The sequence below is a fragment of the Paenibacillus whitsoniae genome (genome assembly GCF_003955665.1).
Classification (GTDB): domain Bacteria; phylum Bacillota; class Bacilli; order Paenibacillales; family NBRC-103111; genus Paenibacillus_E; species Paenibacillus_E whitsoniae.
Map to the genome: position 1 here is coordinate 1 of NZ_RXHU01000100.1, position 57,671 is coordinate 57,671.

General features: G+C 52.0%; 55 protein-coding genes, 1 pseudogene and 1 other annotated feature (1 of these 57 running past the window's edge). Of the genes and pseudogenes, 36 read left to right on the forward strand and 20 right to left on the reverse strand.

The features are described 5' to 3' along the window. Positions 1-424: pseudogene (locus EJQ19_RS32030) on the forward strand (hypothetical protein); the annotation flags it as partial. An 82-nt stretch (positions 425-506) separates the two neighbouring features. On the opposite strand, the gene EJQ19_RS27460 reads toward EJQ19_RS32030, so the two are convergent. Beyond that, positions 507-938: a CBS domain-containing protein gene (locus EJQ19_RS27460; RefSeq protein ID WP_126144425.1), complete on the reverse strand. Its 432-nt coding sequence runs from the start codon at positions 936-938 to the stop codon at positions 507-509. Between the two features lie 99 nt (positions 939-1,037). Between EJQ19_RS27460 and EJQ19_RS27465 the strand changes: the two genes are divergently transcribed. Both EJQ19_RS27465 and EJQ19_RS27470 read left to right on the forward strand, forming a co-directional pair. Continuing rightward, positions 1,038-1,496 carry a divergent PAP2 family protein gene (locus EJQ19_RS27465; RefSeq protein WP_126144426.1) on the forward strand — a complete coding sequence of 153 codons (459 nt, stop codon included), beginning with the start codon at positions 1,038-1,040 and terminating at the stop codon, positions 1,494-1,496. 84 nt (positions 1,497-1,580) lie between these two features. Next, positions 1,581-2,018 (forward strand): GNAT family N-acetyltransferase, encoded by a 438-nt coding sequence (locus EJQ19_RS27470; protein WP_126144427.1) that lies wholly within the window; start codon positions 1,581-1,583, stop codon positions 2,016-2,018. Positions 2,019-2,023: 5 nt separating this feature from the next. Here the strand turns inward: EJQ19_RS27470 and EJQ19_RS27475 are convergent, their stop codons facing one another. Then, on the reverse strand, positions 2,024-3,637 hold the full coding sequence (locus EJQ19_RS27475; RefSeq protein WP_241243107.1) for an ATP-binding protein: 1,614 nt from the start codon (positions 3,635-3,637) through the stop codon (positions 2,024-2,026). A gap of 164 nt (positions 3,638-3,801) precedes the next feature. Continuing rightward, positions 3,802-4,551, reverse strand: coding sequence for an MBL fold metallo-hydrolase (locus EJQ19_RS27480; protein WP_126144428.1), 750 nt, complete (start codon positions 4,549-4,551; stop codon positions 3,802-3,804). 137 nt (positions 4,552-4,688) lie between these two features. Here EJQ19_RS27480 and EJQ19_RS27485 point away from each other — a divergent pair, with 137 nt between their 5' ends. The 3 genes from EJQ19_RS27485 (at position 4,689) to EJQ19_RS27495 (ending at position 6,670) form a co-directional block, all read left to right on the forward strand. Beyond that, a complete protein-coding gene (locus EJQ19_RS27485) occupies positions 4,689-5,573 on the forward strand; it encodes an alpha/beta hydrolase (protein WP_126144429.1) in 885 nt (294 codons plus the stop codon). A gap of 79 nt (positions 5,574-5,652) precedes the next feature. Further along, a complete protein-coding gene (locus tag EJQ19_RS27490) occupies positions 5,653-6,267 on the forward strand; it encodes a stalk domain-containing protein (RefSeq protein WP_126144430.1) in 615 nt (204 codons plus the stop codon). A 91-nt stretch (positions 6,268-6,358) separates the two neighbouring features. After that, entirely contained in the window at positions 6,359-6,670 is a 312-nt protein-coding gene (locus EJQ19_RS27495) for a DUF1292 domain-containing protein (protein ID WP_126144431.1), read from the forward strand. A gap of 74 nt (positions 6,671-6,744) precedes the next feature. Here EJQ19_RS27495 and EJQ19_RS27500 read toward each other — a convergent pair whose 3' ends face one another. Next, positions 6,745-7,164, reverse strand: coding sequence for a DUF1885 family protein (locus EJQ19_RS27500; protein WP_126144432.1), 420 nt, complete (start codon positions 7,162-7,164; stop codon positions 6,745-6,747). A gap of 101 nt (positions 7,165-7,265) precedes the next feature. Next, complete coding sequence (locus tag EJQ19_RS27505; RefSeq protein ID WP_206438499.1) at positions 7,266-8,735, reverse strand: aminotransferase class I/II-fold pyridoxal phosphate-dependent enzyme; 1,470 nt, start codon at positions 8,733-8,735, stop codon at positions 7,266-7,268. Between the two features lie 172 nt (positions 8,736-8,907). Between EJQ19_RS27505 and EJQ19_RS27510 the strand changes: the two genes are divergently transcribed. Together EJQ19_RS27510 and EJQ19_RS27515 are read left to right on the forward strand one after the other, a co-directional pair. After that, on the forward strand, positions 8,908-10,149 hold the full coding sequence (locus EJQ19_RS27510; RefSeq protein WP_126144434.1) for an MFS transporter: 1,242 nt from the start codon (positions 8,908-8,910) through the stop codon (positions 10,147-10,149). Positions 10,150-10,182: 33 nt separating this feature from the next. Beyond that, entirely contained in the window at positions 10,183-11,355 is a 1,173-nt protein-coding gene (locus tag EJQ19_RS27515; RefSeq protein WP_126144435.1) for an MFS transporter, read from the forward strand. Between the two features lie 697 nt (positions 11,356-12,052). Here EJQ19_RS27515 and EJQ19_RS27520 read toward each other — a convergent pair. From EJQ19_RS27520 to EJQ19_RS27540, 5 genes are all read right to left on the reverse strand, one after another. Beyond that, the gene (locus tag EJQ19_RS27520) at positions 12,053-12,712 is read right to left on the reverse strand and encodes a TetR/AcrR family transcriptional regulator (RefSeq protein ID WP_126144436.1); all 660 of its coding nucleotides are present in this window, start codon (positions 12,710-12,712) and stop codon (positions 12,053-12,055) included. Between the two features lie 39 nt (positions 12,713-12,751). Next, positions 12,752-13,780, reverse strand: a complete 1,029-nt coding sequence (locus EJQ19_RS27525; RefSeq protein ID WP_126144437.1) for an ABC transporter permease — start codon at positions 13,778-13,780, stop codon at positions 12,752-12,754. Next, entirely contained in the window at positions 13,777-14,505 is a 729-nt protein-coding gene (locus tag EJQ19_RS27530) for an ABC transporter ATP-binding protein (RefSeq protein WP_126144438.1), read from the reverse strand. Before EJQ19_RS27530 ends, EJQ19_RS27525 begins: the two co-directional genes overlap by 4 nt. Positions 14,506-14,690: 185 nt before the next feature. Then, positions 14,691-15,377, reverse strand: coding sequence for a hypothetical protein (locus tag EJQ19_RS27535; RefSeq protein ID WP_126144439.1), 687 nt, complete (start codon positions 15,375-15,377; stop codon positions 14,691-14,693). A 112-nt stretch (positions 15,378-15,489) separates the two neighbouring features. Further along, positions 15,490-16,125 (reverse strand): YktB family protein, encoded by a 636-nt coding sequence (locus EJQ19_RS27540; RefSeq protein WP_126144440.1) that lies wholly within the window; start codon positions 16,123-16,125, stop codon positions 15,490-15,492. A gap of 196 nt (positions 16,126-16,321) precedes the next feature. On the opposite strand from EJQ19_RS27540, the gene EJQ19_RS27545 reads away from it, so the two are divergent. The 8 genes from EJQ19_RS27545 to gndA all read left to right on the forward strand — a co-directional run bounded on the left by EJQ19_RS27545 (position 16,322) and on the right by gndA (position 24,540). Continuing rightward, positions 16,322-17,179, forward strand: a complete 858-nt coding sequence (locus EJQ19_RS27545) for a stalk domain-containing protein (protein ID WP_126144441.1) — start codon at positions 16,322-16,324, stop codon at positions 17,177-17,179. A 29-nt stretch (positions 17,180-17,208) separates the two neighbouring features. Further along, a complete protein-coding gene (locus EJQ19_RS27550) occupies positions 17,209-17,445 on the forward strand; it encodes a DUF6953 family protein (protein ID WP_126144442.1) in 237 nt (78 codons plus the stop codon). Between the two features lie 192 nt (positions 17,446-17,637). Continuing rightward, the gene (locus EJQ19_RS27555; protein ID WP_126144443.1) at positions 17,638-18,234 is read left to right on the forward strand and encodes a hypothetical protein; all 597 of its coding nucleotides are present in this window, start codon (positions 17,638-17,640) and stop codon (positions 18,232-18,234) included. Positions 18,235-18,406: 172 nt separating this feature from the next. Further along, on the forward strand, positions 18,407-19,432 hold the full coding sequence (locus tag EJQ19_RS27560) for a LacI family DNA-binding transcriptional regulator (protein WP_126144444.1): 1,026 nt from the start codon (positions 18,407-18,409) through the stop codon (positions 19,430-19,432). Beyond that, positions 19,429-20,727 carry a nickel pincer cofactor-dependent isomerase, group 22 gene (locus tag EJQ19_RS27565; RefSeq protein ID WP_126144445.1) on the forward strand — a complete coding sequence of 433 codons (1,299 nt, stop codon included), beginning with the start codon at positions 19,429-19,431 and terminating at the stop codon, positions 20,725-20,727. The genes EJQ19_RS27560 and EJQ19_RS27565 overlap by 4 nt, the downstream gene beginning before the upstream one ends. Beyond that, on the forward strand, positions 20,696-22,288 hold the full coding sequence (gntK, locus tag EJQ19_RS27570) for a gluconokinase (protein ID WP_126144446.1): 1,593 nt from the start codon (positions 20,696-20,698) through the stop codon (positions 22,286-22,288). The genes EJQ19_RS27565 and gntK overlap by 32 nt, the downstream gene beginning before the upstream one ends. A 33-nt stretch (positions 22,289-22,321) precedes the next feature. Further along, positions 22,322-23,089 carry an SDR family oxidoreductase gene (locus EJQ19_RS27575; protein ID WP_126144447.1) on the forward strand — a complete coding sequence of 256 codons (768 nt, stop codon included), beginning with the start codon at positions 22,322-22,324 and terminating at the stop codon, positions 23,087-23,089. A gap of 35 nt (positions 23,090-23,124) precedes the next feature. After that, positions 23,125-24,540, forward strand: a complete 1,416-nt coding sequence (gndA, locus tag EJQ19_RS27580) for an NADP-dependent phosphogluconate dehydrogenase (protein ID WP_126144448.1) — start codon at positions 23,125-23,127, stop codon at positions 24,538-24,540. 9 nt (positions 24,541-24,549) lie between these two features. On the opposite strand, the gene EJQ19_RS27585 is transcribed toward gndA, so the two are convergent. After that, a complete protein-coding gene (locus EJQ19_RS27585) occupies positions 24,550-24,864 on the reverse strand; it encodes a hypothetical protein (RefSeq protein ID WP_241243108.1) in 315 nt (104 codons plus the stop codon). 249 nt (positions 24,865-25,113) lie between these two features. On the opposite strand from EJQ19_RS27585, the gene EJQ19_RS27590 reads away from it, so the two are divergent. After that, complete coding sequence (locus EJQ19_RS27590) at positions 25,114-25,617, forward strand: shikimate kinase (protein WP_126144449.1); 504 nt, start codon at positions 25,114-25,116, stop codon at positions 25,615-25,617. A gap of 114 nt (positions 25,618-25,731) precedes the next feature. Here the strand turns inward: EJQ19_RS27590 and EJQ19_RS27595 are convergent, their stop codons facing one another. Further along, positions 25,732-26,022, reverse strand: a complete 291-nt coding sequence (locus EJQ19_RS27595) for a rhodanese-like domain-containing protein (RefSeq protein ID WP_126144450.1) — start codon at positions 26,020-26,022, stop codon at positions 25,732-25,734. A gap of 233 nt (positions 26,023-26,255) precedes the next feature. Here EJQ19_RS27595 and aroA point away from each other — a divergent pair, with 233 nt between their 5' ends. The 3 genes from aroA to EJQ19_RS27610 are packed head-to-tail and all read left to right on the forward strand — an operon-like array spanning position 26,256 to position 28,851. Then, positions 26,256-27,551 (forward strand): 3-phosphoshikimate 1-carboxyvinyltransferase, encoded by a 1,296-nt coding sequence (aroA, locus tag EJQ19_RS27600; protein WP_126144451.1) that lies wholly within the window; start codon positions 26,256-26,258, stop codon positions 27,549-27,551. 29 nt (positions 27,552-27,580) lie between these two features. Continuing rightward, positions 27,581-28,408 carry a C39 family peptidase gene (locus tag EJQ19_RS27605; RefSeq protein WP_126144452.1) on the forward strand — a complete coding sequence of 276 codons (828 nt, stop codon included), beginning with the start codon at positions 27,581-27,583 and terminating at the stop codon, positions 28,406-28,408. Positions 28,409-28,425: 17 nt separating this feature from the next. Then, complete coding sequence (locus EJQ19_RS27610; protein WP_126144453.1) at positions 28,426-28,851, forward strand: CoA-binding protein; 426 nt, start codon at positions 28,426-28,428, stop codon at positions 28,849-28,851. A 58-nt stretch (positions 28,852-28,909) separates the two neighbouring features. Here EJQ19_RS27610 and EJQ19_RS27615 read toward each other — a convergent pair whose 3' ends face one another. Beyond that, positions 28,910-29,476, reverse strand: a complete 567-nt coding sequence (locus tag EJQ19_RS27615; RefSeq protein WP_126144454.1) for an NAD(P)/FAD-dependent oxidoreductase — start codon at positions 29,474-29,476, stop codon at positions 28,910-28,912. 225 nt (positions 29,477-29,701) lie between these two features. Between EJQ19_RS27615 and EJQ19_RS27620 the strand changes: the two genes are divergently transcribed. The 6 genes from EJQ19_RS27620 to EJQ19_RS27645 all read left to right on the forward strand — a co-directional run bounded on the left by EJQ19_RS27620 (position 29,702) and on the right by EJQ19_RS27645 (position 36,424). Further along, positions 29,702-31,591, forward strand: coding sequence for a glucose PTS transporter subunit IIA (locus EJQ19_RS27620; RefSeq protein WP_126144455.1), 1,890 nt, complete (start codon positions 29,702-29,704; stop codon positions 31,589-31,591). Further along, the gene (ptsP, locus tag EJQ19_RS27625) at positions 31,588-33,327 is read left to right on the forward strand and encodes a phosphoenolpyruvate--protein phosphotransferase (protein WP_126144456.1); all 1,740 of its coding nucleotides are present in this window, start codon (positions 31,588-31,590) and stop codon (positions 33,325-33,327) included. The genes EJQ19_RS27620 and ptsP overlap by 4 nt, the downstream gene beginning before the upstream one ends. Positions 33,328-33,330: 3 nt before the next feature. Next, the gene (locus EJQ19_RS27630; RefSeq protein WP_126144457.1) at positions 33,331-33,864 is read left to right on the forward strand and encodes a type 1 glutamine amidotransferase domain-containing protein; all 534 of its coding nucleotides are present in this window, start codon (positions 33,331-33,333) and stop codon (positions 33,862-33,864) included. A 133-nt stretch (positions 33,865-33,997) separates the two neighbouring features. Then, positions 33,998-34,405 (forward strand): hypothetical protein, encoded by a 408-nt coding sequence (locus EJQ19_RS27635; RefSeq protein WP_126144458.1) that lies wholly within the window; start codon positions 33,998-34,000, stop codon positions 34,403-34,405. A gap of 213 nt (positions 34,406-34,618) precedes the next feature. Then, positions 34,619-35,626 (forward strand): catabolite control protein A, encoded by a 1,008-nt coding sequence (gene ccpA, locus EJQ19_RS27640; protein ID WP_126144459.1) that lies wholly within the window; start codon positions 34,619-34,621, stop codon positions 35,624-35,626. A gap of 96 nt (positions 35,627-35,722) precedes the next feature. Continuing rightward, positions 35,723-36,424, forward strand: coding sequence for a 5'-methylthioadenosine/adenosylhomocysteine nucleosidase (locus tag EJQ19_RS27645; RefSeq protein WP_126144460.1), 702 nt, complete (start codon positions 35,723-35,725; stop codon positions 36,422-36,424). Positions 36,425-37,310: 886 nt separating this feature from the next. Here EJQ19_RS27645 and EJQ19_RS27650 read toward each other — a convergent pair. Both EJQ19_RS27650 and EJQ19_RS27655 read right to left on the reverse strand, forming a co-directional pair. Continuing rightward, complete coding sequence (locus EJQ19_RS27650; RefSeq protein ID WP_126144461.1) at positions 37,311-38,495, reverse strand: acetoin utilization protein AcuC; 1,185 nt, start codon at positions 38,493-38,495, stop codon at positions 37,311-37,313. Between the two features lie 43 nt (positions 38,496-38,538). Further along, positions 38,539-39,177: a GNAT family N-acetyltransferase gene (locus EJQ19_RS27655; protein ID WP_126144462.1), complete on the reverse strand. Its 639-nt coding sequence runs from the start codon at positions 39,175-39,177 to the stop codon at positions 38,539-38,541. A 224-nt stretch (positions 39,178-39,401) separates the two neighbouring features. On the opposite strand from EJQ19_RS27655, the gene acsA reads away from it, so the two are divergent. After that, entirely contained in the window at positions 39,402-41,126 is a 1,725-nt protein-coding gene (acsA, locus tag EJQ19_RS27660) for an acetate--CoA ligase (RefSeq protein WP_126144463.1), read from the forward strand. A gap of 122 nt (positions 41,127-41,248) precedes the next feature. Here the strand turns inward: acsA and EJQ19_RS27665 are convergent, their stop codons facing one another. Beyond that, positions 41,249-44,407, reverse strand: a complete 3,159-nt coding sequence (locus tag EJQ19_RS27665; protein ID WP_126144464.1) for a transglycosylase domain-containing protein — start codon at positions 44,405-44,407, stop codon at positions 41,249-41,251. A gap of 129 nt (positions 44,408-44,536) precedes the next feature. Next, positions 44,537-44,813 (forward strand) — a binding site (T-box leader). Positions 44,814-44,859: 46 nt separating this feature from the next. On the opposite strand from EJQ19_RS27665, the gene tyrS reads away from it, so the two are divergent. Beyond that, a complete protein-coding gene (gene tyrS / locus EJQ19_RS27670) occupies positions 44,860-46,119 on the forward strand; it encodes a tyrosine--tRNA ligase (protein WP_126144465.1) in 1,260 nt (419 codons plus the stop codon). A gap of 99 nt (positions 46,120-46,218) precedes the next feature. Here the strand turns inward: tyrS and rpsD are convergent, their stop codons facing one another. Beyond that, a complete protein-coding gene (gene rpsD / locus EJQ19_RS27675; protein WP_126144466.1) occupies positions 46,219-46,818 on the reverse strand; it encodes a 30S ribosomal protein S4 in 600 nt (199 codons plus the stop codon). Between the two features lie 339 nt (positions 46,819-47,157). On the opposite strand from rpsD, the gene EJQ19_RS27680 reads away from it, so the two are divergent. From EJQ19_RS27680 to EJQ19_RS27695, 4 genes are all read left to right on the forward strand, one after another. Next, complete coding sequence (locus EJQ19_RS27680) at positions 47,158-49,125, forward strand: sensor domain-containing diguanylate cyclase (protein WP_126144467.1); 1,968 nt, start codon at positions 47,158-47,160, stop codon at positions 49,123-49,125. A 144-nt stretch (positions 49,126-49,269) separates the two neighbouring features. After that, complete coding sequence (locus tag EJQ19_RS27685; protein ID WP_241243109.1) at positions 49,270-49,953, forward strand: TVP38/TMEM64 family protein; 684 nt, start codon at positions 49,270-49,272, stop codon at positions 49,951-49,953. Positions 49,954-50,072: 119 nt separating this feature from the next. Beyond that, complete coding sequence (locus EJQ19_RS27690; protein ID WP_126144468.1) at positions 50,073-50,321, forward strand: HPr family phosphocarrier protein; 249 nt, start codon at positions 50,073-50,075, stop codon at positions 50,319-50,321. A gap of 123 nt (positions 50,322-50,444) precedes the next feature. Beyond that, entirely contained in the window at positions 50,445-50,738 is a 294-nt protein-coding gene (locus EJQ19_RS27695; protein WP_126144469.1) for an Fpa/YlaN family protein, read from the forward strand. Between the two features lie 18 nt (positions 50,739-50,756). On the opposite strand, the gene cax is transcribed toward EJQ19_RS27695, so the two are convergent. Further along, complete coding sequence (gene cax, locus EJQ19_RS27700; RefSeq protein ID WP_126144470.1) at positions 50,757-51,803, reverse strand: calcium/proton exchanger; 1,047 nt, start codon at positions 51,801-51,803, stop codon at positions 50,757-50,759. A 177-nt stretch (positions 51,804-51,980) separates the two neighbouring features. Here cax and EJQ19_RS27705 point away from each other — a divergent pair, with 177 nt between their 5' ends. Then, on the forward strand, positions 51,981-52,361 hold the full coding sequence (locus tag EJQ19_RS27705) for an Asp23/Gls24 family envelope stress response protein (RefSeq protein WP_126144471.1): 381 nt from the start codon (positions 51,981-51,983) through the stop codon (positions 52,359-52,361). Positions 52,362-52,374: 13 nt separating this feature from the next. Here EJQ19_RS27705 and ftsW read toward each other — a convergent pair whose 3' ends face one another. Next, entirely contained in the window at positions 52,375-53,541 is a 1,167-nt protein-coding gene (gene ftsW, locus EJQ19_RS27710) for a putative lipid II flippase FtsW (RefSeq protein WP_126144472.1), read from the reverse strand. 15 nt (positions 53,542-53,556) lie between these two features. Next, on the reverse strand, positions 53,557-53,904 hold the full coding sequence (locus EJQ19_RS27715; RefSeq protein ID WP_126144473.1) for a YugN family protein: 348 nt from the start codon (positions 53,902-53,904) through the stop codon (positions 53,557-53,559). 204 nt (positions 53,905-54,108) lie between these two features. On the opposite strand from EJQ19_RS27715, the gene EJQ19_RS27720 reads away from it, so the two are divergent. The 3 genes from EJQ19_RS27720 to EJQ19_RS27730 form a co-directional block, all read left to right on the forward strand. Beyond that, positions 54,109-55,287 carry an amidohydrolase gene (locus tag EJQ19_RS27720; protein ID WP_126144474.1) on the forward strand — a complete coding sequence of 393 codons (1,179 nt, stop codon included), beginning with the start codon at positions 54,109-54,111 and terminating at the stop codon, positions 55,285-55,287. A gap of 169 nt (positions 55,288-55,456) precedes the next feature. Beyond that, the gene (locus EJQ19_RS27725) at positions 55,457-57,232 is read left to right on the forward strand and encodes a PAS domain S-box protein (RefSeq protein ID WP_164716743.1); all 1,776 of its coding nucleotides are present in this window, start codon (positions 55,457-55,459) and stop codon (positions 57,230-57,232) included. Positions 57,233-57,325: 93 nt separating this feature from the next. Beyond that, on the forward strand, positions 57,326-57,671 hold the 5' end (the start) of the coding sequence (locus EJQ19_RS27730; protein WP_126144476.1) for a Gfo/Idh/MocA family protein. 824 nt of this gene lie beyond the right edge of the window; only the first 346 of its 1,170 coding nucleotides appear in the window; it begins with the start codon at positions 57,326-57,328; its stop codon lies beyond the right edge, outside the window.

The following is a 57,671-nucleotide window of genomic DNA, read 5'->3' on the forward strand; positions in this document are numbered from 1 at the left end:
CAGTGGCAGTGGCAGTGGCTCGTCAGACGCAGACCGAAATGCAAGTGGCCAGGGCGGCCAGGGCTACAGCAATCAGCAGGATCAACAAATCCAGTTTCGCTCAATCGGGCAGCAACAAGATCAGCAAGGCACGAATCAAAGCGGCGGCAGCAATTACAATCAAAGTCAATCGGGGCAATCCAATTCAAATGGCCAGGGCCAAGGCATGACGAAAGTGTCGGATCTCGCAAATGAATTGCTGAAAATCAAAGAGCTTGTCCTACAGCTCGAAATAAAGACTTCGCAATATGTCAGTAGCCAATCCAACGGCAGCCTGACGGAGAAGGATGCGGTTAACCTTATTCTGACGCTCATGAACGGCATGGTAGATTGGGCAAGCGAGTTCGTTTCCTCCAAAGCGGCATCGAGCGGTCAATTGCAATAGAATGTGCCGGCATAAAAAAAGACAAGGCATCTGCACTTGTCTTTTTTTTGCTTGAATATGAAAATGATGGCGAATAGATGAATTACCGTTCATGAGATACGGAAGCTGCTTTAAAATTGAGCTGTTTGGCGCAATATTCAATGATTTCGCTTCTTCGCACAATACCGATGAACTTATCGGAGTCGTCCACGACCGGCACAAAGTTTTGAACTTTGGCGAGATCGATAAGATCGACCATCTCGGCGTGAATGTGGACTGGCTTGTTATTAACGCGGAGCGGGACTTCCGACAGCACGTGGCGATGGGCATTATCGAAGCTGACCGTTTCCGAGTTTTTCAGAAACCAGAGCAGATCACCTTCTGTAACCGTTCCCATATAATGACCGTCGTCAGAAATGATCGGCACTGCCGTATACCGATGAAACTCCATACGTTCAAGCGTTTGCCTCAGCGTCGCCTGAGGCGTGGCGGTAATGACTTCGGATTTAGGTAAAAGGAAAAAAGCAATATTCATGAGTTCACACTCCTAAAGCTGAGAATCGTACATTTAGTATAGCAGACTTTGCGTATAGAATCTAAATCTGTGATGGATGATAGAAGTGAGGTGATCGCGATGAATCGAGCGTTAACAACGGCATTAGTGGGAATTGGCGCGGCTCAGTTTTTGAAAATTCCCATCCATTACCTGCAATTTCGCAAGTTGGATATTAGCCAAGCAGTGCAAACTGGAGGCATGCCAAGTTCGCATTCCGCCGGGGTATCGGCACTGGCATCCTACATCGGACTCAAAAAAGGATTTGCGGCTTCCGATTTTGCGATGAGTGCGATTTTTGGGGCCGTGGTCATGTACGATGCAATGGGCATTCGGAGAGCGGCAGGCGAGATTGCCATGGAGGTCAACGATCTCGATGTGCAAGTGGAGAAACTGTCGGAACGCCATCCCGGCATCTATCATATTCGCAGACGCAAAGCGCTGAAAGAGCGGCTCGGTCATTTGCCGCGGGAAGTACTGGCAGGCTCGGTATTAGGGCTAGCGATTGGCGCATGCAGCTATTGGATGGAGAAGAAGTAGTAAGGCAACCCGCGATCCTGTGGACAACTGCTCGGGAATGGGATAAGATCAATAAACGATCTTAGAGAGGAAGTTGGCCACCACATGGATACGATTCGCGTTACAACACGAGAACAACTAGAACAATGCTTTTCCGTCCGCATGGATGTATTTGTCCGGGAGCAGCAAGTACCGGAGCATTTGGAAATGGATGAGAAGGACGCTTCGCCGGAAGCCTGCCATCATTTTCTAATCCTAAATGGCCAGGAGCCGGTTGCGGCCGCACGCTGGTACGAATATCAACCTCGCACGGCCAAGCTGCAGCGGGTTGCCGTATTGAAAGCCTATCGAGGCCGTTCGCTCGGCAAACAGCTTATTCTGGCCATGGAGCAGCAAGCGAAGGAGCTTGGCTGCACCGCATCGATCCTCGATGCGCAGTGTCAAGCAGAAGGCTTTTACGCGCAGCTTGGCTATCATGTGATCTCCGAAGAGCCGTTCTATGATGCGGGGATCCTTCATGTGCGAATGAAAAAGCAGCTGTAACCGGATTAGCTTGCGGCGTTGTCTTTTAGCGTATCCGCTTTATCGGCCATAGGGAAGGTCAGAATAAAGCGGGTGCCTTTATTGAGCTCGCTCTCGACTTCCAGGGTTCCATGGTGATCCTGCACGATTTTATAGCAAATGGAGAGCCCGAGCCCGGTTCCCGTCTCCTTGGTCGTGAAGAACGGATGGAAAATCTGCTCCAGGTATTCACTCGGAATGCCAGGGCCGTTATCGGCAATAACCAAAGTCGCGTTCTTCGGATCGCGGCTTACTTGTATGTGGATGGAACCGTTCGTTTCCATCGCTTCGCACGCGTTTTTGACAATGTTCAGCAAAAGCTGCGTCATCTTATCCTGATCCATGAGCATGAATATTTCATCCGCCGCCATATCCTGAAAGTGAATCACATGGCCGGAACTTGTGGCCTCAGATTCCATGAGGGAGATGACCTTGAGAATGCAATCATGCAAGGAATCCGTGCGGAAATCAGTGCGATGCGGCTTGGAAAACTGCAGAAATTCACCCGTTAAATCACTCATTCGGTTCACTTCATCCATAATCAGGTTGTACCAGGCTTCGATGTTGTAACCGCTTGCTTTTGCCAATTGCAGAAAGCCTCTGACCGTCGTCAGGGGATTGCGGATTTCATGCGCCATGCCGGATGCCAGTTCCCCAACGACTCGTAACTTCTCAGAACGCTGCATATGCTCTTCCTGCTTCAGCAGCGAGTCGCGCTTCTTCATAAATAGATTATGCTCGGCGTGTAAAATAAGATCATCTTTTGTTTGCGCATCACTTGGATATGTCGCGATACCGTATGTATTCTGGATACCCGTCAGCTTGGGCAGCTCAGAATCGAGCTTAAGCTGGATGGAGGCATCTTTCAGTGTGATATGGTCGAGCGGCATGACGACCGCGAATTCATCCCCACCGTAGCGCGCGATGAAGTGCGCGTCCTTGAACAGGATTTGCAGCAAATCAGCCATTTGCTTGAGAATGAAGTTACCGGCCTGAAAGCCGCCGGACGTATTCATCGCCTTAAGATCGTTGCAATCGATTAGAATGAAAACGAGCGACTGTTTATTTCGAATTAGTTGTTCCAACCGTCGATGAGCTTCTTCGAAATTATAGAGGCCTGTCAGCGAATCCTTCTGGGTAATCACCAGGGGCTCGCTATGTAGGCGTTCTTTTTTTAGAAACTGGGCGCTTGCCGTATTGCAGAGCAGTGCAATGGCCGTGAAATCCAGCAAGCAGTTCAAGCCGTACAGCCATATCCTGGCTTCGGATTGAACAAAGATATTCATGACCAGAAGATAAGCAGCGGCATAAACAAAGGTGCCGGCCCAAAGCTTCTTTTTATCCGGCGTGATGAATGAAAAACGGGCAAGGGCTAAAACGTACAGCGGATAGCATAGATTAGAGTGACCTGCCGCATGTAGCAAACAGATGCTCAGCAGATGAAGCCAAGGGATGAGACGGTGGAGCTTTTGCAAGCGGTATGTCACGAAACAGAGGATGAGTCCGGTCAACATCAACGGGATGCTGGCGACAGTGTCTTGATACAAGGCGAAAGCTGCATATAAGCAAGCATAGACATAATAAATCCAAATCGTAACCACACAACGACCTCCCAGCAGATTGGCACCGTGCACACACTTTTGTGAGACAATTTCTCTGTTTATCGGAAAATCCCTTCTCCGGACAGGAAACTTAATGTAAACTTAAGCAGAATTGGACAAAAAAAACCTTTAGACGCAAAAGTCCAAGGTTTTTGTCGAAAAAACTATGTCAGGTCGATGATTTGATGCTGCTGGACGAAGCTCATTTGGCCGGTTCGACCGATATAATCCGGCATCGAATCGTCGTAGTGCATTAAGTAAATACGCTGCTGAACCTCTTCCGGCAGCGTCAGTAGTTCTTCTAATGTCGTGTGCACGAAGCCTTGACCGCTTAATTGACAATCGTGAAAAATGGTGTGACAATTTCGTTGTTGAATCACTTCGCCGATCAGCAATTCGGGATTAAACCGGATGTCTGCGCTGTAAAAGGTTCGGTCATTAATGAAAAGCGAATAGCTCGGCTTCAGCTGGATGTGCTCGGTCGGAATGATCTCTACGGTTAAGCCCGGAAACAGTTCGACGGACGCACGCTCAGGCAGCAAGACAACATCGAAGTAATCTTCAAGGGTAAGGAGGTTTTCAGAAGGACTGTACAATCCGCCCTTGAGTGTGTTCTCCCAAAGAGGAACAGCCAGTGACTCCGCTATAAACAGTTTGGTGCGCTTGCGGCCGTGTTCGTAGAGAAGACGGAAAGCCATTTCTTCCAGTCCGCCTACGTGGTCTGCATGGATATGGGTAATCAGGATACCATCGATCCGATCCGGCTGGATCTGAAGCTCATGCAGGGAGCGTGGGACCGATGAGCCGCAATCGATCATAACCTGCTTGTCCTGCGTGCGAAGCAACGCACTATTATTATAGCGTTCCTTAGCAAACGCACTGCCGGTTCCCAACATCTGAATGTGCAAACTCATGAATCCGCCTCCGATTTTCGACAAAAATCCATCTTTTTCTAATGTAGCATGTGCGCTGGGAGACTTCAACCTTTATTCTTGACGAGAACGTGAAAAGGGATATTCAAATTGATTCTATTTAAAGGGTGTTGATCTGCATGATCTGGTTAATCGCAGGGAGTATTGTGATCGTTGCATTCGCTTTAATCGTCGGCGTTTCCATCTTTGTGGGATGGCGGCTGACGCATCCGAAACGAAAGCCGTTGGAAGAAGGGCCGGCCGACTACGGTCTTGCGCCTAGGCAGATCATCTTTCCAAGCCGATTGGGGGATGTCCGTCTCGACGGCTGGTTTTTTGAAGCAGTTCACAAGCCGCAAAACATGACAATTATCATGTCGCACGGCTATGCCGGCAATCGCCTGGAGATGGGGCTGCCTGCGCTGTCGCTTACGCAGTGCCTAGTGGAGGCCGGCTATCATGTGCTTATGTTTGATTTTCGCAATTCCGGGCTGTCGGAAGGAACGACGACCACGATCGGCTATCTGGAGCAGCAGGACGTGCTCGGGGCGGTTGATTGGGTGAAAACGCAGGTTGCTTCGCGAATTGTGCTGCTCGGCTTTTCGATGGGCGGCAGCGCCTCGCTGCTGGCCGCGGCTAAGGAGGAAGCTGTCCTTGGTGTGATTACCGACAGCGCGTTCAGCCAGCTGCATCCTTATCTAAAGGAAAATTTGCCGGTGTGGTCCGGGCTGCCGCGGTTTCCGTTTACCCCGCTGATCTTGACATTTCTGCCCCGGCTGGTCGGTATAAATCCGCATGCTGTGGACGGTCTTGCGGCGGTCGACCGGATTGCGCCGAGGCCGGTTCTATTCATTCACAGCCATGACGACCCGGCCATCCCCAGCTCCAACAGCATCCAGATGTATGACCGTCATCCGGCGCATTTTGAACTGTGGACGACGACCGGCGCGGGACATGTTGGGAGCTACCGTTTGTATGCAGAAGCATACGTCAAGCGATTGCTGAATTTTTTATCAAAATTTTAGAATTGACGCAACTCTTCATCCTGGCCGGAGTATAAAGATGCAGACAGACAGATGACTAACGAGGCTGGAGGGCTAGAGAATGAAAGTTCAACGGATTTTTGCGTTGATGGTTGTGTTGTTTACATTGAGTACAGCCGTAGTGGTGGGCTCATCGATTTGGGGGGAGTATAAAGGATACAGTATTGCCCGTCTCGTAGTGAATGGGAATACGAAAGAGTTTGGCGACTCGGACGTCCCGCCGCTCATCATTGACGGGAAGACCGTTCTTCCGTTGCGAGCGGTGACGAATTCGCTGCAAGGGCTCGTTACCTGGGATGATGCCAGCAAAACCGCTTATTTGTATAAACCGAATGTGCATATGTTCTTTACAACCGAAGTGAAGAAAGATTCGGCCATTGTACCGTTTGGTGTTGTGGAGCGGGGCAAGTCCGCGGATTTTATCGTTTTTGCACAAGTGGATAATTTGAAAACAAGCATTAACTCGGTCAGAGTATCCGTCATTTCTCCCAGCGGCAAAAGTGTGATCACGCCGGTTGAGAAATCCATTTCCGAATCCAAGGAGTCGTTCTGGTTAAAAGTGCCGTTGTACGGCGTCTCTTTCGATGAGTACGGTACCTATGTGGTCCGCTTTGAAATGCAAAGCGGAAGCAGCGACTACGCCGTTGTATCTGAGAAGCAAATTCAATCTGAATAGTGTGTTTACTCACGCGAACTGGTTTGACCTCAATCTGCGAAAATGATAGGATATTGAGGTAACTATTATTTGATGAAATGAGGTTCTGCCTGTGAGCGATGAGAAGCATGATCATGTACACGGCCCGGACTGTGACCACGATCACGACCATGGGGAAGATGTTTTTATCGTAACGGACGAGAACGGGAAAGAGCATGAGATGGTGATGGTGTATACCTTCCAATCTCAAGATCAAGCTTACGCGGTATTGCTTGATCGCAATGATCCGGACGCTGATGGCGTCATTTTCCGTGTTGAAGAAGAAGACGAAGAGGCTTATTTGGTCAACATTGAAGATGAGCAAGAATGGGAGCGCGTCGTAACGATTTACAATGAAATCGTAGCCCAAGAAGGCGACGAATAAGCGCAATTCGTACATAAGCGATAAAGAAGACCCCTTAGCAGAGCGATCTGTTAGGGGGTCTTGATTTTTTATCTTTATTTGCGAGGATTAAAATACATGGTCCGGCCATTAAATAAATGAAGTTCCGCTTTTAATAATTTGCCGAGATACTTGCAATATTCGTTGCCCTTGCTCTTGTCTCCGTGGGTCGCGTTGTCGGGCAGGACGAACTGCACGTAATGGCGCTGCTCATCCGGGCTTCCTTCCGAGCCGACACCAATAACGATGTTGCGGTACAGCGCATTCGTCCCTTTCAGGTAAAACCATTTGCCTTCGCCTTCCGGCTTCGTCTCGATGGTATACGGAAAACCGGCTTCGTCATATTCCCAGCCAAGCTGCTTGGCGGTTTGACCGAGCTGATCACGGTAATGCAGCAGCTTTTCCTTGATTTCATCCAAGGTAAGAGCGGAGACGGCGGATCCAGATACGAATTTAATATAAGCGCTTTGAGCCATTCCTTGATCACCTCATTCGCTAAACATCTTCCCTATCATAGCATCCTGAAAACGGTTTTACAATATATCCCTGCAGAGGCGGGAGGTTCGGGAAAATGACGCTAGAAGATCGCTTGCGTCTCGACAATTACCTTAACGTTCTGCACGCTGCGGTCTTCCGGACCTTTGACCGGCAGCCCAACTTCGACATGGTCGACGATGTAGTCGATCAGCTCTTGCGTAATGACCTCGCCTGGCAGCAAAATCGGAATGCCCGGCGGGTACACGTAGATGAATTCCGCAATGATCCGGTCGGCGGATTCTTTGAACGGGATCACTTCCGTTTCGCCATAGAACGCGTCGCGCGGTGTTAGCGTCAATTGCGGGATGGCCGGCACTTCAATGACCACTTCTTTGACTTCGGCCACGTCATCGTTAATGTGGGAAAGCTCGCGCAGCGCCGTCAGCAGCGTTTCGACGTCCTCGCGGGTATCGCCAGGCGTGATCAGGCACAAAATGTTATACATATCGCTCATTTCCACTTCGATATTGTAATGCTCACGAAGCCAGTTCTCGACTTCAAAACCGGTAATGCCGAGCTTGCGCACATGAACGCATACTTTGGTCGGGTCGTAGGTGAAAGTCGCTTCCTCGCCCAAAATCTCTTCTCCGAAACAGTACAGATTCGGGATTTCGTTAATTGCACGGCGTGCATGCTGGGCAAGCTCAATCGTGCGCTCCGCCATGTCACGGCCGTTGAGCGCCAAGTGGCGGCGGGAAGTGTCCAGCGATGCGAGCAGAATGTAAGACGTCGACGTTGTTGTTAGCATCGACATAATCGTTTGAATGCGCTTCGGATTGACGCGCGGGCCCTGCACGTTCAGCACGGAGCTTTGCGTCATGGAGCCGCCGAGCTTATGTACGCTGGTGGCCGCCATGTCGGCGCCGGCTTCCATTGCGGACATCGGCAGCTTGTCATGGAAGTGCGTCAACACGCCGTGTGCCTCATCAACGAGTACCGGGATATTGTAGCTGTGGACAAGCTCCACGATTTCTTTCAAATTTGTGCAGACACCGTAATACGTCGGGTTAATGACGAGCACCGCTTTGGCATCGGGATGCTTCTCAAGCGCGCGGCGAACCGAGCGGACGGGAATGCCATGGTCGATACCCAGGTTCTTGTCGCGCAGCGGCTGAATGAAGACAGGCTTGGCGCCGACGAAAATAATTGCCGCCAGAATCGATTTATGCACGTTGCGCGGTACGATGATTTTATCGCCCTCGGAGCAGACGGACATGATCATCGTCATGATCGCTCCGCTCGTACCTTGGACGGAGAAGAACGTATGGTCGGCGCCGAACGCATCCGCAGCCAGCTTCTGCGCTTCCTCAATGACGCCCATCGGCTGGTGCAGGTCATCAAGCGGTGCTATATTAATGAGGTCGATGGACAGGGCATTGTCGCCGATAAAAGCGCGAAACTCCGGGTCCATGCCAACCCCTTTTTTGTGGCCAGGAATGTGAAACTGAATCGGATTTTTCTCAGCATGCTGAAGCAGTGCACTGAACAGGGGAGTACGGGTATGATCCACCTGAATATCGCTTCCCTTCTATCGTAGATTGCTTGTCGAATAATGAACAAACTTAATTGAGTATATCAAAATGGGCCGCGCATGCAAGCTAATTTTTTGAAAATAGTTTGTACGCTTTTAGGCGAAACTAACAGTCATCCTGCCAAATTCGTGAAGTAAAGGAGAAACCCGGATGGAAACTGCAACAAATAAGGCCAAAACGGGGAAATTTTCCCCCTTTGTCATTGAATTATTAATCATTATGTTCATCGTTGAATTTGTAAAAGGAGCCTTGCTGATCACGATATTGCCTGTATATCTGAAAACGTCGCTCGGCGCCTCGGCCTTTATGATCGGCTGGGCGCTGGCGGCGCAGTATATCGGCGATAATGTGCTAAGAACGCCTGTAGGCTGGCTGATCGATCATTTAGGCTACCGGACGATTATGCTGTCAGGCGTCTTGTGCACGTTCATCTCCGTCATCCTGATGGCCGTACTGATGAGCCCCGGCTGGATCGTGCTGGCGTGCGTGCTGCTCGGCGCAGGCACAGCCCCGCTGTGGCCGTGCGTCATTACCGGTGCAACCGAGGTGGCCGGCGAAAACGGCAAAGCGACGGTGCTGAGCGTCGTCTATATGGCATGGCTGTCCGGGGTGGGACTCGGGCCGGTGGTCATTAACTTTTTTATCCATGGCGCGGCGTACGGTCCTTCGTTTCGACTGCTGCTCGGCTGTATGACGATCGTCGTCGTGACGGCGCTGCTGCTGCCGAGGAAGAAAAGTGCGGAACCTCGGGAACGGCAAGAGGAGGCGGGGGGCGCGAAGCTGCCGCTCGGAGCGCGAGTTCAGCAGTATTGGCGGGAAGTGCGCCGTTCGATGAGCGTCAGTCCGCTGATGTTTCCTTTAATGTTCGCGCAGACGTTCGCGCTCGGCATTTTGACGCCGATTTTGACACTCTATGCCAAGGACGTACTGAAACTTACCTCGCTGCAATACAGCATGTTTCTGATCGCGGGCGGGGCAATTACGGTCGTCTTCCTCCTGCCGATGGGCAAAATCGTCGATAAGACCGGCATCCGCCCGTACTTGATCGCGGGTTTTTCCTGCGCGGCAGCGGCGCTTCTGCTGTTTACATATGTGACGTCCATGACCTCGCTTTACGTGCTTGTGGGGCTACTTGGCATCGGATATGCGTTCATTATCCCTTCGTGGAATGCACTGATTGCATCGGCGATTCCGCCAGAGAAGCGGGGGGCCGTGTGGGGCTTCTTTCTGACGATAGAGGGTCTTGGCATGATTATCGGACCGATTGTCTCCGGCAAGGTGTGGGACGTGTACGGCTACCATGCGCCATTTGTGATGAGCGGCTGTGTGCTCGTGGTGCTGCTTGTTCTTCAAATGTTCATTTCCATCCCTAAAAAAGGTATGGTACGATAAAAAGAAAATGATAAGTTGGAGGCATTAGGCATCATGGGCAAACAGATTGGAGTCATCATGCTGCTGTTGATGACGATTTTCGTCGGCTTCGGAATCATTATTCCGATTATGCCGGAAGTGGTAAACGGCGCGGGCGCGCAGTACCATAATGCGCTACTGCTGTCGGTTTACTCGGCGGTGTCTTTTTTTATGTCGCCGTTTTGGGGCGGATTGTCGGACAGGATCGGGCGAAGACCTATTATTTTGATTGGACTCTTGGGATTTAGTGTGAGCTTCGTCATTTTTGGCGTGGCCAACGACCATCTGTGGATTATGTACGTGTCTCGCATTTTGGGCGGATTGTTCTCCGGAGCGGCGACGGCGTGTGCCGTTGCGTATGTCGCCGATATTACAACGTCCGAGAATCGGACGAAAGGCATGGGGATGGTCGGCATGTCGATCGGGCTCGGCTTTATTTTTGGACCGGCGATCGGCGGCATCGTCAGCAAATGGGGGACGTATACGCCGTTTTTCGTGGCGGCTGCGATTTCGCTGGCTTCGTTCATTCTGGCATTCGCCGTGCTGAAGGAGTCGCTCACGCCGGACAAGCGCCGCTCCGTGAAGGAAAAAGCGCCGTCACGCTGGACGGCGTTCTCCGGCTCTTCCAAATATTTATACGTGCTGTCCTTCTTCGTCACGTTTACTTTGGCCGGATTGGAAGCGACGCTTCAATACTTCCAAATGGCTAAAATCGGCGCAAGACCGTACGACATCGGCATGATGTTCCTTGCCAGCGGCGTCGTCGGCGCGCTGATCCAGGGCGGCGTGGTACGCCGTCTGGTCAAGCAAGGCGCCGAGTCGTACGTGATTGGCGTCGGGCTTGTACTGTCGGCAGCCGGGTTCTTCCTGCTGCTGTATTCCAGCAGCGTGGTTACGGCTGCGATCTATTTGTCGGTCTTCGGCGCAGGCAACGCGCTCATCCGTCCATGCGTGACGTCGCTGATCACCCAGCGGACGACGGTAGGGCAGGGCGTCGCTTCGGGTCTGAGCTCCTCGATGGACAGCCTCGGCCGCATCATGGGGCCGCTGCTCGGGGGCGCCGTGTTCGCCATTGCGCACGAGCTGCCGTTCATCATCGGCGGCGTGCTGTGCCTCGCCGCACTGTTCTTACTGCAGCGATTCATCCAGATGGATCGCCGCAAGGTGAGAGCGCAGCAGGCTGTCTAGCTGCGCTAAATGAAAAGCTGCACATCCCATCCCCGGTAAGCGGAGAAAGGTGTGCAGCTTTTTTGCTATGGCGGATGTACGCCATAGCATACAAATGTGACCCATTCGGTCTCCACATTGCGTCAGAACGAGCTAAACCTCTTAAAAAGCATTACCCGCCGCCGCCCCCTTCACGAAATCATGCAAATTATACAGTAAATTCTTGGCTCAGGCCCACAATTCCCGAGAGATCCTGCAGAAAGTACAGTTAATTTCGAGCTTAATTGGAATGAAGGCGATTCCAAACGAGTTTACACGGGTTTTTACTGCAGAAATACAGGATTTCATGAGATTTCGCCTTCTATGTCCGAATTAACTGTAGTTTTTACAAGTTGGTGGCGAAAGGGGCGGTGGGCAAGAACAGTGACGAGGCAAAATACGCGTAAACCAGGGGAAGTTGTAACCAGGAGAGTATCAGAGTATGTGCATCAGTATCGTAACCGTGTGGGTGTAGCATTCTGAGTGAACATAACAGAGAGAAAACGTAACAGAGCGTAAACGCAATAGAGAGTAAAAGTAACAGACCGAAAACGAAACACAGAGAAAACTCAACTGGGCAAGTAAGCGCAAGGGGAAGCCGACAGAGCAGCTAAAAAGCCCGGTCGCAAAGGACCAGGCTTTCTTAACCGAACGCCCCAGGAAGGGGAGCCCTGTATCGTTATTGCCGAGGCGTCAAGCCATGCAAAATAAATTGAATCGTCCGCTCCAGCTCCAGCTCATCGTCCCAGTCGTTCTCAGCCAGCAGCAGGAAGCGGAAAATGACGAAGCCGATCATGCTCGTGGCCACCATCCGCATGATGGCGGGAGGCGGCAGCTCAATGAGCTGGCCCTGTGCCTGAAAATGGCGAATCGCTTTATAGGCCTTTTCCAGCACGAGGGGAGCGACCGTGTCCTTGAACTGCTCGCGCAGCTCGGCATGGAAAGGAATCTCATGCAAAAAGATTTTCAGCACATGAACATGCTTGCGGGCAAATTCAAACCGGTTGCGCAGCACAGCGCGCAAAAACTGCTCAACGTCCGGGTAATCAGCCTCGAGGACCTTGGTAAAATCCTTGACGGCGAACGGCGCGACAAGCTTTGCCATAATCGGCGCTACGATCGAGAGCAGCAGTTTCTTTTTCGTTTTATAGTGGCGGAAAATGGTTCCCTCAGCCACGCCGGCTTTCTGCGCGATCTCGCTGGTGGAGGAGCCGGCAAACCCTTTTTCCGAGAAAATCTCGACAGCGGCTTGCACGATCTTGATCTGTTTATCCGTCATTTTCTCTTCTTCATCGTTCAGGCGCAGCAGCTCCGCCAGCCACGGCTCTATGTCAGACATTGCCTTTACCTCGCTTCATAAACTTTCGACATCGCTCTATTATATCTTACGATGTTTCTTAAGCGCCACTATATTCAGCCCCATGAAGACGATGGTGAACAACGCAAGCACCAAGACGTCATACCAGATGCGGTCCCAGCCGGCGCCGCGTATCATAATGTTCCTCAGCGCGTCAGCGCCGTATTTGAGCGGCATGATTGTGCCGATCCAGCGCAAATAAACGGACATCGTATCCAGACTGAACAGGCCGGAGAAGAACACTTGCGGCACAATAATGAGTGGGATGAACTGAATCATCTGGAACTCGTTATTAGCAAAAGCCGAAATCAGTGTGCCCAGGGACAGTGCGGTTAACGCCAGCAGAAGCGTTATGAGCAGGACGTACCAGAATGAACCGACCAGCATCAAGCCCAGCACGCTTGTAGCAAACCAGGCGATGAGCGCCGACTGCAGTGTCGTAAAAATGCCGAAGCCGAGAATGTACCCGACGACGATTTCCCATCTGCGCAGCGGGGTGGCGAGCAGCCGCTCCAGCGTACCGCCGGTTCGTTCCCGCAGGAAGGCGACGCCCGACAGCAGGAAAACGAAGAAGAACACGAAGAAGCCGATAAGCACAGGGCCGAAATTGTCAAAAGCCGCCATATCGGCGGAGCCGTGCAGATACGTAATGGCCGGCATGGCGGCAGCGGCGCTTGCCGGAACAGCATTTTGCACGGCCTTCTGCAGCAGGAACAGGATGGCTCTGTTCTTGCTTGGATCGCTGCCTTCCAGCTGAACTTGCGGCGCTGGGCCGTTCATGGTGATAACCGCATCCAGTCGATTATGGTCAATCTCGATTTGAGCCTCTTCGGATGAATAGGCGATGACTTCCGCGTTCAAGTCCTGAAGCTTTTGCACAAACGGAGCGGGCACGTTCACAGCGCCAATCTTGGGCACATACGTATCGCCGTTAAAGACGAGCGACATCATGAACAGAATGAGCATCGGGGCGACGAGCATCATCATAAGCGTTCGTTTATCATGGAAAAATTGCCGTAAAATCCGAATCACAATGGCACGTATTCTCATGCGCGTGCACCTCCGTATGACAGGAACGCTTCTTCAATGGTTGCAGATCCCGTTGCCTGTTTAAGCTCAGTCGGCGTGCCGACAGCGGTGAGGCGTCCGCCGCGAATCATACCGAGTACGTCGCATTTCTCCGCTTCGTCCATCACGTGCGTCGTCACGACGATCGCAGTTCCTTGCTTGCTGAGGTGTGTGAGCTCCTCCCAGATTGATTTGCGCAGCACAGGGTCGATACCTACGGTCGGCTCGTCGAGAATTAGCAGCTGCGGTTCATGCAAAAGCGAAATGGCGAGCGAAAGGCGTCGCTTCATGCCACCGGAGAAATGGTGGATCTGCTTTTTCACGTGCGCGCTCAGATCGACGAGTTCCATGACGTCCTGAATCCGCTGCTTGCGCTTGGCGCCGCTTAGCCCATACAGTGAGGCGAAAAATTCCAGATTCTCCTGCGCGGTCAGCTCGGCATAGAGTGCATCCGATTGCGCCATATAGCCGATGCGCGAGAGCATGGCGAGCTGCGGCATCCGCTGGCCCAGCACATCGACGGAGCCGGAGGTTGGGGCATCGATGCCCGCGATCATCCGGACGAGCGTTGTTTTGCCGGAGCCGGACGGACCTAACAGACCGAAAATTTGTGCGCTTGGGAGCGTTAACGTGATATGCTCGAGCACGACCTTATCGCCAAACTGCTTGGAGACGTCTTGAACTTGAATCAAGGGCGGGGTTGGCACAGTGAAACACCTCTTTCATATAAGTGAGTAATCACTCATTTTTGGATTTGATCTCATCATACGCGATTTGCCGAACTTTGTGAAGTGAGTAATCACTCATTTTCTTAATAAACCTAAAAAAATGCCTCCGCCGGAACACACTTGGTTAAGTGTATTCCGTGTCAGAGGCATTACAACCAGAAGCACTACGATTTCTCGTTAGCTTTCGGTACGCGCTTATAGTCTACCCATTTCTCGATGGACGGCGTCAACTGCTCCTTGATATTCGCGACGAGCTTGTCCTTGGACATGCCTTTCGCTTGAGCGATTTCGGCAAGAGATTTGCCTGAGCGCAGCTGGGCGTGCAGCTCGTCTTTGGTCAAACCGAGCGATGTTGCCAGCTTGTCGGTATCCGGGCGCAGTCCGAACTTGTGATGTTTGCCGTGGCCGCTGTGCCGATCAAGCAGATTCTTTTCGTTCAGGATGAACTTCAAATGCTGCCCGAGACCCTGCTTCATGTGTTCGCCTTGCTCGGCAGTCAGCTTGCCGTCCTTGACGGCGGTCTCGATCTTGCTCGTTCGCATCGCCATCAGCTTCGCGGTCAGATCCGCTTCGGAGATGCCTTTCTCGGCCGCAGCCTCGACGATGCTTTTGCCGCCCTTCAGCGTCTTGAACAAGGCTTCTTTATCCACGCCGATGACGGTCGCGGCTTCTTCAATAATCGGCCATTTGCGCTTGTGCTGGCCGCCGCCTTTCTCATCCGCTTGCTTCGCGGTCACAGAGGGCTGGTCGGTTTGAACGGGCTCCTGCGCGCCAACCTGCAGCGCGCCGCCCAGCAGGAACGCCAGCGCGACAGAGCTGACGAGTAGCTTTTTCATCGGTAAAGCTTTCATTGCGAAAGCCTCCTTTCCTGTGAAATGGAAGTACAGGACATAGTCTGCACAGGAGGCTTTCATTTTAGTTTAAAGGATCCTTAGGCTAATATAAATTTTTCATGAAAAAGAATTAATTGGCAGCGGCGTCTACCGCCAGATGGTATAAAGGCAGGAGCGTGTGGAAGGTCTCCGCAATGAAAGCTTCCAGCTTGTCCGCCTGCGCGAGCAGCGGATCGGTGGCCGGCAAGTTGCGGCCCAGCAGCAATTCGGCTTTTTTCACGTCGCGGAACCGTTCGAGTGCAGAAATCCAGCCGGCGCGGTCCAATTCGGACAGCGGAGTGACGTCTTTTTTCATATGATCGAATGAAAGGACGAAATCGGCAGGCAGCTTCGCCATGGTGTCCAAATGGTTCATGTAGCTAGTTGCGATCTGGCTTTTGCTCGGAAGCTCATAGATTAGGGCGAGCCAAATAAAGACGCGATCGTCAAACAAGCCGACCTGAAAATGCGGTACCTGCTTATATCCGCGCTTGTTCGGACAGATCGCGAGCCAGGTATCGACAGGGGGATTGACTTTGCGGCGAAGGTGTTTGGCGATGTGCAGGAACATTTCGCTGCCCACGTGCAATGAGAGATCAGTGGTCAGCGCGTCACCGAGCGACTTGAATTTAGGCTGAATACGCTCGCGGATCGCTTCCATACGGCCGTCTAGCCCCTCAATTGAAAAGGTATCAAAATCGTGTGAAGTAAACCCGGCAAAACTCATAAGGCGTAGCCCTCTTTTCCAAATACATGTTTTCAATCATTTTAAAGGATAAGATGTCTTCCCGCAATTGTATCGCGCTCCTTGCAATCAGAACTAGGACAATAGTTCGATTTTTGTCGAAAAAAGCAGGGAAATTCAGCCATTTGCCGAAAGAAATGGAGTTAGCATTTGTGCACGAAGAGGAGGAGATACCGAGATGAAGCTTTCGAGAATGTCCAAAATAGGGATCGCCGTCGCTGTGATGGGCACCTGCTTTACCGCTGGCGTATATGCGCAGGATGTGCTGCAGCGCGTGGATGCTTATTTGCGGCCGGACTTTAAAGTTGTTGTGGGCGGTCAAAATATCCAGCTGGCGAACCCGCCGCTGATTTATAATAATACCAGCTATTTGCCGGTGAAGGAACTTGGCGGGTACTTGAACGCGGTTGTCAATTGGCAGGAAAGCACGAAAACGATTTATGTGAATCCGCGCATTAATGAGAACCAGCCTGCCCAAGGGAATGAGACGAACTATACGGAAATCGTTCTTCAATCTCCCTATGCGTACTATATGGATTATCGGGGCGGGACGTTTCCGGTGCTCATGAACATGACCGTGGATCAAAATTACTACCGCCTGGCAGATGTTACTCGCATGGGTGTGGATACGAGCGGCCTTCGCAAAGCCAAAGAGAAATATACGCAGGAGCTGTACGTCGGAGAATCGGAGCTCAATAAAGTCTGGGGGAACCAGCCGCCGCAGCCTTCCTACACGATCTACGAACCGATTGTAATCTCCGGGGAGACGGATACCGTCAAGCTCAAAGCACTGCGGGACTATGTTGAAAGTTTTCGCTACTACCAAATTAACCAGACGGCGTATTATTCCACTCCGCTCATTATCGATAAACTGCCGGAAGAGAATACATACAGCTACCTGCTGAATGAGAATAATCATTATTACAAGACGACGCTCAAACTGACGCAGACGTTCATCATTGGTAACAACACGCCGAATTATGTCGTTGGCAGTTCAAACAAAGAGGACATCGAAGTGACACCGGTCAATCGATAAAGGGTGTCAAAGGTAAGGGGATGGGGACAATGAGCAGAGCGGCAACAGAAGTCGCGGAATGGATGCTGGCTGAACTGAAAAACGCCGGCATCCTGCATCAGGACAAGGCAGTGGACTATATAATCGAGCACTTTGGGGAATCCTTTATCTACACCAACGAGAACGGCAATCGTTCCATTGATAAGGAAGTTAAAAAAATCTTTAAGAAGCTGCACGGCGGAAGAGCCGCCTGGGAGCGGGACGGTTTCTTTTGGGGGTGGCACTAGCCTAGCATGCTAGGCTAGTAATCCGGGCTTGTATAGGTCGATCAAGACGTCATATTTTTGTGCGGTTTCTTTTTAAAAAATATCCATAATCCAAGTTGCTAAAACATAGAATTCATAATAAGATAACATTAAGCAGATAAGTTGTCTGAATATTCAACAAAATCTATGCGCACCATTATGGAGGGGATTGCCGTGAGTAAGAGTCATGAAGTGGAGTATTGCAACCTAGAGTTACGATTTGATCGCCGGCTAATCCGGAACTTCATTAAATCGCTCATTCAGGAAGGATATTCTCTGTATTGGAACGAAAGTGAACTGCAATTTATTATCTCGATACGCACTGGACGCAAGCTGATTAAATTAAAGTTCGAGCGCATTGGCGAGAAGTACAAAATTGTCGGCAACTACTCCTTCAAGGACGAGAAGCTAGCCGAAATGATGGAGAAGTTGATCGGGGATACACGCGGCCACGCGGTCGTCAAACGCTTCAAGGACCGGCAAATTCTCATCGAGAATATTATGTTTGGTGAGATTATCCGCATGGTTGAGATCAGCGGCATCGAGCATAAAGTGCTGTATCAGAAGGAGCCGGCCGTGACCGTTGAAGAAGTGATGCAGGCACTGCGATCGAAACGGACCGACGAGCGCATTCCGGTGCTGCGGTTGGAGCTGGATTATGAGCTGGCAACGCTGCAAGATGCGATCGCTGCGGGGGACTTGAAGGCTGTGATGGACAGCAAGCTGAAGCTGCTTGAACTGCGACAAGAAATGTTACTATTGGAGATGTGAGAATGAAGCGTGAGATGGGGTAAAAGAGAGCCTGTGTGGATACATACGGGACTCTCTTTTTGTGTTATAAAGGGCCTCTTCATGCCGAGAAGGCGGGAGGGGTTGTGTTTTTGCATTCCCCCTATTGTTAACGTGTGCATTCCTGTGGTAAGCTAAGATACGAGGTGATGGCATGAGCGTTACCATTAAAGATATAGCCAAGCTCGCGGGCGTCTCGCATACGACCGTTTCACGGGCGCTCAACAATTCTCCGCTCATTCAAGAGGAGACGAAGGAGCGTATTCGTGCGCTGGCGGAGCAGCTTGATTATACGCCGAATTACAATGCCAAGAGTCTGGTGCTGGATCGTTCGTATAACTTGGGGCTGTTTTTTACAACACTAAGCCAGGGAACTTCTGCCGGATTCTTCTACGAGGCAATTCGGGGCGTGAATTCCGTCATCCAGGACCGATACCAGCTGATTGTCAAAGGGATCGATGACTACACGAGCTTTCATTCGATTACGAAAAAAAGCTTCGACGGCATCATCGTCGTTTCCCAAAGCGACAACGATCAGCCGATCATCGAGCATATTGCCGGCAAAGGCATTCCGCTCGTCGTGCTGAACCGGCCTGTGGACACGTCAGGTGTGCTGAACGTGCTGTCCGATGAGGAGCAGGGCGCTTACCACGCCGGCTGTTACTTGATTGAGCAGGGGCATCGCCGCATAGCTCTGATTGAAGGGCGGAAGGGCTTCCGTTCGGCGAAGCATCGGCAGGCGGGCTTTGAACGCGCCATGGCCGAGCACGGGATCGTGACGCCAGCGACATATCGCCAGCCCGGTTTGTATGATTTGGAGAGCGGTCATTTGGCGATGCAGAAGTTTCTTGCGCTGCCTGAGCCGCCGACGGCTGTTTTTTGCTGCAACGACGAGATGGCGCTGGGCGCAATGAAAGCGGCGTACGGGGCAGGTCTTCGCGTGCCGAGAGACATATCCGTCATGGGCTTCGACGATACGGTGTTTGCGGGGTACGTCACGCCTGCGCTCACCACGGTGCGAAGGCCGATTGAACAAATTAGTAAAGAAGGCGCTATGCGGCTTCTTGGCAATATAGAAAACAAGCTTCATACGACAGAGCGAGTGCTTCTCCATACGGAGCTGATCGTTCGCGAGTCGGTGCAAGCGCTAAAAGCAGAAGAAAGTGGGAGAGACGCATGAGCGTATTGAGAGAGCTGCTAAAGGATATTCCGATTCCACAAATGGTGAAAATTCGCCAAAAATTCGATCGCGCGATCATCCAAAATCCGGAGGAAGCGCTCGCGAAAGAGCTTAGCGCTTCCGGCGTGATGGAAACGATTCAGCCCGGCCAACAGGTGGCGGTCGCCGTCGGCAGTCGCGGCATCGCGAACATCGCGGGCTTCACGAAGACAACGCTCGACGCGATCAAAGCACGCGGCGCGCATCCGTTCATCGTGCCGTGCATGGGCAGCCATGGCGGCGCGACGGCCGAAGGCCAGACCGAGGTGCTGGAGCATCTCGGCATCACCGAAGCGTCCATGGGCGCGCCGATTCGGTCGTCCATGGACGTGGTCGAGATCGACAAGCTGCCGAACGGGCTGCCGGTGTATGTCGACCGCATCGCCTCCGAGGCGGATGCGATTGTCGTGATCAACCGCGTGAAGCCGCACACGGCGTTCCGCGGACGCATCGAGAGCGGCATCATGAAGATGATCGCGATCGGGCTCGGCAAGCAAAAGGGTGCGGAAGCCTGCCACCAGCTCGGCTTCAAATACATGGCGGAGAACGTGCCGGCCATGGCCAAAATCATGATCGACAAGCTGCCGATCGTGTTCGGCGTAGCGCTTGTCGAGAACGCGTACGACGAGACGTGCCGCATCGAAGTGCTGCCGGCAGCCGAGATTGAGGCGCGCGAGGAAGAGCTTCTAGTTGAAGCGAAGTCGCGTTTGCCGAAAATTTTGTTCGATCAAGTCGATGTGCTCGTCATTGACTACATCGGGAAAAACATTTCCGGCGACGGCATGGACCCTAACGTCACGGGCCGTTACCCGACGCCTTATGCGCACGGCGGGCCGGACGTGTCCAAGATGGTCGTGCTCGATCTGACGCCGGAGACGAAAGGCAACGCGAACGGCGTCGGCACCGCGGACTTTACGACGCAGCGTCTCGTGGACAAAACCAACCTCACGTTCACGTACGCGAACGGGCTCACGTCCACAGTCTGTGCGCCGACCAAAATCGCGACTACGCTCGAGAACGACTTTTACGCGATCAAAGCCGCCGTGAAAACGTGCAATATTTTGGACTACACGACGTGCCGTCTTGTACGCATTCAAGATACGCTGCACCTCGGCGAGATCGAAATTTCCGTGAATTTGCTGGAGGAAGCGCGCCAGCACCCGGACATTGAAATTTTGTCCGAGCCGTATGAGCTACAATTCGATGCAGAGGGGAACATTGTCCATGACGGAAAAGCCAGCTCCTCGCACCACTAATTCGGGAGCAGGAGACCAACCTTATGTTGTTGCCGCCGACATCGGCACAACGAGCACCAAGACGCTGATTATCGATCGGAACGGGCAGGTGCTTGCCTCCCATTCCATCGAGTATCCGCTGTTTACCCCGGCGCCGGGCCGCGCGGAGCAAGATCCGGAACAAATCTTTAACGCGGTCGTGGACGGGATCGGCGAAGTTGTGCGCAAGCTTAGCTTGATGCCGGAGCAAATCCTGTGCGTTTCCTTCTCTTCCGCCATGCACAGCCTGATCGCAGTTGACGAGCGGCTCACCCCGCTCACGCAGTGCATCACCTGGGCGGACAACCGCGCAGCCCAGTACGCGGAAGAGCTGCGGCGCAGCGGGCTGGGCCAGCAGATTTACTCACGCACCGGCACGCCGATTCACCCGATGTCGCCGTTGACCAAGCTCATGTGGTTCAAAGACCACGAGCCTGAGCTGACGCAAAGGACATACAAATTCATCGGCATCAAGGACTACGTGTTTGCCAAATTGTTCGGCGAGTACGTCATCGACTACTCGCTGGCGAGTGCAACCGGCCTCTTCAATCTCGAGAAGCTCGATTGGGACGAGGAGGCGCTTCAGCTCGCCGGCGTGACGCCGAAGCAGCTCTCCACGTTGGTGCCGACGACGCACCGCGTCCAAGGCATGAGCGCCGAGTACGCAGCGCGGACGGGCCTTGCCGTCGACACGCCGTTCATCGTCGGCGCGTCGGACGGCGTACTCGCCAACCTTGGCGTCGGCGCGTTTGAGCCTGGTGTCGTCGCCGTCACGATCGGCACGAGCGGCGCGGTTCGCGCCGTGGTGAACAAGCCGCAGACCGACCCGGAAGGCAAGCTGTTCTGCTACGCGCTGACCGAGGATTTCTGGGTCGTCGGCGGGCCGATCAACAACGGCGGCATCGTGTTCCGCTGGGTGCGGGACCAAATCGCCACGGCTGAAGCCGAAGAGGCGCGTCGTCTGGGTCTTGACCCGTACGACCATCTGACAGCGATTGCGTCGGAAGTCAGCGCCGGCTCGGACGGCTTGCTGTTCCTGCCGCTGCTGTCCGGCGAGCGCGCGCCGTATTGGAATGCGAACGCGCGCGGGGTGTATTTTGGCCTTAGCTTAAGTCATCAGAAGAAGCACATGATTCGCGCAGCGCTGGAGGGCGTGATGTTCTCGATTCAAGCGGTGGCGAATTCGCTGGAGGGCATGATGGGGCCGGCGAAGGTCATTCGCGCGTCCGGCGGGTTTGCCCGTTCCGAGTTCTGGCGGCAAATGATGACCGACATGCTGGGCACGCCTGTGATCGTGCCGGACTCGATCGAAAGTTCAGGAATTGGCGCTGCCTTACTCGGCTTGCTCGCGATGGGCGAGATCGAGGATCTTTCGCTTGCCCATGAATGGATTGGGGTAGGGAAGGCACATGAAGTAAATGAAAGCGATTATCGCACATATCGACAATTGACATCTATTTATACGAACGTATATCATCAGTTAAAAGATCAATTCGACGCGATAACCGCCTTTCAAAGTCAGCAACGGAATCCGCAATCTTAATTACGCACAATGAACTGAGAGGATGGACGACACATGAACTTATTTGATCTTTCGGGAAAAACGGCCGTTATTATCGGCGGCAACAGCACGCTTGGCGGCTCCATGGCGCTTGCTTTGGCAGGCCACGGGGCGAAAGTAGCGATCGTAGGGCGCAACCAGGAGAAATGCGAAGAGGTGCGTGCGAGCATCGAAGAGATCGGCGGCACGGCGAAGTCGTTTGAAGCCGATGCGACGAAACGTGCGGATCTGGAGCGCATTTTGAGCGAGGTTATCGCTTGGAGCGGCAGCGCGGACATTCTGATGAACTGCCCAGGCAAAAACAGCGCAACGCCTTTCTTTGACATTTCGGAAGAAGAATGGGATTCTATTATGGAAGTCAATCTGAAAAGCGTCGTTCTGGCCTGCCAAGTTTTCGGCAAATACATGGTCGAACGCGGTGAAGGCGGAAGCATTATTAACATTTCATCCGTTTCTTCCGGTCCGCCGCTTTCCCGTGTGTTCACGTACTCCGCCTCGAAAGCAGCTGTTAACAACATCACACAGAACCTTGCGCGCGAATTTGCGCCGAGCCGTGTGCGTGTGAATGCCATTATTCCTGGCTTTTTCCCTGCGGAACAGAACCGCAAGATCTTGTCGCCTGAACGGATCGAGTCCATTATGCGCCATACGCCAATGAATCGTTTTGGCGAAGCGGCGGAACTCCAAGGGGCTGCCGTATATCTGGCTTCCGAGAAAGCGTCCAGCTTTGTGACGGGAACAGTGTTAAGAGTGGATGGCGGCTTTGGCGCGATGACGATTTAATAAAAATTTATATATCGGAAGGGTGTATGAGAGACATGTCGAAGCAACAAATTGGTGTCGTAGGTTTGGCGGTAATGGGTAAAAACTTGGCTCTGAACATTGAAAGCAGAGGTTTTACCGTTTCTGTTTTCAACCGCTCTGCTGAGAAAACAAAAGAGCTTCTTGCTGAAGCCCCTGGTAAAAATTTGGTAGGTACATACAGCGTGGAAGAGTTCGTGCAATCGCTGGAAGTGCCGCGCAAAATTTTGATCATGGTCAAAGCGGGCGGCCCGACAGACGACACAATTAACCAACTGCTGCCTCACCTCGAGAAAGGAGACATTCTGATCGACGGAGGCAACGCGTTCTTCCCGGACACGCAGCGTCGCAACAAAGAGCTGGAAGCGCACGGCATCCGTTTCGTTGGAACTGGGGTTTCCGGCGGCGAAGAAGGCGCGCTGAAAGGGCCTGCAATTATGCCGGGCGGACAAGAAAGTGCCTACAAATTGGTTGAGCCTATTTTGACAGCAATCTCGGCAAAAGTCGGCGACGACGCTTGCTGCACATACATCGGACCGGACGGCGCGGGGCACTACGTGAAAATGGTGCACAACGGCATCGAGTACGGCGACATGCAGCTCATCTGCGAAGCGTATCAATTGCTGAAAGACGTGCTGAACGTCACAACAGAAGAGCTTCATGAAATTTTCACAGAGTGGAATAACGGCGAGCTGGACAGCTACCTCATCGAAATTACCCGTGACATTTTCACGAAATACGATGCAGAAACAGGCAAACCGATGGTTGACGTCATCCTGGACTCCGCAGGTCAAAAAGGGACAGGAAAATGGACCAGCCAAAGCGCGCTGGACCTGGGCGTACCGCTTTCGATTATCACGGAATCCGTCTTCGCCCGTTTCATCTCCGCGATGAAAGAAGAGCGCGTTGCAGCAAGCAAAGTGTTGAAAGGGCCTGAGGCTCCTGCATTTACAGGTGACCGCAAAGCGTTCATCGAGGCTGTTCGCCAAGCGCTGTACGCTTCCAAAATTTGCTCCTACGCGCAAGGCTTCGCTCAAATGAGAGCGGCTTCCGACGAATATAAATGGGATCTGAAATACGGCAACATCGCGATGATTTTCCGCGGCGGCTGCATCATTCGTGCAAGATTCCTGCAAAACATCAAGGATGCGTACGACCGCAACCCTGAGCTTAAAAACCTGCTGCTGGATTCCTACTTCCAAGGTATCGTTGACAATTATCAACAATCGTGGAGACAAGTCGTAGCAGAAGCGGTTACACGCGGCATCGCGGTACCTTCCTTCGCATCAGCACTTGCGTACTACGACAGCTACCGTACGGAAAGACTGCCGGCGAACCTGCTGCAAGCGCAGCGCGACTACTTCGGCGCGCACACGTTCCAACGTGTGGATAAAGAAGGCACATTCCACTACAACTGGATGGCCAGCGAGTAATCGGAGGGGCTATGCCTCTTCCTGCAAGCCGAATGCGGCTTCCTTGAGCCACATTTTCAGCCGATCGGTTTCGGTGTCGAAGCCGTTATGCTGGTGAATGAGCATGAGGGAAACCTCGGCAAAATAACGAAAGTTTCGTAATAATCGTGGTTGAGCAAGGCCCTGCATTTGCGGGTCTTCTTCAGCCACTTTTTTCTTAATATATTCGAGAATCCAGACAATATCTTCCCGGCAGAGGGCATAGCTTGGGTGCAAAATTTGCTCCAGCTTGCGTTGTGTGCGATTCGTAAAGGTTGTAGATTGTTTCAGAACAGTCGGGTTCAAAGCGCCATCTCTCCTTCTTTCAGGTGGTCTTTCTCCAAGCTTAACTGTTTCTGTTGGCATTTATTCAGCGTATCGGAAGATATTTCCTCGTCCCGTCCATGAAAGGACGGTAGGCCGTTTATCTTTGTACTACGTATATGATTTTGGATAGAAATGTATTCATGTGTGAACCGCTATGGTATGATGTTGGGAAAGTTTGAAGTGACTGCGTAGTTGCGCTCGAACAGCGCGTGGAAAAGGGGAATTCAGGTGACCGTTCGCAATCTGGTGTTGGTAGGTTTTATGGGAACAGGCAAGTCCACGATTGGCAAAAAGCTGGCGGAGCGCCTCCATTGGCGCTTTATTGATGCGGATGCGGCGATTGAAGCGAATCAGGGATCGAGCATTACAGAAATATTCCGACTTCAAGGAGAAGCTTATTTTCGCAAGGTCGAATCGCAAGTGCTGGCCGGCGTTTTGACGGGCGCTTGCCAAGTCGTAGCGACGGGAGGCGGCGCTGTGCTGGCGCAGGAGAACCGGGACTGCATGCTGGCAAACAGCTTCGTTGTGGGGCTTAAAGCTTCGGCGGAAGCGATCATTGACCGTGTAAGTCAAGATACGAACCGGCCGCTGCTGCAAGGCAATTTGGAAGAGCGGGTACATACGTTGTTGGAGTCGCGTAAAACTGCGTACGATTTTGCGCACGTCACGATTGACACAACGGCGCTCACGGTGGAACAGATCGTCGAGGAGATTGTCGGCCGGATGAGTTAGCGAGAAGTGGACAAGCTAGGCGTCATTCCTAAAAGTACCGCTACGTTTCAGACAAATCGCCGTAGGCCCGGTGGTTTTGTCTGAAACTGTGGGCGGTAATTTTGAAAAGCGCCCTTAGTCTTCCCACTCCAGCATGCCGCCGGTCATGTTTTTGAGTCCGCTGACGCCTTGCGCTTCCAAGAACGCAAGTGCGCGCCCGCTGCGATTGCCGCTGCGGCAGACGAGGATGACTTCCTCGGCTTTAGGGATGTCGTTCATTCGGTCAGGCAGCTGCCCGAGCGGGATATGTACGGCGCCTGGAATCATGCCTTGCGCTACTTCTTCATCTTCGCGTACGTCGACGATGACCAGCTTTTCACCGTTCGCGAGGCGTGCTTTGACTTCGGATGGCAGAATTGTATCCATGGTGTGACCTCCTTCTCTTACTAAGGGGTATCCCCCTCATCTCCGTATGATAGAAACAAAAACGCGAGATGTCAAACGCACGGACCGCTTTCGGACATTAGTTGGAAAAGGATCGCAAGGTTCCCAAGTTCTATTTCGTATGGTACACTGGCAATATAACATTGGAAGCTAGGTTTCTGTTCAACGCGGAAACTGTACATAATTATTTATTTGTGAAGGAGCCGTCCATTTACATGAAAGCCATCGTTTATCCTACAAGTCATCTCCTGGGGGAAATCAACGCCCTTTCCTCCAAAAACTATACGACCCGCTATCTCCTGATTGGCGCGCTCGCCGAAGGGACAAGCACGATATACTATCCTGCGCATAGCGAGGACAGCGATGCGATGCGCCGCTGCGTGCGCGATCTGGGCGCGATTATCGAAGAGGACGATGAGAAAATCGTGATCACCGGCTTCGGCAAACATCCGAAGCATGTGTCCGAACTGAACGTCGGCAACGCGGGCGCTGTGCTTCGCTTCTTGATGTCGATTGCGGCATTTTGTCCTGATCTTACGTTTGTCAATACCTATCCGGAATCACTGGGCAAGCGCCCGCACGATGATCTGATTGACACGCTGCAGCAAATGGGGGTGGAAGTCGAGCATAACAACGGTCGTCTGCCCATTACGATCAAGGGCGGCAAGCCGCGCGGAGGCAAACTGACGGTTTCCGGCAACGTGAGCTCGCAGTTCCTCAGCTCCTTGCTTTTTATGACGCCGCTGCTTGAGGAAGACACGGAAATTGAAGTGCTTCACGATCTGAAATCCAAAATTATCGTCGGTCAAACGCTTGAGGTTATGCAGCAAGCCGGTATCGTTGTACATGCAAGCGATGATTTGATGCATTATCGCATCCCTGGAGGACAATCCTATCAAGCAAAGGAGTATGTCATCCAAGGCGATTACCCTGGATCAGCTGCAATTTTGGCGGCTGCGGCCGTCACGAACTCGGACGTTCGCGTACTGCGTTTGGAAGAGAACAGCAAGCAGGGTGAGAAAGCGTGCGTGGATGTGCTTCGCGCCATGGGCGTGAACTTGACACACGATAACGGTGTCGTTCATGTCCGCGGCAATCAGCAGTTAGTGGCCGGCGAATTCGACGGCGACCATTTCACGGATGCGGTGTTGGCGATGGTAGCGGCGGCCGTATTCGCGAAGGGCACTTCGCGTTTCTATAATGTAGAGAACCTGCGCTACAAGGAATGCGACCGTATCACCGATTATTTGAATGAGCTTCGCAAAGCCGGTGCAGACGTGGAAGAGCGTCAAGCCGAAATTATCGTTCATGGCAAGCCGGAAGGCGTTACGGGCGGCGTTGAAATCAACGCGCATTTCGACCATCGCGTTATTATGGCGCTTACCGTTGTCGGCCTTCGCTCGGAGAAAGGCTTGACCATTCGCGATGCGCATCACGTAGCGAAGTCATATCCCCAATATTTCGATCATTTGCGTTCCATCGGCGCGAAAGTCGAGCTTGTTGAGGAATAATAAGATTATGGGCAAGTAGGTGAGTCAGCATGAGAATTCTTTGGCAGGGCTTGAAGGTGACATTCGGATTGTTTCTCGTTGCAGGTCTGGTGTTCGCCAGCTCCGTGCTCGTTGTCCTGCTGTACGCCAAAGCGACCGATCAGGAGCCGCTGCTCTTTGCGCCTTCGACGGTAGCGCTGGCAGCAGGGGAGCCGCCTGTGCCGTCTCCGACGTCAGCGGGTAAGGTAGAACCAACGCCTTCCCCAGCCAGCCAAGTGAAATTATCAGCGATGATTGATGTCCCCGCGGTATCTCAGTTCCCCGAGCTGCCGGCAGGCTGTGAAATTACGAGTTTGACGATGCTTTTGCAACATTATGGCATCGCGAAATCGAAGATGGAGCTCGTTGAAGAAATGCCGCGCGACACCACGCAGGAGAAACTGAACGCTGACGGGAGCATCGCTTATTGGGGCAACCCTAACGTGGGCTTTGTCGGCGATGTATTCCGCAAGCAGCGCGGCTTCGGCATTTATCATGCAGGTCTGTTCCCGTTATTGAAACAGTACGTGCCGCAGGCGATCGATGTGACAGGCAAGCCGTTTGAAGCTTACGAGCAGCAGATTGCCAAGGGAATTCCGGTTATCGTGTGGACGACGATCGACTATCAATTGCCTTATAAATGGGTGACCTGGGATACTTCGCTCGGCCCGATTCAAACGACATATTCGGAGCACGCTGTCGTTCTCGTCGGCTACGATGAAACGAATGTATACTTGAACGATCCGTATAACGGTGGCAAGCAGGTACAAGTGAACAAAAAGCAGTTCATGGACAGCTGGGAAGCCATGGGAAAACAAGGTCTTACTTATTCCAAATAAGAAGGAGTGCGTTACATATGGGGTTTGATAATCCGTCCAGAGAACGTATCAAGGAAATACTCGCAGGAGCCGGCAATATTGCCGTTGTCGGTCTGTCGGATAAGTCGGATCGGACGTCTTATATGGTCGCGGAAGCGATGCAAAAGAGAGGCTATCGGATCATTCCGGTTAATCCGAATGCCGAAAACATCTTAGGCGAGAAGTGCTATCCGTCGCTCTCCGATATTCCGGAGCCGGTCGATATCGTCAACGTATTCCGCCGCGCGGATCAGGTTGTACCGGTCGCTGAGGAGGCGGTCAAGATTAATGCGAAGGTGTTCTGGCTGCAGCTTGACATCGTGAACGAGGAAGCGGCCGCAATCGCGCAGGACGCCGGTCTTGAAGTCATTATGGACCGCTGCATCAAAGTCGAGGACGCGATTCTTCATCCGCGACAGCCATAACGCAAAAAACCGCTAACAGCTCCCTTGGAGGGACGTCGTTAGCGGTTTTTATATAAGACTACGCTTTTAAAACATCATGGTCGACATAACGAGCTCCGTTCAGCTCGCTGATCACGTTGATTGCTACTTTGGCGCCGTCGCCTGCTGTAATGATTGTGTGCATGCTGACGCCGGCAACTGTTCCTGCCGCCCAGACGCCTTGGACGTTCGTCTTGCCTTGGCTGTCCACGCCGACGATCGATTTGATGCGCGGCTCCGTGCCTGGCTTGATTTCGATGCCGGAAGCCTCTGCGAGATCTACTGACAACCCTGTCGCCAAAATCACGTGCTTAGCGGTGTATGTAGCGTCTTCCGTCGAAACTTGAAGCCCTTCAGCTGTAGACACTAGTTTAACGGCTTTGCCTTGTTTAAATTCGGTACCAAACTTCGCGGCCTGCTTCTTCCCGATCTCAACGAGATCTGGGCCGGTGATGCCGTCCACGCCGTAATGATTCTCGATCCAGGCTCTTTTCGTCACACTTTGGTCGCTATCGATCACAAGCGTGGATTTTCCTGCTTTGGACGTGAAAAGCGCAGCGCTCGCGCCTGTTGGACCTGCGCCGACAACAATGACATCATAAGACATGTGCATAAAACCTCCCTGAGAATGGTAATGGTACAAGAATAGTATGCCAGATACGCGATGACTTAGTCAATTTATGTGTTTAGAATGTAGCTGAAAGGAATTTCCAGTGCGAATGCCAGCCCTTATTTTGTTTTGACAAACGCACGCACAAGCTATACGATTTGAGAAGAGCCTATTCGCGTTCACAATAGAAAGGTTCGACTATGCGAAGGAGGTAGCATCCGTTTGAACTGGATGGGGAACTTACAACAGCTTGGCCGCTCCTTAATGCTGCCTACCATTGCGCTTCCTATTTCTGCGATACTGCTCAGGTTAGGGGATTTGCCTTGGGATGCTGTACATGCCGCGGGCTTTGGAGATATGCTGATGCTCGCCGGGCGAACCGTCTTTGATTATATACCGATTATTTTTGCGGTTGGCGTTGCGCTCGGATTAACGGAAAGTGCGGGCATCGCCGGCTTGTCGGCCATGCTCGGATACTTTATGTTTACGCGGCTGGTTGAACATCAGCTGGGCTCGCAATTTCAACTAGGAGTGTCCGGCGGTATCCTGATCGGGCTTTTGTCCGCTATTATTTATCATCGCTTTAAAGATGTAAAGCTGCCGGAGTATATTCAATTTTTTGGCGGACCGAGGATCGTACCGCTGATTATGGGCTTCGCAACCTTAATTGTTTCGTATATTATGATCGGCATCGGACCTTATTTGGAAGTGGGGATGGGCAAGTTGTCCTCGTTTCTGCTTGGATTAGGGGGCTTCGGCGCCTTTTTGTACGGTATCGGTCACCGTTTGCTCGTGCCTTCGGGGCTGCATCATATTCTAAACAACTTCTTCTGGTTTCAGGTGGGCGCTTACAAAGAACCTTCAGGCCAGTATGCCTATGGCGATCTGCCGCGATTCTTCGCGGGCGATCCTACGGCTGGCATTTACATGGCGGGCTTATACCCGATCATGATGTTTGCGCTGCCGGCCATCGCCTTTGCCATTATCGGGGAAGCGCGGGAAGATTTGAAGCCCAAAATCAGGGCGACGTTTCTTACCGCTGCGCTGGCTTCCTTTTTAACCGGAGTGACCGAGCCGATTGAATTCGCATTTCTTTTTGTGGCGCCGTATCTGTTTGTCGTTCATGCGATTCTATCGGGGGCTGCGATGTGGATTGCGTACGAGCTGAATATTCATCACGGATTCTCCTACTCAGCCGGAGCGATTGATTATATTATCAACCTGCACCTCGCGCACAACGGCCTGCTGCTGATTCCGATCGGCATCGTCTACGGGCTCTTATATTACTTCTTGTTCCGCTGGGCGATTCAGCGTTTTCGGATTCCGACGCCGGGACGGGAAGAAGGCTCGCCTTTGGAAGAATGGGCAGGGGATATCCCGTACCGGTCTCCGCTTATTTTACAGGCGCTTGGCGGGAAAGAAAATATTAAGAAGATTGAAGCCTGCATTACAAGATTGCGACTTACACTTGTCAACGATCGTCTGATGGACATCACGGCACTTAAACACTTGGGAGCAGCAGGCGTCATTCGTCTTGGAGGAGGCAATGTACAAGTCGTGTTTGGGACATTTTCAGAACTCATTCGAGAAGAAATCATGAAAGTGCTGCGCAAAGATATTCATGTCGTCCTCTTTACAGCGCCGATGCAGGGACGCATGATTCCGATCGAGGAGGTGCCGGATAAAATTTTTGCATCGCGCCTAGTCGGCAACGGCGTCGCCTTCATCCCGGAGAAAGGGGAACTGTTCTCACCGGTTGCGGGTACCATCGTCCACATTTACCCGACGATGCATGCACTCGGGATTGTCACGGAAGAAGGGCTTGAGGTGCTGCTGCACATCGGCATCGATACATCCAGCCTTCCCGGCAAATGCTTCAATGCCGTCGTGAAGGAAGGTGATCGCGTTGAGCCCGGCCAACTTTTGGTCAAATTCAATTACAATAAAGTGAAAAAGCTTGCCTCTTCGCTGGCGACACCGATGATTATCACCAATCCGGACATCGTCAAATCATGGAGCTTTGCGCCGTACAAGCCGGTTAAAAAAGGCCAGGCCTCCGTGATGTCTGTGGTTCTGAAGCCTACTAAATCCGAAGGGGGGACAAACGGATGATTAGAGGGATAGGAGCTTCTTCGGGCATTGCAATGGGCAAAGCCTTCGTAATTCCAACCTGGGAATGGGATTTTCCGGAAAAAATGATTGACGTCACCGACCTCGCTTACGAGTTTGAGCGTTTATATGACGGCATCCGCTCCTCCAAGGATGAGCTCGAACTCATCAAGCAGGAGATCAAAGAAGTGGTCGGCCAGGATCAGGCCTATATTTTCGATGCGCATCTGGCGATTCTGGAAGATCCGATTTTTATGAATGAGATCCAGGGGATCATCGAGCTGCAGTACAAAGCGGCGGAAGTCGCGGTTAAAGAAGTGATCGACAAATTTGTCGACATGTTCAATTTGATCGATGACGAATACATGAAAGAGCGGGCGCTCGATATTAAGGATGTCGGCAATCGCCTGCTCAAGCACTTGCTGGGCGATACCAACCAGACGGTGCCGCCAAACGATCATCCGTATATTTTGGTAGCGAAAGAGCTCACGCCGTCACAGCTGGCGCATCTCGATCCGTCGAATGTGCTCGGGCTGCTGACGATTCTCGGAGGCACGCATTCCCATGTGTCGATCATGGCGCGCGCGATGTCGGTTCCGTACGTGCTCGGTCTGGAGGGCAAGCTGCTGCGACCGATCCAGAACGGCGATTTCCTGATCATTGACGGCCAAGAAGGAACGCTGTACATCAATCCGGATAAAATCACCATCGAACGCTATCAGATGCGGCAAAAAAATTGGCTGGATTTTAAGGAGAGCTTGCAGGAAATTGCCGATGTTGCGCCAGTAACGCTGGATCAAAGCCTAGTGAACCTTCATGCGAATATTAACTCCATCATGGAGATTGATCAGGTGATCCGCAACGGTGCATCCGGCGTCGGTTTGTTCCGGACGGAGTATCTGTATATGGACCGCGACTCCTTGCCGACGGAAGACGAGCAATTTGAAGTGTACCGCCACGCGGCGATTCAGCTCAAAGGGCGTCCAATTGTGGTCCGCACGCTTGATATTGGCGGCGATAAGAAGCTGGACTATTTGCCGCTCGCGAAAGAAGACAATCCGTTCCTTGGCTATCGAGCGATTCGTATTTCCCTTGACCGCAGCGAGCTGTTTCTAGCGCAGCTCAGGGCAATTTTGCGGGCGAGTCATTACGGAAACGTGAAAATCATGTATCCGATGATTACGTCATTAGACGAGGTAAGGCAGGCTAAAACGCTGCTGGAGCGGGCCAAAGCCGATCTCACCGAGCGAGGAGTGCCGTTTAATCCGGACATCGAGGTTGGCCTGACGATTGAAGTGCCGGCTGCCGCGCTGATTGCCGATGTGCTGGCGACTGAAGTGAATTTTATGAGCATCGGCACCAATGACCTCGTCCAGTATGTCCTGGCCGTAGATCGCATGAACGAAACGATCGCGCACTTATACAATCCTTATCATCCTGCGGTCATTCGCATGCTCAAGCTTGTGATTGACGCAGGCAAAAGGGCGGGCATTCCCGTCGGCGTCTGCGGCGAAATGGCGGGCGATATTCGCGCGCTTCCGATTTGGCTGGGACTTGGCATCGAGGAGCTGAGCATTTCGGTGCAGACGCTGCTGCAAGTGAAGCACAGGCTGCTTGCGAGCGATTCGGCGGTATGCAAAACGTTGGTCGACCGCATCCTCGTATGCCGAACAAGCGATGAAATTATCGAATTGCTCACCGAAACGGAGCACAAAGAATCGATTGCAGGAGGGGCATAGGGCATGTCATTAACAGGACTGAAAGTATTGGCTTTTGTAGACGAAGAATTCGAAGATTTGGAGATGTGGTACCCGGTTCTCCGCTTGCGAGAAGCTGGCGCTACTGTGGATATCGTCGGTCCGAAGGCGGGAACCGTGTATCACGGTAAATACGGCGTACCCATTACGACGGACTTTGCTTTCGACGAGGTCAAATCGCAAGATTACATCGGGCTGTATGTACTGGGCGGCTGGGCGCCGGATAAACTGCGTCGCTATCCCGACGTCATCCGCCTGACAAAGGAATTTCATGCGGATGTCAAGCCGATCGCACAAATTTGTCATGCCGGCTGGGTACTGATCTCCGCCAAAATCGTGAACGGCTATACGATGACGTCAACGCCGGGCATCCGCGACGATCTGGAAAATGCGGGCGCAACCTGGGTGGATGAAGAGGTGGTCGTTGACCGCAACATCATCTCCGGTCGCAGACCGCCGGATCTGCCTGCATTCTCCAAACGTTTTGTGGATGAGCTTATCCAATTTGGTGGGCGATAGGTAAATCAGCCTACTCCTTTCCACTGGTGGGAAAAACTACTACGCATGCCTCGGAAGGAAATTCAGAGGGATCGTAGAATACCTTAGTACAAGCAACTAGGGACTTGCCGCCTGTCAGTGAAGGAGTGTTAGAATGCAAAAGATTTGTAAGTGCGGACGCACGATGAACCTTCGTCTGCGTACGGTAATTTATCAAAACAAAGTGGATATTGAAAACGTTCCGATTTATTCTTGCGAAACTTGCGTTCGCAGCGAGGTTGTCGCCCATGTGAAGCCTGAGCTTACCGGGCTCATTGCCAAACTGGGGAGCAAGCCGGAGAAACAGCAGCTTTTCTTTCATGAGATTTCGGAGGTGGCGTTTCTTCTCTTGAAAGTGACGGAGAAAGAGCACATCAACGACTCGATGGAAAAAATCGTGGAAGATCGCATCAACGAGCTTTTGGACATTATGCTTCTGGCACAATCACTTGGGGACGAGCCTTGGGCGGAGGAAACTCGGAAACGATTGTCGCAGATTACACAGAGCGCCATTTCCACTTAATCTTCTCAGGGGGCTGTCCCATATGGTCATTACCGGACCTTGGGCACCCTCTTTTTGTTATCAAAGGCGCTCAGATCCCGTCATCTTATGAAAAATATTTGAAATTAGTTTCAAAGCATTTTCATTTTACATTGCAAGATGGATTAATTTGTCGTATCATTACCTTCATATACTAGGTTCGCAGAATACTTTGTGAAAATGGAGAGAGTAACCGTGACCGTAACCATTTATGATGTGGCAAGAGAAGCAGGCGTATCCATGGCAACTGTGTCTCGGGTTGTGAATAACAATCCAAATGTGAAACCGCAAACACGCAAGAAGGTTTTTGAAGCGATCGAGCGTTTGGGCTATCGTCCGAATGCCGTAGCAAGAGGTCTGGCCAGCAAGAAAACGACGACAGTCGGTGTCGTCATTCCCGATATTTCCAACTCAATTTTCGCAGAAGTGGCGCGCGGTATTGAAGATATTGCGAACATGTACCACTACAACATCATTTTGTGCAATGCGGATAAAAAGAAAGAAAAAGAAATTCGCGTCATCAACACGCTGTTGGAGAAGCAAGTCGACGGCCTGCTGTTCATGGGCGGCGTCGTGACGGACGAGCACATTCAAGCGTTCCGCACGTCCTCAGTGCCGGTTGTGCTGTGTGGTACGAAGGACGAGAACCACACGATGCCTTCTGTCGACATCGATCATGAGAAAGCGGCATTTGACGCTGTGACGGTTTTGATTGAGAACGGGCATCGCGATATCGCGATGATCTCCGGCACGTTGCAGGACCCGGCTAACGGTTTTGCACGCTATCAGGGTTATAAGCGCGCGTTGGAAACAGCGGGCATTCCGGTTCGCGACGAGTACGTGCGCATCGGGAACTACCGCTACGAGTCAAGTGTAGACGCGGTGAACTATTTCCTTGAGCTATCGCCAAGACCGACGGCGATTTTCTCGGCAACGGATGAAATGGCCATTGGCGCCATCCACACGATTCAGGACAACGGCTTGCGCGTGCCGCAAGACATCGCCGTGATCTCCGTCGACAACATTCGCATGGCGTCGATGGTGCGCCCGATGCTGACGACTGTGGCGCAGCCGATGTACGATATTGGTGCCGTCTCCATGCGCTTGCTCACCAAATTGATGAACAAGGAATCCACGGACAACATGCAGGTTATTTTGCCGCATGAATTGATCAACCGGAATTCGGTTGCAGCGAAGTCGTAAGATACACGGACAAGCCTCTATCCGCGTCGTTCCTGCCGGGATGACAGCGGGGTAGGGGCTTTCTTGTGCAAACCATGTGTAGAAGGAGAAAAAAGAATGACACAGAAAATTGCGCTCATCGGTGCGATGAACGAAGAAATCGAACTGTTGGTCGCCCACATGACAGACATTCGGGAAACCGTCAAAGCAGGCATTACCTTCCGGGAAGGCCGCTTTTACGAGAAGGACGTCGTCGTCTGCCGCACAGGCGTCGGCAAAGTGAATGCGGCGGTAACGACGCAAATTTTGATTGATCAATTTGGCGCGAGCGCTGTTATTTTTACTGGCGTAGCAGGAGCGGTCTCTCCCGAGCTGCAAATCGGGGACATCGTGATTTCCAGCGAATGCATGCAGCATGATATGGATGTGACGGCGCTCGGTTTTGCACGCGGCATCATTCCGTATGAAGGGACATCCATCTTTCAAGCGGATCCGAAGCTTGTGGAGCTGGCGGAGGCGTCCGGCGCTCGCTTATTCCCGGGCCGCGTGAAGAAGGGGAGAGTGCTCTCCGGCGATCAGTTCATCGCAAGCCGCGACGTTGTCGCGGGTCTGCATCAAGAGTTGGAAGGCGTTTGCGTGGAAATGGAAGGCGCCGCCGTGGCGCAGGTATGCTCGATGAACGCGATTCCATACGTCGTGCTGCGCTCCATGTCTGACAAAGCCGATGGCTCGGCTCACGTGAATTTCGCGGAGTTCACGGTGCAAGCCTCCGAGAATTCGTATAAGATGGTCGAGGATATAGTGAAACATTTGGCGTAAAATTGGGACCGTCCGGCAGCGTTTGCCGGGCGGTTTTTTGACGTTGCGGGTCTTTCCGGGTCTCGACGTAGGATTCTGCAGGCCTTACCGTAGGATTCTGCAGGCCTTACTGGAGGATTCTGCGGGCCTTACCGTAGGATTCTGCAGGCCTTACCGGAGGATTCTGCAGGCCTTACCGTAGGATTCTGCAGGCCTTACCGTAGGATTCTGCAGGCCTTAACGGAGCCTACTGCAGACCCTCGCCAGTGCTTTCTGCAGAGCCTGTCGGGACATTTGCTGCAAAATGTGCAGGAAATTTCTTGAAAACGGTCCAATATGGTGCAAGACCTGTAAAACTTATAGCAAATTCTCGTCGTCTGGCGTGGTTTTCTGGAAAAAGTGCCTATTATCGATGATTTACCTGTATGAAATACAGGATAGTTCGGGAAATCGGCCAATTTTCAGAATTTCACTGTACTAAATACATGATCTCGTCGAAAGTTTGCGATGAAAGGCGCGTAGTTTGGGGGAGCACAATGGAATCCCGCGAAGGCAGAACGAACAAAAAACTCAACCCTGGCACCGACCGGCTGAGGGATTGAGCTTTTCATTAAGATGGATGCTACCTCTTGACTGAAGAGGAACGAGATGACGCTATCTAGCGGATTTTCCGTGATTTGTGCCACCAGGCGGAGCGAGGAGGCGCTATTTGGGCATTCAACCCTCCCAGAAGGGGGAAAAGCTGCAAATAAGGGCCATACGCTCCTTTTGAAGTGCCAATTAGCTAAATTTGCTTAAATAGCGCATCGACGTTCCCCATGGAAATGGTCAGGCTTCGTGCTGCATAACGTCTCACGAATCCTTTCGTCGCAGCTTCGCTCCGGTTGTGTCTCAACAGGAGGATGATTTATTTCAAGTACATCATCGCGATCTCTTTGGTTTGCCGATTCTTCTCGGCAATCGCCTGTCGCCGGGGAATCGGCGACCACGTTTCCACCGGGTCCAGCCAGGTGTCCACCAACTGGACCGGGCTCTTGCCCTGCCAGGCGTTCAGCCACGCCTGAGGCAGCCTCAGCTGGGGCTCCGCCTCCAGCTGGCCTAAGAGCGCCTGCTCGCTCATCACGAGCCAGAGCAGGCTCCAGGCCCGCGGTACGACGCGCCAGATGTCGTACCCGCCGCCCCCGAGCGCGACCCACCGCCCTGCGCACCACTGGTGCGCAAGGCGATGGATAAGCTCGGGCATGGCTTTGTACACGTGCATGGAGCAGTGCACGTGCGCAAGCGGGTCGAACGCATGGGCGTCGCACCCATGCTGGGAAATGATCAAATCCGGCTGGAAGCGGGCGATCAGCTCGCCGAGCACCTCGCTGAAACACTCCAGCCACGATTCATCCTCGGTGTACGGCTCCACGGGGACGTTCACCTTCGTACCGAACGCTTCGCCTTCACCGCGTTCGTTCACGGCCCCGGTGCCCGGGAATAAGTATTTCCCGGTCTCGTGAATCGACAACGTCGCCACCTGCGGGTCGCTGTAGAAGCTCCACTGCACGCCATCGCCGTGATGCACGTCCGTGTCGATGTAGAGCACCTTGGCGCCGTACTTCTCCTTGGCGTAGGCGATGGCGGCCGAGGCGTCGTTGTAGACGCAGAAGCCCGCGCCTTTGCTTTGCATCGCATGGTGCAGGCCGCCGCCTAAGTGGAGGGCATGCGGCGCCTCGCCGCTCATCACGAGATCGACAGCGTGAATCGAGCCGCCGACCACATTTGCGGTAATCTCATGCATGCCCGGAAAATACGGCGTATCGTCCGTATCCAACCCGAAGCGGCCGGCTTCCTTGATCCAGCGCTCCTCAGGTTGCGGGCTGCTCAGCGCTTTGACCGCCTCGATATAGGCGGGCGTGTGTACACGCAGCAGGTCCTGCTCCGTCGCCGCCTGTGCGGTGACGATCACGCTGTCCGGCAGCGCGCCTGCTTGGCGCAGCAAATCGACGGTCATCGTCAACCGAAGCTGGTTAAATGGATGGTCGTCATTGAACTTGTATTGCGTCTCCCGTTCATCATAAATAAAGACGGGCTGCTTACGATTCGTCATGTGCCATATTCCCCCGAATGGACTACTATGTCATGTGAAGCGGCTAATACATGAAGCGCTGCTGAAAGCGGATGCGGTCAAACTGCTCAATCGAAGAGAGCGGCACGTTTTTGCCGATGCGAACCATGAGGCAGTTGGCCGGGTGTGAACAGATTTCCGGATCGTCGGTTGCAAACCAGACCATATCGACGCTCTTCATGAGCTTCTCCATCATCTTTCGATATTCCCATACGGTGAGCTTGCTGTTCTCGAGATCCCAGTGCCAATAATATTCCGTTGTAAACGTAATCACGTTTTCCATTTGATCTTCTTCAAAAGCAAGCTTGATCAATTTCTTACCAAGCCCGAGAGAGCGGTAATCGTCGGCCACTTCAATCGCGCCAAGCTCGATGAGATCGGGCATGTTGCCTTGCGACCAACGCTCAATCTCGTCCGGATAGTGAAAGGTGACGTAGCCGACAATGGTGGAACCGTCTCTGGCCAGGATAATGCGGCCTTCCGGCAGCTCGGCAATTTCGATCAGCGCCTCAAGCTGCTCCTGCGGCCTGCGAAAAGCGTCAAGCTTGGGATGCATAGTAAGCTCGCGGAGATGCCCTGGGGCAACCGGGCCTTCAATGATGATTTCTGGATGATGGGGAGCTGCAAGCAAGCGATGTGCGTGATAAATTTTGATATGCTCCATAATCTTGGCTCTCCTTTTAAAAAACAGCATAATAGGCAAATTTCCTTTACCAATCGGTCCTACTACTTATATACCAAACTTCCCCTGGAAATCATAGCTAAACTTACCCGTAGGCGAATATTTCTTCTTGTGATATAATAGAATGTGTCAAAAATCGCTCACATTTTGCGCGAATTCTTCACTAAAATGAAAGCGGTTTTATCTCGTGAGGAGGGTTTGTATTTATGGAAGGTATGAAAGAGGAAATCATTCAAGCGGTATCTTCGAATCCCAATATGGACAATTATGAACAAACTCATGCCAATTTTGATTGGAAAGACATCGAGAAAAACTTCTCCTGGTATGAAACAGGTAAAGTGAACATGGCTTATGAAGCGATTGACCGTCATGCGGAAGGCGGCAAAAAAGACAAAATTGCGCTGTATTACAGCGATGCCACAAGAGACGAGGCCATCACGTTCGGGCAAATGCGGGACAAGTCCAACCAGTTCGGTAATGTGCTTCGCCGTTTGGGAATTGGCAAAGGTGAACGCGTTTTCATTTTCATGCCGCGCACGCCGGAATTGTACTATTCACTGCTGGGCTGTCTCAAAGTCGGCGCGGTCGTTGGACCGTTGTTTGAAGCGTTCATGGAAACGGCGGTCAAGGACCGTCTCGCGGACAGCGAAGCGGTAGCGATCATTACAACGCCTAGCCAGCTTTCCCGTGTGCCACAAAGCGAACTGCCGCACTTGAAGCACGTTATTCTCGTTGGCGAGAATCTTGAGTTGGGTGAAGGGCATGTTGATTTTCACAAAGAAATGGCGAATGCATCGACAGAACTGGACATCGAATGGCTGGGCCGCGAGGACGGCTTGATCATACATTACACATCGGGCTCTACCGGCAAGCCAAAAGGTGTGTTCCACGTTCAGAACGCGATGCTGCAGCACTACTATACAGGCAAAATCGTACTCGATCTCAAAGAGGACGATATCTACTGGTGTACGGCCGACCCGGGCTGGGTAACGGGTACATCTTACGGGATTTTCGCGCCATGGCTGAACGGCGTTACGAACGTCATCCGCGGCGGGCGCTTCTCACCGCAGGATTGGTACAACACCCTGCAACGTTACAAAGTTACCGTTTGGTACAGTGCGCCTACCGCGTTCCGTATGCTGATGGGCGCAGGCGACGACGTATCCGCTGCTTATGATTTGTCTGCACTGCGCCACGTGCTGAGCGTCGGCGAGCCGCTGAATCCGGAAGTCGTGCGTTGGGGCATGAAAGTGTACAACCAGCGTATTCACGATACGTGGTGGATGACGGAAACTGGCGGCCAGTTAATTTGTAACTATCCGTCCATGGCGATCAAGCCAGGCTCAATGGGCCGTCCGATCCCAGGGGTGGAAGCGGCGATCATCGACGATGCAGGCAATGTACTGCCACCGAATCGCATGGGCAATCTGGCGATCAAAACGCCTTGGCCATCCATGATGCGCAAGATCTGGAACAATCCTGCAAAATACGAAGAATACTTCCGCTTGACGGGCTGGTACGTATCCGGCGACTCCGCTTACATGGACGAAGACGGCTACTTCTGGTTCCAGGGACGCGTCGATGACGTCATCAACACGGCCGGCGAGCGTGTAGGTCCGTTCGAAGTCGAAAGCAAGCTGGTCGAGCATCCAGCGGTCGCGGAAGCCGGGGTTATCGGTAAGCCGGATCCAATGCGCGGCGAAATCATCAAAGCATTCATCGCGCTGCGCGAGGGCTTTACGCCGTCTGACGAGCTGAAGGCGGACATCGCGAAGTTTGTGAAAGAGGGCTTGTCCGCACATGCGGCGCCTCGTGAAATTGAATTCAAGGATAAGCTGCCGAAAACGCGCAGCGGTAAAATCATGCGCCGCGTCCTCAAAGCGTGGGAACTGAATTTGCCGACAGGCGACTTGTCAACGATCGAAGACTAGGCGGAAGCTTAAACAGCCTTCTCTGCATCTTGTATAAGGTGTGGGGAAGGCTGTTTTTATGCAAAAAAAGACTGCTCCCCGCGGCTTCTTTCGCCTAGAGGAGCAGCCCTTTGTAGTTCGTGTTATTGATTATACGCAATGACAGCGGAGAATTTAGACTCTCCCGCATCGTTCACGGCGGTTACTTTGTAGTAGCCGTTGTATACAGCCGCATAATAGCGGAATTCCGTCCCGCTGTCTACGGCGCCAAGCTTGGTAAAGGTTCCTTTTTCCTTGTCGCTGTAGTACACATTGTAATGCTTCACTTTATCCTTCGCCGCATTCGCTTTCCAGGAGATGACCAGCGACGGACCGTCCATTTTTGTTTTCAGGCCGGTTGGGGCAGAAGGGACGTCTTTCGCGTTCGGTTTGCCGCTGTTGGTGCTGTCACCGTTCGCGCCGGTATTGCCGCTGCTGTTCTCCTGACCCGGTGTCCCCGGGGTTGGGGAAGGGCCTCCGCCGTTAGGTCCGAGCCCGCTGCCGTCCAGACCTGGGACGAAGAGGGAATCGAGCGTACTACCATCCGTATAAGCAGCTCGGCTCGGAGTGGATTCCTTGCCGGCCACATCTACTGCGGTTACATAATAGCCGGCCGGGCCGCCTGCCGGCGGCTGGTCGGTAAATTTCGCCTCCGCTCCGACCATGACGACTTTACCGCCAAGCAGTTGGAATTTGCCATGGTTGTCAGAGCGATAGAGGCGATAGCCGACGAGATCCGCCTCTGCACCGGGTTGGAACGTAATCGTGGCGCTATCGCCCGATTTGACCGCCGTGACGTTCGCAGGCGCCTGCGGCGCCTTGCCGTCATCGACACGGGGATCGGTTTCCGATGGTGCATCGACATCGTAATCTTCCGGTTTGTAGAAGTCCAGCGGCTTTCTATTTTTCTCCGGCAGCTTGCTCATGGCAGCCTCGATTTCCTTGAGCAGCTGGGTAATGGATTTTTGCCGTTTGATGACGGTTTTCTCCTGAACGAAATCGGCTGGCGTCGCTTCTTGCGCAATATAGTTCAGCCCGCCGAAGGAGCTCACCTTCATTTTGACCATGACGTTATCCGTCTCGGTCGGCAAATATTTCTTGTTGAAAATATCTGTAACTTGCAGGTTCGAAGCCGTCGTGAGCTCGCTGGGCAGCATGCCCGACAAGCTGGACACGGTTGCGGATACGATGCCTTCCGGTTTCGCAAACGTTTTGTTCGGGAATAGTTCGGGCTTTTGTTCGATTGTTTTGTTCATAATCAAAGCCCAAACGTCTTTGGCGTGATACGTTTGCAGCGTTTTGGAGGACAGCTTGTTGATCGGTTGATCATAGCCAATCCAAACACCTACCGTAATATCCGGCGTGAAGCCCATGAACCAGGCGTCCGCATCATCCTGCGTCGAACCGGTTTTGCCCGAAATCTCGATCTTGCCGTACGATTTGTACTTTTTCATCAAGTCTGTCGCTGTACCTTGGGAGATGACCGTTTTCATCATATCCGTAATCAGGTAAGCGGTTTGCGGCGAGTACACCTGCTCCGGTTTCAGTTCATGCTGATAAATCACTTTGCCGTTCGAATCCTTGATCTCGCGAATCATGAACGTCTCATTGAAGGTTCCTTTGTTCGGAATCGATGCGTAGGCTCCGGTGAGCTCCTTCACGGAAGTTCCTTTGCTAAGCCCACCGATTACGCCCGTTTGCGCATAATAGTCATCCTTAGTGATGGATGTGATACCTAATTTCTTCGCAAAGTCCCAAGCATTATTGATGCCAACCTTGTTAAGGAACACGTCAATGGCCGGAATGTTGTACGATTGGTTTAAAGCTTTTCTTGCCGTCATCAGACCGTGGAACTTATGATCCCAGTTTTCCGGAAGATGGAAGCCTTTTTCACCGTCTTTCAGAATGAGCGGGATGTCGTCCAGAATGCTGGCCGGCTGTAAAACCCCTTTTTCCAGCGCCGGTATGTAAGCGGCAATCGGTTTCATCGTGGAACCCGGCTGTCTGTAAGCCTGTGTGGCATGATTGAGCTGCTCTTCAAAAAAGTCGCGACCCTCAATCATTCCTTTAATCGCGCCGGTTTTCGAGTCGATCATAATCGCGCCGACTTGCTCGGGACCTTTCTTCTCGTCGGTAGGAGCGTAGTTTTTCTCGTTGCTGGCAATCTCCTGCATCGAGTCGTAAATCGTTTTGTCGATCGTCGTGTAAATCTGATAGCCGCCGCGCAGCATTTGCGCGTGGACGTTTTTGAGCGCTTCATTGTAAGCTGCTTGATTTTTGACGGGGTCGAGATTTGGCTGCTGCACTTTCAGCAAGATTTCCGCCGCTTCTTGTTCCGTCTCAATCATCAAGTAAGGGTACGTCGTATAAGCCTTTTGCGAAGGTTGCGGCATCGACGATTTGATATCGAACTTCAACGCATCCTGGTACTGCTCAGTTGTAATTTTGCTCTCTTCCAGCATCCGTTTAAGAACGAGCTGCTGCCGTGTGATGGCTTTCTTGAAGCCTTCCTCATCGAACGACGGTTTGCTGGTGAACGCCGAGTACTGCGACGGGGATTGCGGCAGACCGGCTAAATAGGCGGTTTGCGCAATGTTCAGTTTATTCAAATCGTCGATGTTGAACAGCCCTTTGGCTGCGGCTTTGATCCCGTACAGGTTATACCCGGTGGAGCCGTTGCCGTAAGGAATTTTGTTCAGATAGGCGAGCAAAATCTCGTCCTTGGACATGATCCGCTCCATGCGGAGAGCGAGAAGCAGCTCGCGGGCTTTCCGTCCGTCGTCCCGATCCAAGGTCAGGAACACGCGGCGGGCCAGCTGCTGGGTAATCGTACTGCCGCCGGTCTGAACGTCCTCGTTCAGCAGCTTTTGCGTGACAGCACGGTACAGTCCGCGGAAATCGATGCCTCGGTGGTTGTAAAAATCGGTATCCTCGATGGAGAGGACCGCGTCTAGCAAAAGCTGTGGAATGTCGCTGAGCTGCGCCATCCGGCGGTCTTCTTCCGTGCGGAGCTGGCCGATGACGGTGTCGTCGTTGAAGTACGCGAAGCCAGTGATGGCATTGTCTTGCATTTGTTGGCGAATCGCATCCTCACTGCGGACCGGATCGTTTTTGACAAGCGCGCTGACATAGCCGAAAGCAGCGAAGCCGCCAAGCAAGCCGGCCAAGAAGGCGAAAATGACGGCCCATTTTAAGGTAATCCCGGTAACTTTCAACGTCGTTCGTACCCACGGGCGATTCCATTTGGCAAAAAAATTACGCATAAGTTCCAATTTCCTCCTTACATGAACGTTACTAGTATACCACAGTTGCCCAATTTTTGCGTTAAAGAACGGCGAAGGTGTAAGGCATTTGGCGTTTGACAACCTGGGGCGGGGTATGTTATAACTTTTACAAATGCGAGGACAGATCAGCAGTAGGTAGCTTGCGGATGCTTTCAGAGAGCCGGTGGATGGTGCGAACCGGTACCTGCAGGTTAGTGAATTACGGTCTCGAGCAGCCAGTGGGAACGTGCCGGATTCGCCGAGCATCAGTAGCATGGGCCGATTAAACCCCGTTACCGGTTGTCGAGTGAAAACAGCTGTGCCTATTCGAGCGCTTAACAATAGCCTTCGTAAGCTGCTGTTTTAATTAGGGTGGTACCGCGAGCTAAGTCTTCTCGTCCCTTTGTGGATAAGAAGGCTTTTTTTATTTTCAGAAAAAGGAGAGGCTGCAGATGGATGTACTAAAGGATCTGGAATTGCGCGGTTTGCTGAATCAAGTCACAGACCGGGAAGGCTTGGACAAAAAGTTAAAAGAGGAACGCGTTGTTTTGTACTGCGGCTTTGACCCAACGGCGGACAGCTTGCATATCGGCAACTTGCTGATGATCTTGACGCTGCGCCGTTTCCAAATGGCCGGACACATTCCTTTAGCGCTTGTTGGCGGGGGAACGGGGCTGATCGGCGATCCAAGCGGTAAAGCGAATGAGCGCACGCTGAATGGGCCGGAGATTGTTCAAGAATGGTCGCAAAAAATTAAAAATCAGCTATCGCGTTTTCTCGATTTCTCGACGGATATTGAGAACCCTGCGCAGCTCGTCAATAACTACGACTGGCTGGGCTCGATCAATGTCATTGAATTTCTGCGCGATGTCGGTAAAAACTTTACCGTCAACTACATGCTCGCCAAAGATTCCGTCGATTCCCGGATCGGGAGCGGTATTTCGTTTACAGAGTTCAGCTACATGATTCTTCAAGGGTATGACTTCCTGAAATTGACCGAGCTGAAAAACTGCTCGCTGCAAATCGGAGGAAGCGACCAATGGGGCAACATTACGGCTGGGCTTGAGTTAATCGGCAAAACGGGAGATTTCCGCGCGTTCGGTGCTACGCTTAAGCTGGTCACGAAAAGCGACGGCACGAAGTTCGGGAAGAGTGAAAGCGGCGCGATCTGGCTCGACGGAACGAAAACATCGCCATACCAATTCTACCAGTTCTGGCTCGGCACAGCGGATAACGATGTCGTTCGTTTCCTGAAATACTTCACATTCTTGTCCCTCGAGGAAATCGACCGATTGGAACAGGAAGTGCTCGCACAGCCTGAGAAGCGAGAAGCGCAAAAAGTGTTGGCTGCGGAAGTCACGAAGCTGGTGCACGGCTCGGAAGCGTTGGAGAGCGCGATAAACATCACAGCTGCGCTATTTAGCGGCAACATCGGCGAGCTGTCCCGCGCTGAAGTTGAGGAAGCGTTCAAAGACGTGCCTTCCACGACGCTGGAAAGCGACGACGTACTCCTGATCGACCTGCTTGTTGCGGTAGGGGCTGCGCCTTCGAAGCGTCAAGCGCGTACGGACATTGAAAGCGGGGCTGTCACGGTGAACGGAGCGAAGGTTACGAGTCTTGAAGCCAACGCGGGCGAGCTTGGTCGCATCGGGGATGCATACCTGGTCATTCGCCGCGGTAAAAAGAATTACTTTCTTGTGCAATTCGCATAAGCTTGCAACAAAGAAAAAAAGAACTGGGAGTCCCAGTTCTTTTTTTTGCATTCGAACCAAAACAAACCCCTTAGGGAAGTCCCTAAGGGGTTGATTGGATTAACGGCTGTAGAACTCGACGATTTGTTTTTCGTCAATTTCTTGAGGAAGCTCAGCACGCTCAGGAAGACGAACGTATTTGCCTTCAACAGCAGCTTCGTTGAATTCCAGGTAAGCAGGCACGTGAACGCGGTTAGCAATAGCTTCTTTCACGGAAGAAAGACCTCTGCTTCTTTCACGCAAGGAGATTACGTCGCCAGTGGAAACGATGTAGGAAGCGATGTCCACTTTTTTGCCGTTAACGGTTACGTGACCGTGAGCAACCAGTTGGCGCGCACCGGCACGGGAGTTAGCAAGACCAAGACGGTAAACCAGGTTGTCCAAACGGCTCTCGAGCAAGATCATGAAGTTCTCGCCGGCGATACCTTTAAGTTTGGAAGCTTTGTCGAACAGGTTGCGGAATTGTTTTTCATTCAAACCGTACATGTGACGCAGCTTTTGTTTTTCATTTAATTGAACGCCGTAGCCGCTCACTTTTTTGCGTTGGCCTGGGCCATGTTGACCTGGAGGGAATGGGCGTTTCAAGTCTTTGCCGTTGCCGCTCAAGGAAATACCTACGCGACGGCTAAGTTTAAATTTAGGGCCTGTATAACGTGACATTTAGGAAAAACTCCTTCTCTTGACAATTGTTTTTTGTACTGGCATCAAGATGTCAGGGTGAAGTCAAGTGCCTGATTTTGCTTGCGAATCGATAGATAGGATTCCCTGTCAAGAGTAGTTCAGCCGCTGTCTTGGCAGGAGCAAAAGCAGTGAGGGTGATCACAAATGGCATTCACCGAAATCATGGTGGTACTCGACTTCTAATTTTATTAAAAAGCAGAGGCAGTGTCAAGTAGTCAAACTTGAAATTCACTTGAAAATATCGTGTACAACGGCATGTGAAAAATAGTATGATAGAAGCAGTAAATAGGACTATAGTTGTGCAGAGAGGAGAACCTTATGAGTGAGCCACTACGCAGTCTAATGATTCAAGGTCGCGCGGAACACTTTGAAGTGTTTCTCCGTCAAGGCTTAACTCTTTCTCGTAACTGCTCCTGCGAGGAATCTCGTTGGAACGTCGTATTGGCGGGAGCGGTCGGCCAGTGGAAATCACTGTTCGAAACCACCATGCTTCCCGAACAAACCGCGTTGTTATGCACCGACGGTCAATTGAACATGGTTGCTTCCTGTTCGCTTGGTCTTCCTTTTCTGGAGCCGCTGCTGTTCCCAGGAACAAGCTGGAAAGCATCTGAGAGAGGGGATAATCCGATTGCCCGCTGCACGGCTTCTCCAGGTCTTCACGCCATTGCTGCAGGAAATTATCCGGATAAAACACTGAATGGCTTGATGGGGGTGGCGGTCCCTGTTTACGATGCAGAAGGCAGGTTTGTTTGTTGTTTGGGACTATTTTCCCAATCTTTTTCTGGAATGGATGAACTTGCGCATTTCTTTTACCAGCTTACAAGCTCGTTTCATAGCTGTGTGCTCGCTGCAGTGGAACGAAGTAAATATAAAGATTTGAATTTGCGCTATAAAGAGCGGGAAGCCGAATCGAAAAAGCGCGACATTTTATTTGAAGCTTCCAAAAAGCTGCACGCTCAAATCGACGTTCATTCCGTCTTGACGGAAGTGACGGATTGCATGAACCGCGTTTATCCGAATAAGCGCGTGGACATTTTGTTGTCCCAAGACAACGACTCAACCAACTTGGCGGTGAAGCCGCTTCATTTTCAACGGTCGGAAACGGATATTCGCACACGCGCTTTCATGGAGGGCCGCGTGATCGTCGATGATGCGACAGGCCATATCGCGGCGCCGCTGACCGGCAAGCAAGGGGTTTACGGCGTTCTTTATATGGAATCCGATGAAGATGAGATTCTGCCTTCCGACGTGCAGTTCCTGTCTCTGCTGGCGGATTCCGCGGGTACGGCCTTTGAGAATGCAAAGCTGTACGAGCAGTCGAATTTGATGATTAACGAGCTGCGGCTGATTAACGAGATTACGAAGCAGTTAAATCAAAGCTTGCGCTTGAATGAAATTTTTAATGCGGCTTCGAGTGAAATTTTGAGCATCTTTGGAGCCGATTACAGCTGCCTCCTTCAGAGAGTCAAGGACAGCGAGCGCCTTGTCGTTCAGGCAACGAATTTGCCTGCCATGTTCCATGAGACTTTTACGCTGGACCACGGTTTCTCCGGGCTGATTTATTCTTCCAGGGAACCTGTGATTATTTCCGACTACTGGACAAATAATAAAGTTGAATCGAGCCTGATGATGCGTACGAAAGCGCGTTCGTTGATCGGGTCGCCGATCATTGTGAACGGCCAAGTCGAAGGGGTTATCCTCATTGTGCATCACGAGCCGAATTTCTTCTCCTACGACAATTACAAGCTTCTGCAGGTGCTGTCCAGCCATATCGGTCTTGCGATGTCGAACGCATCCTTGCACGCGGAAGTCAAGCGGATGGTCATTACCGACAATCTGACGGGGCTGTATGCGCGGCATTACCTCGACGAGCAAGCGAACGCTATGCAGAAGAAAGATTTTTGCGGTTCCTTGATCGTTGTGGATATTGACAATTTCAAACGGGTCAACGATACGTACGGGCATCAGGTCGGCGATAAAATTTTGATTCAGGTGAGCCAGATCATCAAATCCAGCATCCGGGACAGCGATATTGCTGCGAGATGGGGCGGGGAGGAGTTGGCAATCTACTTGCCGCAGGTGACGAAGGATCAGGCAGTGCAGATTGCCGAACGGATTCGGACGCGTGTGATGCAGGAGACGCAGCCGCAAGTGACGGTTTCCTGCGGCGTATCGGACTGGAATTGGGACGAGGAAAGAATCAGCGTCGAGTCGCTTTTCTACAGAGCGGATATGGCGCTGTATCAAGCGAAGAACAATGGGCGCAACCAAATCCAAATCGGCTGAATATAACGATGTGCCTGCCCGAACGGCAGGTACATTTTCTTTTTAAGAACATCCTGCATGCAAGGGTTAAGTGAAGAAGAATCCTCTTCCTGAACGTCTCGCAACATGTTACAATGATTGGGTCAAGGGGAGGTTGGTCGAATTTTGTCGGCAGCTAATAAAAAGCGTACAGGATTGATTCTCATCGTCACGATTGTGGCGGTCGGGCTGATTTACTTTTTCTTTTTCACTCATCTTGGGACAAAGCTGGCTCACAGCAATATGCGCCAGTTAGCCGGACATTTGAGGGACATTGGATGGCCGGGTAAAATTATCGGGATGTTGTTGATTTTTTTTCAAACCTTCTTTCCTTTTATTCCGTTTGTTGTCGTCGCAGGCACGAATGTAGCCATCTTTGGCATCAAAACCGGATTTATCGTGAATTATGTAATGTCGGTTCTGGGAGCCGTGGCCTCGTTTTATTTTGCCCGGTATTATGGACATGCTTGGGTGGAGAGAAAGCTGGAGCGTTTTCCCCTCGTCACGCAGTTCAGCAAACGCATGGAGCGGCACGGCTTTATCTATGTGCTCATCGGCCGTTTAATTCCGATTCTGCCGTCCTCCGCCATTAATTTTTCGGCAGGCCTTACACGCATGAAGTTCAGTCATTTTCTGTGGGCGACAGTGATCGGCAAGCTTCCGATGATTTTGTTGGAATCGATGATAGCGCACGATCTGTTTCATTTTAAACAATACAAAGGAAGACTGCTGCTTTTACTGGGAATTCTGGTGGTGTTGCTCGTCATTGGGAACAGTGCGAAGAGAGCGCTTGCACCGAAAACGAAGTAAAGGCTTTCATACAGGAGAATGCAGGAAATTTTATAGTTGCTTCCCATGCTTTTCCACGCTATCATAGAGAGAGCAAGACGAACAATTCAATCCTTAGTGAGTAAATGGAGGAGTTTCCTATGCCAAGTGCTAACAATGCAGCAATCGTAGAGATTTCACAAACAGCGAATAAATTTAGATCGTCCATCGTACTTCAATACGACAATAAGTATATTGATGTTAAGAGTATTCTGGGCTTGTTCACTACATTGATCAGCTCCAGCAAATATGACCTGCACGTGCACGGACCGGATGCAGACGAAGCGAAAGCCGCAATGGCGGAAGTTTTTGCGAAGCACAACCTTGAAATTAACGTTGTAGAAGAATAGGCTTTGTGAAAAAAGAAGGTATTCTCAGAATCTCTGAGGGTACCTTCTCTTGTATATTGCGTCAATTTCGCTTAATATAGATCATATAAGGACGGATGACTATACGTATAGGGGGAAGTTGGAATGTCTTCATCTGATCTATTGCTCGACATGAATCAAAAGGCGCTAAATCTTCTCCAAGAAGATGCAGATAAAATCGAAAAGCTGATCGAAGTGCAGATGGGGAATTTGACAACACGTCAATGTCCATTGTACGAAGAGGTTTTAGATACGCAGATGTACGGACTTTCGCGAGAAATTGATTTTGCAATTCGCGCCGGGCTCATCTCGGAAGCCCCTGGCAAGCAAATTCTAAGCAAGTTGGAACGCAATCTTGCTCAGCTGTATGAAGCATTGAACAAAAAAAGTAACCCGTAGCGGGTTACTTTTTTTTGTCTAGACGAGGAAGAACACAACGCCTAAGATAATGTACACGATCAGTAAGAGCAATCCTTCGTACCAGTTGGTGGAGCCGTCTTGCGTAATCGATTTGGTGATGAAAACGGCCACGCCAATCGCCGCAATCTCATAGGTCGAGAAAACGATGTTCATCGGTGTGCCGCTGACGACAAAGCTGAGCAGAATGAGCACCGGCGCGACGAACAGCGCGATCTGGAGCGAGCTGCCGATGGCGATTTCGACGGCGGCGCCCATTTTGTTCTTGAGCGCCATCATAACCGCTGCGCTGTGCTCCGCCGCATTGCCGATAATGGCGATGAGGAACGCCCCGACGAACAATTCGGACAAACCGAACTTATGGGTGACTTCTTCCAGTGTGCCGACCAGCCACTCGCTTGTGAACGCGACCATGACGGTGGCAACGAAGAGAAACAGGATGGACATGCCTTTGGACCAGGCGGCTTCCCCGTGCTCGATCGCTTCGTCGGAGAGCAGGCTCTTATGCGTCACCATGGAGAAGAACAGCCAGAGCAGATAGGCGGCGATGAGCAGAATGGCAACGATCATGCTCATGTTGGACGTTTCTTTCGTCGTCAGTCCGCCGGTGAAAATCGCCGGAATGAACAGAGCCACGACGGCGAGGATCATCAGCGAAGAGTTGTGCGAGGCCAGATTGACGTTGAACTTCTGTTCTTTAAATTTGAGACCCCCGGTGAAAATACTGAGCCCAAGCACAAGCAGCAAATTCCCGATGATGGCGCCGGTCACGCTGGCTTTGACGACGTCGTAGAGCCCGTCCTTCACGAGGAAGAACGCAATGATGAGTTCGGCTGCATTGCCGAAGGTGGCATTGAGAAAGCCGCCCATCCGCTCGCCGGCATAGTGCGCCACGCTTTCCGTCGCTTTGCCCAGAAAGCCGGCTACGAAAATGATCGCGATACACGCGATGATGAATTGCAGCGTCGTGTTCATATGCGCATAATGGGCGATCCCTGCGAAAATGAAGAAGACGAGCAAGCCTGCATAAAACAGTTTCCCTTTCAACGATAACCCTCCGAATTCTGAATTGTAAGTTCTCTGCAATTGGAATGATTTAACTGTCTTCTACTATACCTACTTTGCCGAGGAATGTAAATTCACTGAGAGCGCAGCATGCAGTTCTTGCTTTCGGCTCTGGATCTCATTACAATAGATTTATACCAAGTTTAGGGAGTGATCCGTATGTCCGAAGACAATCAAACCGGTTTAATTCGTATTTCAGATGACGTAGTATCGACTATTGCAGGGCTGGCTGCTCTGGAAACTCCAGGCATATCCGGCATGTCAGGGGGCATCTCGGAAGGTCTCGCTAAGCGTCTCAGCGGTAAGAACGTACAGCGCGGCGTTTCGGTCGAAGTCGGTCAAGTCGAAGCGGCAATCGATTTACGGGTCATTGTCAAGTACGGCTCCCGCATTCAGGACGTGTGCAGAGATTTGCAAGAAAATGTACGTGAAGCTGTTGAAAATATGACTGGACTGAATGTCGTGGAAGTCAACGTGAAAGTGGAGGGCGTCGCGTTCAAAGAAGAAGAGACGCCGGAAGATCCGCTACGCGTAAAATAAGAAAAGACCTTGATTAGCCTTTTACGGCGGTCAAGGTCTTTTTTGATGAAGCGGGCGCTTCTTTCATGGATTGCTCCCGGGAGATGCCAAGAATGATGCCCATGGAGATGAGCGAGACCATCATGGAGGAGCCTCCCGCGGAAATGAACGGTAGCGTGACCCCCGTCAACGGGATTGTACCGGTCACGCCGCCGATGTTGATAAACGCTTGAAAAGCGAACATGACCATAATGCCGACACCGGTCAGCATGCCGAACATGTCTGGGCAACGCACCGCGATGAGCAGCCCGCGCCAAATGAAGATGAGGTAGGCGAGGATGAACAATGCGCTGCCGATAAAACCGAGCTCTTCGCCGATGATGGCGAAGATGAAGTCGTTGTGCGCTTCAGGCAAATAGTGAAGCTTCTGGATGCCTTGTCCGAAACCGGCGCCGGTAAGGCCTCCGTGGCCAAACGCATACAAAGACTGCACAACCTGAAGGCCGTCGCCCTGCGGATCCGCAAAGGGGTCCATGAAAGAGGTCAGCCGGCCGATCCGGTAATTGGAGCCTGCATCTCCGAACAGAAGATAGAGGCAAATGGCAAAAGCCGCAACCGCCGCGACGGTAAGGCCAAGGAAGAAAATATGCTTAAGATTCGCCCCGCCGACCACGATGACAATCGAGGCGCAGGCCAGTAAAATCATACAGGAGCCGAAATCCGGCTGCAGAATGATCAGGCCGCAGACAAACCCTACGACGAGGAGGGCGGGCAGGAGTCCTTTTTTGAAGCTGCGGAATTTCTCTTCCTTGTTGGAGATCAGTGAGGCCAGGTACATAATGACGATCAGCTTGGCAAATTCCGTCGGCTGAATGCCATATCGGCCTAGCGTATACCATGAGCTCGCACCGTTCGCTTTGCCTGTGAAGACAACGAAAACAAGTGCGATGACGATCATGACAAAAACCGGGATGACCAGCTTTTTAATCTTGGAGTAATGGATATTCATGCAGAACAACATACCGACGACGCCGATGCCGACAGCGATCAACTGCTTCCTCGTAAACAGCCAAGGATCGTCCCAGCGGTAAGCGCTTGTCATGGAGCTGGCGCTGAATACCATGGTGAGGCCGAAACAAACGAAAACGAAGGTTAAAAATAGCAGCAGAAAATCCGGCGTTCCTCTGCGAGGTGGATTCATGCTGACCCCCCCTGTCTATTCAGCCAGTTCGTTTCTCAGCTGATCGAGCTTTTGTTTGGAAAGCTTCAGGATGTTCTCAGGAATGGGGGAATTGTAGTCCAATCCGTGAGGGAACGTTTCTCTTCCGATGTATGTATCTTCCACATAAAGAACAGCATAAGGGGACTCCAACTTGCCGGATTCCACGCGCGTGTTGACACGCAAGAAGTACACGCTTTTGCTCGCTTTATCTTCCATTTTGAAATCATAAGTCGCGCGTGTGTATTCCCACTGCCAACGTACGAATCCAAGTTTGGTCGTAACTTCATCCAGGTGAGCCAAATCGCTTTTCAGGCCTTTCAAGCCAGGTGCTTCAATAATCAAAATTAACGCCTCCATCTTGTACGTATGCATTCTTTATTCATGATAGTATGTTTCACATGGTTCTGCAAGTCGCTAAGGTTTCTTAAATTCTAATATTTGATGGCACTTTGGAGATGAAACGGGTGCCGGAATTTGATAGAATAGGGTCTAAGACTTGAATCTGATCGTAAGTAACGGTTGTCATGAAGGAGATGAGGGTTCCTAATGCATAAATTTGAAGCCGATTTGCAAGCCGTTTATGAAGAGATGGTCGAATGGAGACGCTATTTGCATCGTCATCCAGAGCTGTCCTATCAGGAGGTTGAAACCGCCAAGTTTGTGGCGAATCACCTGCGCAGCTGGGGCATAGAAGTGCGCACAGGCGTAGGCGGCAACGGCGTTGTCGGCTTGCTGCGCGGTGGAAGCGCCGGACCGACGGTCGCCCTTCGCGCGGACATGGATGCGCTGCCGATCCAAGATGAGAAGACAGACTGCGCGTATGGCTCCACGCGAGCCGGCATTATGCATGCCTGCGGTCACGATGCGCATACCTCGACGCTTCTGGCTATTGCGAAAGTGACAAGCGCGCGCCGTGAGGAATTGACGGGGAACCTCGTATTCCTGTTCCAGCATGCGGAAGAGATTTCCCCCGGCGGCGCCCATTCGATGATTGAAGCCGGCGCGCTGGAAAGCGTGGACGCTGTGTACGGCGTACACCTGTGGACACCGTTTCCTGTGGGTCACGTGTATACGCGGCCTGGAGCTTTTATGGCCGCGCCGGATGAGTTCGCCATCCGCATTCAAGGGAAGGGCGGGCATGGCGGGCTGCCGCACCAAACGATCGACAGCGTCTATATTGCGTCCCAGCTCGTCGTGAACCTGCAAGGGATCGTGAGCCGCCAGGTCGATCCGATCGAATCCTGCGTCGTGAGCGTAGGCGCGATCCACGGCGGGACGAGCTTCAATGTGATCGCAGAGTCTTGTGTACTGAGCGGCACGGTGCGGACCTTTAACCCTTCGCTTCGCGAGGAGGTTCGAGCGCGCATCGAGCGCATTACGCACGCGACGTGCGAGATGTCGCAGGCCTCGTACGAGCTGGATTACAAGCTCGGCTATCCGACGGTTGTGAACGATGCGCTGGAAGCGCAGCGGTTTACGAAGGTCGGCGCCGCTTTGTTCGGCGAAGATCGCGTGCATGAATCTCCTCCTATTATGGCCGGCGAGGACTTTTCCTATTATTTGCAGCATAAACCGGGCTGCTTCATGTTCGTAGGCGCAGGGAACGTGGAGCGCGGTATTGTGCATCCGCACCATCACCCGAAATTCGATATTGACGAAGCTTCGATGCTGAATGCAGCCAATTTGCTGATCGGCATGGCGCTTGATTATATGGCGAACAACTGAAACGAAAGGCATTCACCTGACAGGGTGGATGCCTTTCGTACGTCTGGCAGCATGCATTTCCCCGAGAGGTCGGCACGGCGCTTTTTTACAGCTGCAAAAAAATTTGCTCTACACATTATCCCAATGGATCCATAATACAGGCGTGAAGAAAAGGGGGATCTACTTACTGATGAAGACGAGAACAGACAGCCCTCCCATCGGATTTATCATTTTGGATGCGGTTTGGAACTTCAAGTATGTGAACGATTTTGGCGCACAAGTATTGAACCGGAAGCCCACCGATCTGATCGGCAAGCATGTGTGGACGGAGTTTCCAAAAGCAGTCCGGCATGCAGTGTATCACCTTTTTATGCAAGCAAGAACAACGGAGGAAGAAGTAGAATTTGAAGAGTTTGTAAAGCCGTCGGGCATGTGGGTCCATGTCAATGCGTATTGTGTAAGCGATTGCATTCATGTCGTAATTCGGCAGATCCAGATGATAGAGCGGGAAGTTACGCTTCAAAGTGAATTTTTTTATAAGTATACAGATCATGTACAAGATTTAATTATGCTGACGACTGATGACGGCATGATCCGCTATGTCTCACCTTCCATTAACCAGCTGCTGGGCTATGAGGATGTTGACGTCATCGGTACGAACGTGCTCGATTACTGTTATGAAGGAGATCTGAGCGCGCTGCAGGGCAGTTATCTGGCCAAATTTGACGAGGCGAGCAGGGGCAAGGGCACAGTGACGTGCAGGTTTTTACATAAGCAAGGCGGGACTGTGTGGTTTGAAAACAATTTTAACTGGTTGGTCAATGAGGATGGCGAGCGGAGCGAAAAGCTTGGGATTTGGCGGGATGTAACCAAGCGGAAACATATTGAAGAAGAACTGACCAAAAGCAAAGCGAATTTGGAGATGGCGCACAAAATCGCCGGTTTAGGGCATTATGATTGGGATATCCTAAACAACGTTGTGTACGCTTCGCAAGGCCTGCTGGCGATTTTCGGCTTGGAATTGGATACGCTGCGGCTGCCGGTAGAAGCCTTTTTCGACTGCATCCACCCACAGGACGTGAAACAGCTGCAGGAGGACATGGAGAGAGCGTTTCAAACGGGCTCAATGAATTCCTCGTACCGTATAATGTTGGGTGACGGGCAGACGCAGCGCATATTTCACACGCTGGCAAGAACGACCTATGACGAGGCCGGCAGGCCGGTTCGGTTCTTCGGAACCTCGCAGGACATCACGCTGCAAAAGCAAACGGAGGAGCTTCTCCGCAAAGCGGAAAAGCTGAATGTTGCCGGGCAATTGGCGGCCGGGATCGCACATGAAATCCGCAACCCGCTGACGTCGCTGAAAGGCTTTGCCAAGCTGATGTGCCATGCGGGGGATGACAACAAGCAGCGCTACTACACGATTATGCAAGACGAGTTTAACCGGATCGAACTGATTCTTGGCGAGCTTCTGATTTTGGCCAAGCCCCAAGCGGTCCAATATTTGCCGCACGCGCCGCTCACGATTCTGGAGGATGTCATCGCGCTCCTCAATACGGAGGCGGTGCTCAAGAACGTCCTGATTGAATGGACGTACGAAGCGGATTTGCCGCTCGTACTGTGTGAGCAGAATCAATTGAAGCAAGTTTTCGTCAATGTGATCAAGAATGCAATTGAAGCGATGAAAGATGGCGGAAGCCTCATGATTCATGTTCGCCGATGCCCGGAAGGCATATGTCTGACCTTCATCGATCAGGGGCACGGTATTCCCGAAGACCGGCTGCCTCGCATCGGGGAACCCTTTTACACGACGAAAGAAAAAGGGACAGGCCTCGGAATGATGGTCAGCTTCACCATTATCGAGGAGCACCGGGGCTCTATCCGGTACGAAAGCCAGGTAGGCGTCGGGACGACAGTCAGCATCTTTTTGCCCGGTCAGGAAGGGAACTGTCAAAGTTCGCAATAAGGTTGTCAATTCGTGACAAGATGCCGCCCGCCAAATGTGCTAAAGTGAAAACGTGCTCAATGAAACAATCTGACAAAGAAAAGGTGACGAACCGTGGACAAAGTAAGAATTGGTATTATCGGCCTGGGGAACATGGGTACGGGCCATGCCAAGTATTTGGTGAACAACGAAGTCAAAGGTGCGGAGCTCACAGCGATTTGCGAGTTCAGACCGGATCGCCTGGAATGGGCCAAAGAAAACTTTGGCGGCGACATCAAGCTGTTTGACGATCTGGATGCGTTCCTGACGTCCGGCTTGATTGACGGCGTACTGATTGCAACGCCTCACTACGATCACCCTTCAATCGCCATTAAAGCGTTTGCAGCAGGTCTGCATGTTCTTTGTGAGAAGCCAGCAGGCGTCTACACGAAGCAAGTGCGTGAAATGAACGAGGCGGCGA

Coding starts and splice junctions, on each gene's coding strand:
- EJQ19_RS27490 (WP_126144430.1), top strand. CDS start 5,653: ATGAAAGTTCAACGGATTTTTGCGTTGATGGTTGTGTTGTTTACATTG.
- EJQ19_RS27510 (WP_126144434.1), top strand. CDS start 8,908: ATGGAAACTGCAACAAATAAGGCCAAAACGGGGAAATTTTCCCCCTTT.
- EJQ19_RS27480 (WP_126144428.1), bottom strand. CDS start 4,551: ATGAGTTTGCACATTCAGATGTTGGGAACCGGCAGTGCGTTTGCTAAG.
- EJQ19_RS27500 (WP_126144432.1), bottom strand. CDS start 7,164: ATGGCTCAAAGCGCTTATATTAAATTCGTATCTGGATCCGCCGTCTCC.
- EJQ19_RS27630 (WP_126144457.1), top strand. CDS start 33,331: ATGTCATTAACAGGACTGAAAGTATTGGCTTTTGTAGACGAAGAATTC.
- EJQ19_RS27610 (WP_126144453.1), top strand. CDS start 28,426: ATGGGGTTTGATAATCCGTCCAGAGAACGTATCAAGGAAATACTCGCA.
- EJQ19_RS27520 (WP_126144436.1), bottom strand. CDS start 12,712: ATGTCTGACATAGAGCCGTGGCTGGCGGAGCTGCTGCGCCTGAACGAT.
- EJQ19_RS27470 (WP_126144427.1), top strand. CDS start 1,581: ATGGATACGATTCGCGTTACAACACGAGAACAACTAGAACAATGCTTT.
- EJQ19_RS27665 (WP_126144464.1), bottom strand. CDS start 44,407: ATGCGTAATTTTTTTGCCAAATGGAATCGCCCGTGGGTACGAACGACG.
- gndA (WP_126144448.1), top strand. CDS start 23,125: ATGTCGAAGCAACAAATTGGTGTCGTAGGTTTGGCGGTAATGGGTAAA.
- EJQ19_RS27695 (WP_126144469.1), top strand. CDS start 50,445: ATGTCTTCATCTGATCTATTGCTCGACATGAATCAAAAGGCGCTAAAT.
- EJQ19_RS27725 (WP_164716743.1), top strand. CDS start 55,457: ATGAAGACGAGAACAGACAGCCCTCCCATCGGATTTATCATTTTGGAT.
- EJQ19_RS27525 (WP_126144437.1), bottom strand. CDS start 13,780: ATGAGAATACGTGCCATTGTGATTCGGATTTTACGGCAATTTTTCCAT.
- EJQ19_RS27545 (WP_126144441.1), top strand. CDS start 16,322: ATGAAGCTTTCGAGAATGTCCAAAATAGGGATCGCCGTCGCTGTGATG.
- EJQ19_RS27595 (WP_126144450.1), bottom strand. CDS start 26,022: ATGGATACAATTCTGCCATCCGAAGTCAAAGCACGCCTCGCGAACGGT.
- EJQ19_RS27465 (WP_126144426.1), top strand. CDS start 1,038: ATGAATCGAGCGTTAACAACGGCATTAGTGGGAATTGGCGCGGCTCAG.
- EJQ19_RS27650 (WP_126144461.1), bottom strand. CDS start 38,495: ATGACGAATCGTAAGCAGCCCGTCTTTATTTATGATGAACGGGAGACG.
- EJQ19_RS27655 (WP_126144462.1), bottom strand. CDS start 39,177: ATGGAGCATATCAAAATTTATCACGCACATCGCTTGCTTGCAGCTCCC.
- EJQ19_RS27515 (WP_126144435.1), top strand. CDS start 10,183: ATGGGCAAACAGATTGGAGTCATCATGCTGCTGTTGATGACGATTTTC.
- ftsW (WP_126144472.1), bottom strand. CDS start 53,541: ATGAATCCACCTCGCAGAGGAACGCCGGATTTTCTGCTGCTATTTTTA.
- EJQ19_RS27540 (WP_126144440.1), bottom strand. CDS start 16,125: ATGAGTTTTGCCGGGTTTACTTCACACGATTTTGATACCTTTTCAATT.
- EJQ19_RS27645 (WP_126144460.1), top strand. CDS start 35,723: ATGACACAGAAAATTGCGCTCATCGGTGCGATGAACGAAGAAATCGAA.
- EJQ19_RS27705 (WP_126144471.1), top strand. CDS start 51,981: ATGTCCGAAGACAATCAAACCGGTTTAATTCGTATTTCAGATGACGTA.
- EJQ19_RS27635 (WP_126144458.1), top strand. CDS start 33,998: ATGCAAAAGATTTGTAAGTGCGGACGCACGATGAACCTTCGTCTGCGT.
- EJQ19_RS27720 (WP_126144474.1), top strand. CDS start 54,109: ATGCATAAATTTGAAGCCGATTTGCAAGCCGTTTATGAAGAGATGGTC.
- EJQ19_RS27690 (WP_126144468.1), top strand. CDS start 50,073: ATGCCAAGTGCTAACAATGCAGCAATCGTAGAGATTTCACAAACAGCG.
- EJQ19_RS27485 (WP_126144429.1), top strand. CDS start 4,689: ATGATCTGGTTAATCGCAGGGAGTATTGTGATCGTTGCATTCGCTTTA.
- ptsP (WP_126144456.1), top strand. CDS start 31,588: ATGATTAGAGGGATAGGAGCTTCTTCGGGCATTGCAATGGGCAAAGCC.
- EJQ19_RS27550 (WP_126144442.1), top strand. CDS start 17,209: ATGAGCAGAGCGGCAACAGAAGTCGCGGAATGGATGCTGGCTGAACTG.
- gntK (WP_126144446.1), top strand. CDS start 20,696: ATGACGGAAAAGCCAGCTCCTCGCACCACTAATTCGGGAGCAGGAGAC.
- aroA (WP_126144451.1), top strand. CDS start 26,256: ATGAAAGCCATCGTTTATCCTACAAGTCATCTCCTGGGGGAAATCAAC.
- EJQ19_RS27680 (WP_126144467.1), top strand. CDS start 47,158: ATGAGTGAGCCACTACGCAGTCTAATGATTCAAGGTCGCGCGGAACAC.
- tyrS (WP_126144465.1), top strand. CDS start 44,860: ATGGATGTACTAAAGGATCTGGAATTGCGCGGTTTGCTGAATCAAGTC.
- EJQ19_RS27575 (WP_126144447.1), top strand. CDS start 22,322: ATGAACTTATTTGATCTTTCGGGAAAAACGGCCGTTATTATCGGCGGC.
- EJQ19_RS27615 (WP_126144454.1), bottom strand. CDS start 29,476: ATGTCTTATGATGTCATTGTTGTCGGCGCAGGTCCAACAGGCGCGAGC.
- EJQ19_RS27565 (WP_126144445.1), top strand. CDS start 19,429: ATGAGCGTATTGAGAGAGCTGCTAAAGGATATTCCGATTCCACAAATG.
- EJQ19_RS27560 (WP_126144444.1), top strand. CDS start 18,407: ATGAGCGTTACCATTAAAGATATAGCCAAGCTCGCGGGCGTCTCGCAT.
- acsA (WP_126144463.1), top strand. CDS start 39,402: ATGGAAGGTATGAAAGAGGAAATCATTCAAGCGGTATCTTCGAATCCC.
- EJQ19_RS27535 (WP_126144439.1), bottom strand. CDS start 15,377: ATGAAAGCTTTACCGATGAAAAAGCTACTCGTCAGCTCTGTCGCGCTG.
- EJQ19_RS27460 (WP_126144425.1), bottom strand. CDS start 938: ATGAATATTGCTTTTTTCCTTTTACCTAAATCCGAAGTCATTACCGCC.
- rpsD (WP_126144466.1), bottom strand. CDS start 46,818: ATGTCACGTTATACAGGCCCTAAATTTAAACTTAGCCGTCGCGTAGGT.
- EJQ19_RS27605 (WP_126144452.1), top strand. CDS start 27,581: ATGAGAATTCTTTGGCAGGGCTTGAAGGTGACATTCGGATTGTTTCTC.